This is a genomic window from Staphylococcus sp. GW821-FHT11H10 (assembly GCF_058807855.1).
Genome location: NZ_JBXARC010000003.1, coordinates 115,344 through 173,014 on the forward strand (window position 1 = coordinate 115,344; position 57,671 = coordinate 173,014).

At 33.9% G+C, this 57,671-nt stretch carries 60 protein-coding genes, 1 tRNA gene and 1 pseudogene (2 of these 62 cut by a window edge); 12 read left to right on the forward strand and 50 right to left on the reverse strand.

Going from position 1 to position 57,671, the window contains the following annotated elements; translation table 11 throughout:
* The 10 genes and pseudogenes from AC1RRU_RS03085 to AC1RRU_RS03130 form a co-directional block, all read right to left on the reverse strand.
* Window positions 1-605: the 5' portion of a glucose 1-dehydrogenase gene (locus tag AC1RRU_RS03085; protein ID WP_016930546.1), read on the reverse strand. The gene continues 178 nt to the left of window position 1, outside the view; the window shows 605 of its 783 coding nt (coding positions 1-605); it begins with the start codon at window positions 603-605; its stop codon lies off the left edge, out of view.
* Window positions 606-619: 14 nt separating this feature from the next.
* Window positions 620-1,900 carry an MFS transporter gene (locus tag AC1RRU_RS03090; RefSeq protein WP_011274538.1) on the reverse strand — a complete coding sequence of 427 codons (1,281 nt, stop codon included), beginning with the start codon at window positions 1,898-1,900 and terminating at the stop codon, window positions 620-622.
* 32 nt (window positions 1,901-1,932) lie between these two features.
* Window positions 1,933-3,543 carry a xylulokinase gene (locus tag AC1RRU_RS03095; protein ID WP_493196439.1) on the reverse strand — a complete coding sequence of 537 codons (1,611 nt, stop codon included), beginning with the start codon at window positions 3,541-3,543 and terminating at the stop codon, window positions 1,933-1,935.
* A 179-nt stretch (window positions 3,544-3,722) separates the two neighbouring features.
* A pseudogene (locus AC1RRU_RS03100) lies at window positions 3,723-4,757 on the reverse strand (SDR family NAD(P)-dependent oxidoreductase).
* Window positions 4,758-4,891: 134 nt separating this feature from the next.
* A complete protein-coding gene (locus AC1RRU_RS03105) occupies window positions 4,892-5,419 on the reverse strand; it encodes a YfiT family bacillithiol transferase (RefSeq protein ID WP_016930543.1) in 528 nt (175 codons plus the stop codon).
* Window positions 5,420-5,570: 151 nt separating this feature from the next.
* Window positions 5,571-5,810 carry a hypothetical protein gene (locus tag AC1RRU_RS03110; RefSeq protein ID WP_011274531.1) on the reverse strand — a complete coding sequence of 80 codons (240 nt, stop codon included), beginning with the start codon at window positions 5,808-5,810 and terminating at the stop codon, window positions 5,571-5,573.
* Window positions 5,811-6,108: 298 nt separating this feature from the next.
* Window positions 6,109-7,503, reverse strand: a complete 1,395-nt coding sequence (locus tag AC1RRU_RS03115) for a YfcC family protein (protein WP_016930542.1) — start codon at window positions 7,501-7,503, stop codon at window positions 6,109-6,111.
* A gap of 215 nt (window positions 7,504-7,718) precedes the next feature.
* Window positions 7,719-8,420: an NAD(P)H-dependent oxidoreductase gene (locus tag AC1RRU_RS03120; protein ID WP_493196440.1), complete on the reverse strand. Its 702-nt coding sequence runs from the start codon at window positions 8,418-8,420 to the stop codon at window positions 7,719-7,721.
* Window positions 8,421-8,914: 494 nt separating this feature from the next.
* The gene (gene arsB / locus AC1RRU_RS03125; RefSeq protein WP_029376609.1) at window positions 8,915-10,204 is read right to left on the reverse strand and encodes an arsenite efflux transporter membrane subunit ArsB; all 1,290 of its coding nucleotides are present in this window, start codon (window positions 10,202-10,204) and stop codon (window positions 8,915-8,917) included.
* A 220-nt stretch (window positions 10,205-10,424) separates the two neighbouring features.
* Window positions 10,425-10,829: a YjdF family protein gene (locus AC1RRU_RS03130; protein ID WP_011274527.1), complete on the reverse strand. Its 405-nt coding sequence runs from the start codon at window positions 10,827-10,829 to the stop codon at window positions 10,425-10,427.
* Between the two features lie 296 nt (window positions 10,830-11,125).
* On the opposite strand from AC1RRU_RS03130, the gene AC1RRU_RS03135 reads away from it, so the two are divergent.
* Window positions 11,126-12,733 (forward strand): MutS-related protein, encoded by a 1,608-nt coding sequence (locus AC1RRU_RS03135; protein ID WP_493196441.1) that lies wholly within the window; start codon window positions 11,126-11,128, stop codon window positions 12,731-12,733.
* A 165-nt stretch (window positions 12,734-12,898) separates the two neighbouring features.
* Complete coding sequence (locus AC1RRU_RS03140; protein WP_016930538.1) at window positions 12,899-14,080, forward strand: DUF418 domain-containing protein; 1,182 nt, start codon at window positions 12,899-12,901, stop codon at window positions 14,078-14,080.
* A gap of 89 nt (window positions 14,081-14,169) precedes the next feature.
* Here AC1RRU_RS03140 and AC1RRU_RS03145 read toward each other — a convergent pair whose 3' ends face one another.
* The 9 genes from AC1RRU_RS03145 to AC1RRU_RS03185 all read right to left on the reverse strand — a co-directional run bounded on the left by AC1RRU_RS03145 (window position 14,170) and on the right by AC1RRU_RS03185 (window position 21,087).
* The gene (locus tag AC1RRU_RS03145) at window positions 14,170-14,721 is read right to left on the reverse strand and encodes a DUF805 domain-containing protein (RefSeq protein WP_011274524.1); all 552 of its coding nucleotides are present in this window, start codon (window positions 14,719-14,721) and stop codon (window positions 14,170-14,172) included.
* 136 nt (window positions 14,722-14,857) lie between these two features.
* A complete protein-coding gene (locus AC1RRU_RS03150; protein ID WP_016930537.1) occupies window positions 14,858-15,724 on the reverse strand; it encodes a hypothetical protein in 867 nt (288 codons plus the stop codon).
* 141 nt (window positions 15,725-15,865) lie between these two features.
* On the reverse strand, window positions 15,866-16,870 hold the full coding sequence (locus AC1RRU_RS03155; RefSeq protein ID WP_037537457.1) for an N-acetylglucosamine kinase: 1,005 nt from the start codon (window positions 16,868-16,870) through the stop codon (window positions 15,866-15,868).
* A 13-nt stretch (window positions 16,871-16,883) separates the two neighbouring features.
* Window positions 16,884-17,972, reverse strand: coding sequence for a DUF871 domain-containing protein (locus AC1RRU_RS03160; protein ID WP_053022281.1), 1,089 nt, complete (start codon window positions 17,970-17,972; stop codon window positions 16,884-16,886).
* A complete protein-coding gene (locus tag AC1RRU_RS03165; protein WP_016930534.1) occupies window positions 17,973-18,260 on the reverse strand; it encodes a hypothetical protein in 288 nt (95 codons plus the stop codon).
* A 6-nt stretch (window positions 18,261-18,266) separates the two neighbouring features.
* Window positions 18,267-18,584, reverse strand: coding sequence for a PTS lactose/cellobiose transporter subunit IIA (locus AC1RRU_RS03170; protein ID WP_016930533.1), 318 nt, complete (start codon window positions 18,582-18,584; stop codon window positions 18,267-18,269).
* Window positions 18,585-18,599: 15 nt separating this feature from the next.
* Entirely contained in the window at window positions 18,600-19,895 is a 1,296-nt protein-coding gene (locus AC1RRU_RS03175; RefSeq protein WP_037537454.1) for a PTS sugar transporter subunit IIC, read from the reverse strand.
* A gap of 24 nt (window positions 19,896-19,919) precedes the next feature.
* Window positions 19,920-20,222, reverse strand: coding sequence for a PTS sugar transporter subunit IIB (locus AC1RRU_RS03180; RefSeq protein WP_011274517.1), 303 nt, complete (start codon window positions 20,220-20,222; stop codon window positions 19,920-19,922).
* Between the two features lie 13 nt (window positions 20,223-20,235).
* Window positions 20,236-21,087: a MurR/RpiR family transcriptional regulator gene (locus AC1RRU_RS03185; RefSeq protein ID WP_011274516.1), complete on the reverse strand. Its 852-nt coding sequence runs from the start codon at window positions 21,085-21,087 to the stop codon at window positions 20,236-20,238.
* Between the two features lie 188 nt (window positions 21,088-21,275).
* On the opposite strand from AC1RRU_RS03185, the gene AC1RRU_RS03190 reads away from it, so the two are divergent.
* On the forward strand, window positions 21,276-21,953 hold the full coding sequence (locus AC1RRU_RS03190) for a M15 family metallopeptidase (protein WP_011274515.1): 678 nt from the start codon (window positions 21,276-21,278) through the stop codon (window positions 21,951-21,953).
* A gap of 28 nt (window positions 21,954-21,981) precedes the next feature.
* Here the strand turns inward: AC1RRU_RS03190 and AC1RRU_RS03195 are convergent, their stop codons facing one another.
* The 4 genes from AC1RRU_RS03195 to panB form a co-directional block, all read right to left on the reverse strand.
* Window positions 21,982-22,668 carry a hypothetical protein gene (locus AC1RRU_RS03195; RefSeq protein ID WP_227489843.1) on the reverse strand — a complete coding sequence of 229 codons (687 nt, stop codon included), beginning with the start codon at window positions 22,666-22,668 and terminating at the stop codon, window positions 21,982-21,984.
* A 390-nt stretch (window positions 22,669-23,058) separates the two neighbouring features.
* Entirely contained in the window at window positions 23,059-23,442 is a 384-nt protein-coding gene (panD, locus tag AC1RRU_RS03200; RefSeq protein ID WP_011274512.1) for an aspartate 1-decarboxylase, read from the reverse strand.
* Window positions 23,443-23,448: 6 nt separating this feature from the next.
* Window positions 23,449-24,300, reverse strand: coding sequence for a pantoate--beta-alanine ligase (panC, locus tag AC1RRU_RS03205; protein WP_016930527.1), 852 nt, complete (start codon window positions 24,298-24,300; stop codon window positions 23,449-23,451).
* On the reverse strand, window positions 24,293-25,111 hold the full coding sequence (gene panB, locus AC1RRU_RS03210; RefSeq protein WP_016930526.1) for a 3-methyl-2-oxobutanoate hydroxymethyltransferase: 819 nt from the start codon (window positions 25,109-25,111) through the stop codon (window positions 24,293-24,295). The genes panC and panB overlap by 8 nt, the downstream gene beginning before the upstream one ends.
* Before the next feature lie 270 nt (window positions 25,112-25,381).
* On the opposite strand from panB, the gene AC1RRU_RS03215 reads away from it, so the two are divergent.
* A complete protein-coding gene (locus AC1RRU_RS03215) occupies window positions 25,382-26,230 on the forward strand; it encodes an oxidoreductase (protein WP_033079882.1) in 849 nt (282 codons plus the stop codon).
* 52 nt (window positions 26,231-26,282) lie between these two features.
* Here AC1RRU_RS03215 and AC1RRU_RS03220 read toward each other — a convergent pair whose 3' ends face one another.
* Genes AC1RRU_RS03220 through AC1RRU_RS03245 form a run of 6 tightly spaced genes read right to left on the reverse strand, consistent with a single transcriptional unit; the run spans window position 26,283 to window position 31,879 of the window.
* Window positions 26,283-27,200 carry a D-ribose ABC transporter substrate-binding protein gene (locus AC1RRU_RS03220; protein WP_016930525.1) on the reverse strand — a complete coding sequence of 306 codons (918 nt, stop codon included), beginning with the start codon at window positions 27,198-27,200 and terminating at the stop codon, window positions 26,283-26,285.
* Between the two features lie 19 nt (window positions 27,201-27,219).
* Window positions 27,220-28,158 (reverse strand): ABC transporter permease subunit, encoded by a 939-nt coding sequence (locus AC1RRU_RS03225; protein WP_011274507.1) that lies wholly within the window; start codon window positions 28,156-28,158, stop codon window positions 27,220-27,222.
* A complete protein-coding gene (locus AC1RRU_RS03230) occupies window positions 28,139-29,635 on the reverse strand; it encodes a sugar ABC transporter ATP-binding protein (RefSeq protein ID WP_016930523.1) in 1,497 nt (498 codons plus the stop codon). Before AC1RRU_RS03230 ends, AC1RRU_RS03225 begins: the two co-directional genes overlap by 20 nt.
* 12 nt (window positions 29,636-29,647) lie before the next feature.
* Window positions 29,648-30,037, reverse strand: coding sequence for a D-ribose pyranase (rbsD, locus tag AC1RRU_RS03235; RefSeq protein WP_011274505.1), 390 nt, complete (start codon window positions 30,035-30,037; stop codon window positions 29,648-29,650).
* A complete protein-coding gene (rbsK, locus tag AC1RRU_RS03240) occupies window positions 30,030-30,911 on the reverse strand; it encodes a ribokinase (protein ID WP_011274504.1) in 882 nt (293 codons plus the stop codon). The genes rbsD and rbsK overlap by 8 nt, the downstream gene beginning before the upstream one ends.
* Window positions 30,911-31,879: a LacI family DNA-binding transcriptional regulator gene (locus AC1RRU_RS03245; RefSeq protein ID WP_037558264.1), complete on the reverse strand. Its 969-nt coding sequence runs from the start codon at window positions 31,877-31,879 to the stop codon at window positions 30,911-30,913. The genes rbsK and AC1RRU_RS03245 overlap by 1 nt, the downstream gene beginning before the upstream one ends.
* 241 nt (window positions 31,880-32,120) lie before the next feature.
* Between AC1RRU_RS03245 and AC1RRU_RS03250 the strand changes: the two genes are divergently transcribed.
* Entirely contained in the window at window positions 32,121-32,984 is an 864-nt protein-coding gene (locus AC1RRU_RS03250; protein ID WP_493196442.1) for a hypothetical protein, read from the forward strand.
* A 279-nt stretch (window positions 32,985-33,263) separates the two neighbouring features.
* Here AC1RRU_RS03250 and AC1RRU_RS03255 read toward each other — a convergent pair whose 3' ends face one another.
* Window positions 33,264-34,133, reverse strand: a complete 870-nt coding sequence (locus AC1RRU_RS03255) for a YdeJ family lipoprotein (protein ID WP_493196444.1) — start codon at window positions 34,131-34,133, stop codon at window positions 33,264-33,266.
* Between the two features lie 547 nt (window positions 34,134-34,680).
* Complete coding sequence (locus AC1RRU_RS03260; RefSeq protein WP_048667812.1) at window positions 34,681-35,544, reverse strand: trypsin-like serine peptidase; 864 nt, start codon at window positions 35,542-35,544, stop codon at window positions 34,681-34,683.
* A 225-nt stretch (window positions 35,545-35,769) separates the two neighbouring features.
* Here AC1RRU_RS03260 and AC1RRU_RS03265 point away from each other — a divergent pair.
* Window positions 35,770-35,859: transfer RNA gene (locus tag AC1RRU_RS03265), tRNA-Ile, on the forward strand.
* A gap of 369 nt (window positions 35,860-36,228) precedes the next feature.
* Window positions 36,229-38,475 (forward strand): YSIRK-targeted triacylglycerol lipase, encoded by a 2,247-nt coding sequence (lip, locus tag AC1RRU_RS03270; protein WP_011274497.1) that lies wholly within the window; start codon window positions 36,229-36,231, stop codon window positions 38,473-38,475.
* Between the two features lie 234 nt (window positions 38,476-38,709).
* On the opposite strand, the gene AC1RRU_RS03275 is transcribed toward lip, so the two are convergent.
* The 4 genes from AC1RRU_RS03275 to AC1RRU_RS03290 all read right to left on the reverse strand — a co-directional run bounded on the left by AC1RRU_RS03275 (window position 38,710) and on the right by AC1RRU_RS03290 (window position 41,343).
* Window positions 38,710-38,997, reverse strand: a complete 288-nt coding sequence (locus AC1RRU_RS03275; protein WP_011274496.1) for a hypothetical protein — start codon at window positions 38,995-38,997, stop codon at window positions 38,710-38,712.
* A 250-nt stretch (window positions 38,998-39,247) separates the two neighbouring features.
* Entirely contained in the window at window positions 39,248-39,784 is a 537-nt protein-coding gene (locus AC1RRU_RS03280; protein ID WP_011274495.1) for a VOC family protein, read from the reverse strand.
* A 242-nt stretch (window positions 39,785-40,026) separates the two neighbouring features.
* Complete coding sequence (locus AC1RRU_RS03285; RefSeq protein ID WP_011274494.1) at window positions 40,027-40,386, reverse strand: MBL fold metallo-hydrolase; 360 nt, start codon at window positions 40,384-40,386, stop codon at window positions 40,027-40,029.
* Between the two features lie 333 nt (window positions 40,387-40,719).
* Window positions 40,720-41,343, reverse strand: a complete 624-nt coding sequence (locus AC1RRU_RS03290; RefSeq protein ID WP_011274493.1) for a nitroreductase family protein — start codon at window positions 41,341-41,343, stop codon at window positions 40,720-40,722.
* 366 nt (window positions 41,344-41,709) lie between these two features.
* On the opposite strand from AC1RRU_RS03290, the gene AC1RRU_RS03295 reads away from it, so the two are divergent.
* A complete protein-coding gene (locus AC1RRU_RS03295) occupies window positions 41,710-43,119 on the forward strand; it encodes an amino acid permease (protein WP_048667811.1) in 1,410 nt (469 codons plus the stop codon).
* Between the two features lie 66 nt (window positions 43,120-43,185).
* Here the strand turns inward: AC1RRU_RS03295 and AC1RRU_RS03300 are convergent, their stop codons facing one another.
* Both AC1RRU_RS03300 and AC1RRU_RS03305 read right to left on the reverse strand, forming a co-directional pair.
* Window positions 43,186-43,848 carry an ABC transporter ATP-binding protein gene (locus tag AC1RRU_RS03300; RefSeq protein WP_016930516.1) on the reverse strand — a complete coding sequence of 221 codons (663 nt, stop codon included), beginning with the start codon at window positions 43,846-43,848 and terminating at the stop codon, window positions 43,186-43,188.
* Between the two features lie 12 nt (window positions 43,849-43,860).
* On the reverse strand, window positions 43,861-44,910 hold the full coding sequence (locus AC1RRU_RS03305) for an ABC transporter permease (RefSeq protein ID WP_016930515.1): 1,050 nt from the start codon (window positions 44,908-44,910) through the stop codon (window positions 43,861-43,863).
* Window positions 44,911-45,103: 193 nt separating this feature from the next.
* Between AC1RRU_RS03305 and AC1RRU_RS03310 the strand changes: the two genes are divergently transcribed.
* A complete protein-coding gene (locus AC1RRU_RS03310) occupies window positions 45,104-45,391 on the forward strand; it encodes a LysR family transcriptional regulator (protein WP_016930514.1) in 288 nt (95 codons plus the stop codon).
* A 38-nt stretch (window positions 45,392-45,429) separates the two neighbouring features.
* Window positions 45,430-46,029 carry a LysR family transcriptional regulator substrate-binding protein gene (locus AC1RRU_RS03315; protein ID WP_325123446.1) on the forward strand — a complete coding sequence of 200 codons (600 nt, stop codon included), beginning with the start codon at window positions 45,430-45,432 and terminating at the stop codon, window positions 46,027-46,029.
* Window positions 46,030-46,161: 132 nt separating this feature from the next.
* On the opposite strand, the gene AC1RRU_RS03320 is transcribed toward AC1RRU_RS03315, so the two are convergent.
* The 5 genes from AC1RRU_RS03320 to AC1RRU_RS03340 all read right to left on the reverse strand — a co-directional run bounded on the left by AC1RRU_RS03320 (window position 46,162) and on the right by AC1RRU_RS03340 (window position 49,584).
* A complete protein-coding gene (locus tag AC1RRU_RS03320) occupies window positions 46,162-46,800 on the reverse strand; it encodes an NAD(P)-dependent oxidoreductase (protein ID WP_016930512.1) in 639 nt (212 codons plus the stop codon).
* Between the two features lie 126 nt (window positions 46,801-46,926).
* Entirely contained in the window at window positions 46,927-47,355 is a 429-nt protein-coding gene (locus AC1RRU_RS03325; RefSeq protein WP_016930511.1) for an Rrf2 family transcriptional regulator, read from the reverse strand.
* Window positions 47,356-47,528: 173 nt separating this feature from the next.
* Complete coding sequence (locus AC1RRU_RS03330) at window positions 47,529-48,545, reverse strand: hemolysin family protein (RefSeq protein ID WP_016930510.1); 1,017 nt, start codon at window positions 48,543-48,545, stop codon at window positions 47,529-47,531.
* Between the two features lie 157 nt (window positions 48,546-48,702).
* The gene (locus tag AC1RRU_RS03335; protein ID WP_016930509.1) at window positions 48,703-49,134 is read right to left on the reverse strand and encodes a 6-pyruvoyl trahydropterin synthase family protein; all 432 of its coding nucleotides are present in this window, start codon (window positions 49,132-49,134) and stop codon (window positions 48,703-48,705) included.
* Between the two features lie 18 nt (window positions 49,135-49,152).
* Window positions 49,153-49,584: a MerR family transcriptional regulator gene (locus AC1RRU_RS03340; protein ID WP_011274485.1), complete on the reverse strand. Its 432-nt coding sequence runs from the start codon at window positions 49,582-49,584 to the stop codon at window positions 49,153-49,155.
* Between the two features lie 142 nt (window positions 49,585-49,726).
* Between AC1RRU_RS03340 and AC1RRU_RS03345 the strand changes: the two genes are divergently transcribed.
* Together AC1RRU_RS03345 and AC1RRU_RS03350 are read left to right on the forward strand one after the other, a co-directional pair.
* A complete protein-coding gene (locus AC1RRU_RS03345; RefSeq protein ID WP_016930508.1) occupies window positions 49,727-50,302 on the forward strand; it encodes an MFS transporter in 576 nt (191 codons plus the stop codon).
* 18 nt (window positions 50,303-50,320) lie between these two features.
* A complete protein-coding gene (locus tag AC1RRU_RS03350; RefSeq protein ID WP_256098330.1) occupies window positions 50,321-51,052 on the forward strand; it encodes an MFS transporter in 732 nt (243 codons plus the stop codon).
* Between the two features lie 108 nt (window positions 51,053-51,160).
* Here the strand turns inward: AC1RRU_RS03350 and AC1RRU_RS03355 are convergent, their stop codons facing one another.
* From AC1RRU_RS03355 to AC1RRU_RS03390, 8 genes are all read right to left on the reverse strand, one after another.
* The gene (locus AC1RRU_RS03355; protein WP_016930506.1) at window positions 51,161-52,021 is read right to left on the reverse strand and encodes a patatin-like phospholipase family protein; all 861 of its coding nucleotides are present in this window, start codon (window positions 52,019-52,021) and stop codon (window positions 51,161-51,163) included.
* Between the two features lie 109 nt (window positions 52,022-52,130).
* Window positions 52,131-52,355 carry a hypothetical protein gene (locus tag AC1RRU_RS03360; protein WP_011274482.1) on the reverse strand — a complete coding sequence of 75 codons (225 nt, stop codon included), beginning with the start codon at window positions 52,353-52,355 and terminating at the stop codon, window positions 52,131-52,133.
* A gap of 154 nt (window positions 52,356-52,509) precedes the next feature.
* Window positions 52,510-53,682 (reverse strand): YbfB/YjiJ family MFS transporter, encoded by a 1,173-nt coding sequence (locus AC1RRU_RS03365; RefSeq protein ID WP_016930505.1) that lies wholly within the window; start codon window positions 53,680-53,682, stop codon window positions 52,510-52,512.
* 58 nt (window positions 53,683-53,740) lie between these two features.
* Window positions 53,741-54,376, reverse strand: a complete 636-nt coding sequence (locus AC1RRU_RS03370) for an ABC transporter ATP-binding protein (protein ID WP_016930504.1) — start codon at window positions 54,374-54,376, stop codon at window positions 53,741-53,743.
* Entirely contained in the window at window positions 54,369-55,136 is a 768-nt protein-coding gene (locus AC1RRU_RS03375; protein WP_493196443.1) for an ATP-binding cassette domain-containing protein, read from the reverse strand. Before AC1RRU_RS03375 ends, AC1RRU_RS03370 begins: the two co-directional genes overlap by 8 nt.
* A complete protein-coding gene (locus AC1RRU_RS03380; protein WP_011274478.1) occupies window positions 55,103-55,870 on the reverse strand; it encodes an ABC transporter permease in 768 nt (255 codons plus the stop codon). Before AC1RRU_RS03380 ends, AC1RRU_RS03375 begins: the two co-directional genes overlap by 34 nt.
* A complete protein-coding gene (locus tag AC1RRU_RS03385; RefSeq protein ID WP_016930503.1) occupies window positions 55,870-56,826 on the reverse strand; it encodes an ABC transporter permease in 957 nt (318 codons plus the stop codon). Before AC1RRU_RS03385 ends, AC1RRU_RS03380 begins: the two co-directional genes overlap by 1 nt.
* A gap of 2 nt (window positions 56,827-56,828) precedes the next feature.
* Window positions 56,829-57,671: the 3' portion of an ABC transporter substrate-binding protein gene (locus tag AC1RRU_RS03390; protein WP_016930502.1), read on the reverse strand. Its footprint extends 711 nt past the window's final position; 843 of the gene's 1,554 nt are visible here — the last part of the coding sequence; its start codon lies beyond the right edge, outside the window; its stop codon occupies window positions 56,829-56,831.

Genomic DNA, 57,671 nt, shown 5'->3' on the forward strand with positions numbered 1-57,671 from the left:
GTTAATGCTGTTTTCATGTAGCCTGGTGCAATTGTGTTTACTTTGATGCCATATTTTGACCATTCCATTGCTAAACTTTTCGTTAACATGATAACGCCTGCTTTAGATGCATTGTAAGATGCTTGTTCTTGTGGTTTATTGGCAATTAGTCCTGACATTGATGATGTATTAATGATTGAACCATAACCTTGTTTTATCATTTGACGTCCTACTGCTTGTGCTACTAAGAAGACACCATTTAAGTTTAAGTTAATTACTTTTAACCAGTTTTCGTAAGAGACGTCTTCTGCTTTTTCATTAATTGTCATACCAGCATTATTTACTAAGATATCAACTTTACCGTACTCATTCACGACGTCGTCTACCATTTTGCTAACATCTTCTGGATTTGTAACATCTACTTTTAATGCTGTCGTTTTAACGCCTTCATTATCTGCAATTGCTTTTGCTGTTTCTTGAGCTAAATCTAATTTAATGTCTGCAATAACAATATCTGCACCTGCTTGTGCTAATGCTTCTGCCATAGCTTTACCTAGTCCCATGGCACCGCCTGTTACGATTGCTACTTTACCGTTTACTTTAAATTGTTCAATAATGTTTGTCATTTTTATCATCCTTTTTAATTTGATTGTGTATTAACTGTTGTTTTTACTTGTCTTCCAGGCTGTTGTACTTTCATAAAGAATGTAAGAACAAAGCCTAATACATAAATCACTGCATATGCCCAAATCGTTACTTCAGCTGAGGCGAATATAAGCATGACACTTGCAAGTCCATAACCTAGGAAATTACTTAGACCAGCTGCTAAGTTATGTACGGACACTGCCGCCCCTTTATGTTCAGGTACTAACGTTGGGAAGATGGCTGACATTGGAACGAATGCAGCAACAGCGAAGCCGAACATCAGTGCAATTAAAGTTGTCACGAATATATTAGGTCCACTCCATGCAGGGAAATAATAGAACGCTAACGTAGAAACGGCCATACCAATACAGCCAAACCAGCGTACTTGGCGTACCCAACCAATTTTATCTCCCATAATACCCCAGAATAAATTAGTGAAGATTGTAATAATATACATTAAGCCCCAAACACGTAACCATTCTGACGTAGTGAATCCGAAATCTGCCGTATAAACGTGTGGTAAGAATACAACCAATCCGAATAATGACAGTTGGTTGATGATTCTTACGACAAAGGCAACTGCAACGTTCTTATTCTTAAGAATTGTGATACCTCTGCCAAATTCTCTTAACATTTCTTTCTTAGTCATGCTTTGTGCTTCGACATCTTCGCCTTTTTTATCTTTAACTAAGAACATTGCGATTAATCCACCAATTAAGATGAAGATTAATGATGACCATAAAGTACCCATTTCACCAATGATTGGAATTGAAAAGCTTGGTAAATATGAACCTAGTACTCCAATACCGATTGAATACATTGCCCAGAACCAACCCATTGCTGAAGCTAGTTTATAACTTGGTGAAGAATATGTAATCCATACGACAAAGCTATAAATAAACATTGGATATGCTAAACCACGAATACCATACATAATCATCATCATGGCATAGTTTTGTTGTTCTAGACCAAAGACTAAAAATCCAACATGGAAGATCATCCAAATAATAAACGCGAATGTCATCACACGTCTTGGACTGAAAATCTCAGCCATCACACCTGATAACCATGAAGCGATAGCTACGACTAAACCGTAAACGGTTAAGACATTGCCGGCCTCAGAATTATCAAAGCCAAGACTCATAATATATTTAGATAAAAATGCTTGCTCCATACCGTCTCCGGTCATAAAGATCGCTACGGCAATGTATCCCCATATTAATACCATAGGCAATCCTAGAAATTGACGTTCTCGTTTTTCTATCTCGTTCGCCATTTTAATCCCACTTTCTACCTTTGTTTTATTCATTATTTTTGTTCTGAATTAAATTGTTCATGTGCAAGACGTTCAAGTGGAATGCCTTGTTTAAAACGTTCTGTATATTGCTCAAAGCTTGCAACTTCATCTTTAGTTGGTTCGATTGTCATTGATTCTGTTCCTTTAAACGCAAAGTCATTCAAATATGTTGCTAAATTTGATGTCTTTGTTTCAATCATATATCTCGCCAATACTGCGATACCCCATGCGCCACCTTCACTTGCAGTTTGCATAACACGAACAGGACTGTCTAAAGCAGCTGCTAAGAATGATTGCGCAACTTTTTCAGTTTTAAAGATGCCACCATGACCAAACATTGAATCAATATGAATATTTTCTCTTTCTTTTAATAAATCAATTCCAATCTTCAACGTACTGAAAGCACTGTAAATATGTGTTTTCATTAAGTTAGCTAAGTTAAAGTTACTGTCTACTGATCGTACAAGCATTGGATAACCATGTTGTACATCTGTGATAAATTCACCAGAAATATAACCATATGACAATAACTTACCTAAATCTTCGTCACCTTTTAAGGCACGTTCAAATAATTTGGTGAACAATTCACCTTTATCGTATTTAACTCCCATTGTTTCAAATACTTCTCCAAACAAATCGACCCAAGCGTTTATATCTGATGTACAGTTATTCGCATGAATCATTGCTACTTCATAACCGTCTGGTGTTGTAACAATATCTACCTCTGGATAGACATCTTTGATTGGCTTTTCAAGGACAATCATCGAGAAGATACTTGTACCTGCTGAAATATTACCAGTTCTTGGTGCAACACTATTTGTAGCTACCATACCTGTAGCTGCATCCGCTTCAGGTGCACATAATGGACATCCGGCTTGTAGCTCACCGTTTGGATCAACTAATTTCGCACCCGTTTCAGTAAGACGTCCGGCATACTCCCCTGCTACAACTACTTTAGGTAAGATATCTCTAACATCTTGTGTGTAACCCTTTTCAGAAAACTTCTTATTAAAGCGTTGAATAATATCGTCACGATAGTCCTGTGTTTCACTATCAATTGGGAACATACCTGACGCATCTCCGATACCTAATACTTTCTCATCAGTTAGATACCAATGTATGTATCCGGCAAGTGTCGTCATATAACGTACTTTCTCAACATGTGCTTCTTGATCCAATGCAGATTGATAAAGTTGTGCGATACTCCAACGTTCAGGAATATTTACTTGGAAATCTTCTCTTAAGATTTCAGCTGCTTTATTAGCATTGTTATTACGCCACGTTCTAAATGGAATGAGTAAATCGTCATTGTCATCAAACGGTAAATAGCCATGCATCATACCACTAATACCTAAAGAAGCAAGTTGTTTCACGGTTGCATCGTATTTATCTTTTAACTCTTGAGTCATTGCGCCATATGCTTTTTGAATGCCTACCCATGCATCGTTCATCGAATACGTCCAATAACCATTACGGTAACTGTTCTCCCATTCGAATGAACCTGTTGCGAGGGTTTGACATTGGTCATCAATCGCAATTGCTTTAATACGCGTTGAACCGAACTCAATACCCACTGTTAAATGACCATCTTCAATAAATTGTTTGATTTGTGTATTATCCATCGTTTCACCTTACTTTTTATTATGAAAACGTTATCATAGACTAATCCTAGCATATGTATTTTTCATGAAACAAGAAAAAAGAAAGCGTTTTCTAAATTTGTAAGTAAAAAGACACCTTTACCTTCTATTTACAACAATGAAGATAAAGGTGTTTGCTTAAATGTATTATTCAATTATGTTTATTTTAAAATGTGATAGTCTCTCATACAGTCAACAGATGCTAGAATGGCTTCTTCTTGAGTGTAACTTGGCGTCCAACCTAAAACATTTCGTGCTTGCTGATTACTAACATTTCTATTCATTTCAAGTAATAACTTACCTTCTTGTGCTTCACTATTAAATCTAGCACCTAGCTTAATTGCGAAATCTGGAATGGTCTTAGTTGAAACTTTACTTGCTAATTCAGGGCGTTCTTTTTTAATTAATTGTGTGATTTCAGGCATAGAGATTTGTCCATCTGCAGTGGCGATATAACGTTTACCATTTGCTTCTGGCGTCTTCATTGCCAAAACATGTAATTGTGCAACGTCTCTGACATCTATGATATTCATTGGAATATTAGGGATACGTTTCATTTTGCCACTAGCAATATTTTCTACAAATTGAAAACTTAATGACATATGTTGATTTAATGATGGTCCAAGTATAGCAACAGGGTTGATTGTCGCAAACTCAATGTGATTTTCAGTAGCATTCACAAAGTCCCACGCTGCTCGTTCAGCAATTAATTTAGACTTCTCATAAACAGAAAATCCTTTTTCATTTGGATTAGTCCAATGTTCTTCTGTTGTCACACTAGATTTATCTTTATTACTAAATCCTACTGCGCCAAAGTTTGCAGTCATTATTACACGTTTCACATTCGTTTTCTCGGCAGCTCTCAAGATACGCTGAATACCTTCAACGGCTTGTTTATTAATCGATTGTTCATCAGTTACGCTAACACTACCCATCACTACAGACGATGCTACACTCATCACATAGGTGCAATCTTTCATAGCATCTTCCCAGTTATCATCTTTAGATAAATCCGCTTCAACAAATGCTAAATTTTACGTATCAATATTTTGTGCCTTTAATGTTTCTAAAATAGTATCTTTCTTAGATAACGAACGAATTGTTGCACGTACACTATAATCTTGCTTTAATAATTCCGCGACAATACGTAAACCTAAAAAACCTGTCCCTCCAGTTACTAAAACTTGTTCCTTCATGAAACTTCCTCCCCTATCTTTCTCTTGGTAGGTACAGATTATAGCAGTTTTATCATATTAGTTTGATGAATTACACTTGCTTTCGACAAAGTTCATTCTTAAGTTGTAGACGCTCAACTTTATAACTGTATTTACTACTCTTTTGATACGCCTTGGTCGGATAATGCAATCTTAATGTGCTCTAAATGATGACGCTCATGCCATGATAATTTCGCAAGTAATTCTGAAACCGGTACATTGCTACCATCTGATAGCTTGATAGAACGATTTAATTCACCTTCAGTAACATGATTTCCCATCTCTACAACGCGTTGGTTGAGTCCCTCTAAAATAGTAATTGAAACTTGCATAGGTAATTTAGAGTCTGGCAACTCTGCCCAACGTTCTTGATTAAACATGAACGCCGTTACGTCATCTTCAGTCAGTGCCATTTTCAATCTTTCATACAAATTAATCTGAGAATCTGCAATATGATGTACTAATTGTCTAACCGTCCAACTTCCTTCTCGATAACAACGTTCTAACTGCTCATCACTCAATTGATGAACCGTTTCCTTCAACTGATCACTATATGCTTCAATTTCACTCATCCATTGTTTCACATCAATTAATGTTGAATTTGTTGGCGCTTCAAATTCTCCTATTGGAAATCTTACATCCATTATAAATCCCCCTTAGCTATCTTTATCTATACCTTCTATATACCCTTATTAAGGATAAATAAAAAAGAAGCGAGTACAGAAATTAATCATTACATTAATTTCTATCCCACTTCCTCTGGAAATTTAAGATATCTATAATTTTCTCAAAATATTAAGCTAATAATAAAGGGCTTGAGAAAATAACTAAAAATACAATATTTAAAATTAACATTGTAATATTTATGGCTTTATTGCCTTTCAAGATGCCTAAGACATTTGCAATAATAGCTAATAACATCACAAACAATCCTGGAAGAAACCAGAACATGCTCGTAAACATGATAGAAACTACTAATAAAAATGATAATAAGCATAAAATACCTGAAACTAAATTAATACTATTTAAGTTCATAAGTTGCTCCTTTCAATTGGTGTTACACAGTATTATATACTAAAACTATTTTGAATTGAGCAAAATCTTTATAACAAAATCGACACATCTTTGTTATGTGTTGTTTTATAGATTTTTATAATCTTTTAAATAATTGATAAATTCAAGCATTTAAAGGGCTGGTTCCTATTTATTTAGAAACCCGCCTTTACATTGTTATGACAGCGTTTGTTAGACGTACTTCCTACTAACTTCAGACAAGCGTCAGTCTTACCTGTCAAGCCTTTAAACAAATTTCCAAGTGCTTCTTGAGAAATTTTTAATAACCAATTATAAGCGCAATCGACATCGCCACAGCACAAATAATTACCCATAATAGTATCAACTTCCACACAAATTTAATCCATTGAGTATAAGTAATTCGTCCAACAGCTAATGCTCCCATTAAGATTGCTGAAGTTGGGAATAAAATGTTACTGATTGAATCACCATATTGGAAAGCGAGTACCGTTAACTGACGATTAATATGCAGTAAATCTGATATTGGTACCATTAATGGCATTGTTGTTAATGCTTGACCCGATCCAGATGGTATAAAGAAATTAAGTAAGAACTGTAATATAAACATAGCAATAATAACAAATGAAGCTGGTATATCTGATAGCAATGTTGTCATGCCATGAACAATCGTATCGATGATTTTACCATTTTCCAAAATAACAACGATTCCTTTAGCGAATCCAACAATCATTGCGCCAAATAAAATGTTCTGCATTCCTTCAATTAATGCGTCAAATGTACCATTTAATCCAAGTCCGCTTACTAAACCTGCAACAATACCAGCAAGTAAGAAATTGGCGCTCATCTCATTAAACGTCCAATCGAATACAAATATGCCAAATACGTTAAATAGAATTGTAGCAACTATAATAAGTAAGCTAGCTGCTTGTCTCTTACTAAAGTGTTGATAAGTGATTTCTTGAATAATATGACCTTCTTCTTTTTCTAGCTCATACACAATACTTTTTGACTTATCTTTCTTCACTTTACGTGCATATAACATAACTGTAGAAATGGCTGCAGTTAAGATAAATAAATAGATAATTGTACGTAAACCCCAGCCTGAGAACATTGGTAGTTCAGCAACGGTTTGTGCCACACCAACTGTAAAGGGATTTAACATACCTCCACTGAAACCACTGGCAGCACCTAAAATAACCATTGCAGCACCTGTTAAGGCGTCGTAACCTAATGTTCGAGCGATTATAATGCCAATTGGAACAAAGATAATTGTTTCTTCTGCTAATCCAATTGTAAATCCTAATATAGAGAATATCGTCATCGTCAATGGAATCATTAGGAAATTGGCCTTCCCTAACATTCTCATTGCTTTGTTTACACCATTTTCGAAAGCACCCGTCTTATGAATAATGCCAAAGGCACCACCTACTAGGAATATATAGAATACGATTTCTCCGCCACTGATTAGTCCTTCAGGAATTGACCTGAATATTTCGAGGAAATTGACATTTGCCGATTCCACAGTATGGTATGTTCCTGAAACGACAAGTGTTTGATCACCTTTCTTTTCACGCGCATATTCACCAGCTGGAATAATGTAAGTTAATAACCAAGCTAGAAAAATAACAAACATTAATAAAGCATATGTATGAGGCGTCTTAAACTTAAATTTCTTATGCTTCTTTTCTTCCATAACTCATCAACACCTTAAATAAAATAGAATGTATATCATCAGATGATTATATACATCATACCCTATTTATCAGCTGATATACGATTACAATTTAAATTACATTTATTATTTTCGTCATTTCAGCGCTGGTTAGACCTATAAATACTTACAATTAAAAAAGCATCACCAAAATGAATAAATGATTCATTTTGATGATGCTTGTATTTCAAAAACGTCTATTTTAATTGTCCGTTATCATCGAAATCTTCTAATTTATGATATTGAATTCTAGGAATGTCATCGATATGTTTTAATTTCTCAGCTAATTGTTCAAGATAGTCACGTCTTACCTCTTCGCTATGGCTAACTTGATAAGCAATAAATGGTTCTAATGGTGTCATACCAGAGAAATAAATCATACCATGGTTAATATGGAATAATACTTGCTCATAAATATCTCCTGAAAAACCATTTGCAGCATAGCTTCCTTCGGGTGAGCCAGTCGTAGTTGAGATCATGGCTATTTTATCTGTTAATCGGGCTTTGTCATAACGGTCGTATTCTCCGCCATAAATGCCACCAAACATAAAGATTTTATCAAACCAACCTTTAAGTATGGCTGGAACACTAAACCACCATAGTGGAAATTGGAAAATAACTAAGTCTGCCCATAACAGTTTTTCAAATTCTTCCTTAATCACTGATGTTAATTCATCGTTATCATATGCATTTTTTTGTTCGACTGCGTATTTGAAGAATTCAGGATCTGTTAAGTTTTTGAAATCTTCTTTTCTAGCAACTGGATCAAAATCCATTGCGTATAAACCCGAAACTTTAACTTCATAACCTTGTGCTTCTAATGTTTCTACAGCTTTATCTTTTAATGCACCATTGAATGACTTTGGTTCAGGATGGGCATATACAATTAATGATTTCACATTCTCACCTCAATAGAATTGGAATACTTATACGTTCAAGATACTATGAATTTCTTTTATCACAAACATATATGCTCGTTTAAATGTAATTAGCATGTTGTCCTTACAAATCCACTCTAAAACGTAAAAAAGTGAGATAGACGAATCATAGACGAAATATCCGTTACCTCACTTAAGTTATTCTCGCTAAACTAATCAATTATCTTTAAAGAGTATACTTCCAATTAATAGTGGCGAAATATGTATATTCAACTATGTATATATCTAAGCCTTATATTACAATGAGGTTAGACTGCACGGTGTATAAAAGTTAGCAATTAACTGTTTGAATGGTCGATTTATACATTAACATTTTGGGATGGTGAGCAATCTAACTTCTCTTGAATATACTTTAAAATAGTATCAAAAAATTTAAACCCTATGTTTGTCTATTCTCAAAAGATACGTATGAATGCCTAACTGTTATTCCCATTGCGAATTATGATTTTCTCCTTTTAAAAAATGAGTAATGTAAGAAATAGTCCTAGCAACGTGAAAAAGAGTACTGGAATCGTAATGACTATTCCTGTTTTAAAGTAAACGCCCCATGATATTTTGACATCTTTTTGAGCTAAAACGTGAAGCCATAATAAAGTGGCTAATGAACCTATAGGTGTAATCTTCGGACCTAAGTCAGACCCTATTACATTCGCATAAATCATACCTTCTCTAAGGATACCTGTCACTTGTGACTGATGTATTGCTATCGCATCAATTAAAACGGTCGGTAAGTTATTCATGATAGATGATAAAATTGCAGAAATAAAACCTACACCCATAATACTCGTAAACAAGCCATGCGCAGATATAGATGCAAATATATGACCTAAGACAGTTGTTATGCCAACATTTTTAAGTCCAAATACGACTAAATACATACCTAATGAAAAAATCACGATATTCCATGGTGCACCTTTGATTACTTGTCCAGTAGAAACAACATCTGATTGGCGTGCCAAGAGTAGGAAGATAATAGCGACAATTCCAGCAATCAGAGACACTGGTACGTGTATAAACTCACTGACAAGATAACCTATTAATAGTATTGCTAAAACAAGCCAAGATATGCGAAATAGTTTCTGATCTTTAATCGCGGCACCAGGACTTTGAACTTTTCGAATATCAATGGTCTTTGGAATCGTTGTTCGAAAATAAATCCATAATACAATGATACTTGCTAGAAGTGAGAATATATTTGGTATTAGCATATGACTCAAATATTCTACAAATCCAATGTTGAAGTAATCCGCAGAAACAATATTTACTAAGTTACTCACCGTAAAAGGTAACGACGTTGCATCAGCGATAAAGCCACTTGCGATAATGAAAGGAAAGATCACTTTCTTACTAAATCCAAGATGACGTACCATCGCTAAAACGATTGGCGTTAAGATAAGTGCAGCACCATCATTCGCAAAAAATGCTGCCACTATCGCACCGAGGAGCATAATATAAACAAACATTCTGAAACCGTCCCCTTTAGATGCTCGAACCATATGTAATGCAGCCCATTCAAAGAAACCAATTTCATCCAGAATAAGTGAAATCAAGATGACAGCGACAAATGTTAAAGTTGCGTTCCAAACAATATCTGTTACTTCCACGATGTCAGACCAACCAACAACTCCAGTAATAAGCGCTAAAACTGCGCCTACAACAGCAGTAATTCCTATATCTAGTCCTTTAGGTTGCCAAATAACAAAAATCAAAGTAATAACAAAAATGAGAATGGCTAAAAAAGTCATCATAAACGTTCACCTACAAAGTGTCGTTGATGACGATGTGAAAAATGAGTTATAGATGATATATATTTGTCTTTCATATCAGTCAATTCCTCCTATGTCATCAATAAGCATATCATGAGCTATGATGTGAAATCTATGTAGCAAAGTTATGAGGCGAATTATTAAATAAAAAATAGAACCTCATACATATAAAATGTTTGAGATCCTATTTTCGCGAGATTCAATGTCCCTTTTTCTTTTGCTTATTTTTTTGAACTTTAAGCTGTCGTTTGCGTGCTTTCGCCTGTTCTTTCTTTAATTTCTTACTCTTTTTACCCTGTACTTTTTTCATTTCTTGCTCTTTTTTGATTGCTTTTTGAGCATAAGTTGAAGTTTTAGGTTGTTTCTGTTCTTTAGCAACTTGCCTTTGTAAACGTTTAGGATTTACTTTTTTTGGTTTCTTTTTTTCAATGGAAACTTTCGTTTGATTTATCAATTCATCTAAATGACCATAAATAAAATTAAAAATTTCAGCACTATTTGGCTCAGTTCCAAAGGTAAATTTCACCAACTTAACCCTATCTTCTTCCCTATATTCAACCAATCCTATGAAAAACTGACCATCATGAAATATTGATAATTCCAATGATTGTCCCTCCTCTATATATAACTTGAAATGAGGGACGACCTGAGGAGGAAGGTTACTGACAAATGATTACATTTGCATTGGGACTACCAACCCAATTGTGTTTTTACATTTCTCTATAAGCATAACTGATATACACTAAGAAACCAATATGAATCAATTAAAAATTTAATCATTTAATATGTACAAATATCTTATGTATGAAGTGAAATTTTTTTATATTATCTACTTTTGTTAATTGCATAAAATTATGAAATAATTGTGTAGATGATTTAATTTTTATAAGGAGTTTAGTTATGAATATTTATCAGACTTATGCATTATTGGTAATCGGTATTATCATATTAGGCTTGATTGTAAATGTTGTTGTGACAATAGTAGACAGGAGGAAATTGATCAACCACATACATACACTTTGGCGTAATAAGAAGCCTATTGAGAACTTCATACGTCCAAATTCCCGCTTCGATTATCAATTCAAACTCAAACGTGACCAACATAATAACCTCATCGATGATAAAACATGGTCAGATTTAAATATGGAAGAAATCTTCCATCGTAGCAATTTTAACTTCACGGCTATTGGAGAGATGCGTTGGTTTGCCACATTACGCAATATGTTTAAGGTCAATAACAAACAACTATTAGACCAATTTAATAATGATGAAACATTAAGGGTCAATGTATCTTATCATCTCGCTTCTATTGGCAAAGTGGTGTACCCTATCTTCCCTGATCAACTCAAAGCAATAAAGCGAAATAATTTATTTATGATTTGTCCATTTATACCATTTATTGGACTCATTATTTGTTTCATTTCTCCATCAACTGGAGTACTTATAACCCTATTTTCGATTCTATTAAATATTGTATTATCCGGTACACTGAAACGTACTTATGATCAAGATTTAAAGTCATTATTCTATACCGCGAAAGTCCTTAAGGAAGGTTATCATCTCGACCAAATTAAAGGCACACCAGAAGTTAATACGAACTTTAGTCACTTTAAAGGGGCACGTTTATTTAGTGGTCTACTAGGCAAAGTGGGAGATCAAGATATTGGTGGCGCATTTATTATGCTACTCAAGATGGCGTTCATGGTAGATTATTTCCTCTTCCATATCATCCAGTATACGTATTATCGATATCAAGACGAGGTGATGGCCTGCTATGACTATGTCAGCACCTTAGACAATCACTATTCATTAGCCATGTATCGACGCATATTAGACACTTATTGTGAGCCGACTGCCTTTTCAAATGAGCAAACATTAACATTCACTAATTTGATTCATCCTTTACTGGAAAATGCAGTCCCAAACGACCTCGACATTAACCACAATATTCTACTAACGGGGTCGAATGCATCAGGAAAATCAACATTTATGAAAGCTTTAGCAATTAACCTTATTCTTGCACAAACGATAGAAACTGCGACGGCGGATGCGTTTAGCTATCGTCCCGGCTTAGTTTATACGTCAATGGCCAATGCCGATGATGTTCTGTCAGGCGATAGTTACTTCATGGCTGAGTTGAAATCTATTCGTCGTCTATTCGATATAGAGACGCATATGCCAGTATACTGCTTCATCGATGAAATCTTTAAAGGTACGAATACAACTGAACGTATTGCAGCATCAGAATCTGTATTATCATATTTGAATCATCAACCAGAGTACAGAATTGTAGCAGCGACACATGATATCGAACTTTCAGAATTATTAAAGGACAATTATCAAAACTTTCACTTTAATGAAACGATTGAAAACGATGAAATCCACTTTGATTACAAGATTAAAAAAGGTAAAGCGAATACGAGAAATGCAATTGAATTGTTGCGAATTACTAACTTCCCTAACAAAATCTACAAACGAGCCAAGGATCAGGTTAAAGATTTGAATTAACATTGTTTCATGTAAAACATTATCAATATAAGTAGGGTGATGAGATTAAATTATAATTTTGTCGACCCACTTCTTTATGGTTGAGTTGATGATTTAAGATAGATTTAAGACAAAATTATGATAGATTTTATCATTATTGTTTACTGTGAGTATTGAGGTGACATTATGAAACGAATTACAATTGCTGATAGTTTAAGAGGGTTCAGCTTATTAGGTATATTTCTTGCCAATCTACTTATATTTCAATTTAGTTTATCTGGTAAAGACTACATCGAACATTTCCATTTAAGTCCTGTAAACCAAGGAATATTCAACCTTATCATCATACTTGTTGAAGAAAGTTTTTTACCTATTTTTGCAATACTCTTCGGCTTTTCAATGGATAAACTGTATCAGTCTATGAAATTGAAAGGATTGCCACGGCCTAGATTAAAGTTATTACGTCGTGCCATTTTCTTACTTATCTTAGGCTTTATCCATGCAAGTTACATATGGGAAGGCGATATATTATTGGCTTATAGTTTAGCTATGTTATGTGTAATACCTTTTATTTCACTAAGTACCAAAGCTTTCAAATGGTTTAATATTGTAATTATTTCTTTCATGCTCGTCATGGGTATTTGGTCTATGTTTGATGATTCACAAACGTCTACATCATCTGACAAATATGATTCCGCTTCGTATATTCATAAAGTGCAAAAGATTTATACAGAAGGTAGCTATAATGATATTCATCACGTAGATGATATAGCGACATCTCCAAAATTTGCAAAATTAGAAGATCAATTAGGCGATAATAAAGGTGCTATCTTCTTGATAGCTATACTTTTTGAAGTACCATTATTCACTTTAGGTATCTTCCTTTCTAGATGTGGATGGTTCGAGAAAGATGCGAAACACTTTTGGACGTCGAAACTCTTTATATACCTTATTCCAGTATCTATTTTTGCCAAATCAACCATACTCTGGTTGGATAACGAGGCTATTTCAGGTACGCTTGTAGCTATATTTGGACCGATTTTATCCTTAGGTTACATGAGTTTATTTAAATATTTATACCAACGTTATGAGACGCATCCAATTTTTAAAGGTTTGGAAAATGCCGGCAAAATATCTCTTACCATTTACATTAGTCAAAGTATCATTGGTACACTCATCTTCTATAGTTACGGTCTAGGATTATTTGGCAAAGATATACTCATTTACACAAGCATTTTATTCGTAATTATCTATATAGTTTTAGTACTATTAGCAACATTGCATCAAAGATACTTCCGATACGGTCCATTAGAATATCTCCTGCGCATGTTCACATATTGGAAATGGCATGTAGGTAAACGTAAATAGACATAATAAAAAGGTTCAATGTGGTTAATCATTAACTGCACGTTGAACCTTAATTTATGTTGCTAAGCATATTGAATTAGAACATTGGGTTATTCATAATGTCCTTTGAATTTAGGGCTTTCTCCATATTTATTTTTATTAAATTTACTATTTAAGCATGTGATTACTATTTGGTAGATTGAAACAGCAAATTGTACTAGGGAAAATAGGAGAATAAATAACAGTGCCCAACCATTTTCACCATTGGGGTCATTAATATTCCAAATCAATTGCACAATAAAAGATATCACACCTAATACAACTGATAAGATAGGAATAAACATCGTACGATCAGTGTCATGGAATCGTCTGACTGTCATCGCTAAATTAGGAATGAATGTAATAATTGCGTATAAAATCATATAAATGATTGTGATAACTAACATAACTACGCTTAAAATTGATAAGCCTTCAGATTGAAACCCTGCTGCGAACATAATCATGATTAATGCCATAATATAAAGAATCAGAGCGGGTCCATAAAAGATTAAATGCCATAATTGCATAAACCAAAATTCACTTCGTCTTGAACGACCTTTGAAATTAAAATAATTTTTCCAAAACAACTTAAATGCTTCGCCAAAACCTACTTTTGGATTCATAAGCATAAACTCCTTTGCGTAATTTTAATTGCCGTCTTTCCCTTACCTTTATCGTATCATACTGGCATAATTATAGAACCCTATAAAAAAGTTCTCAGTCTAATTTAATTAACCTGAGAACTTGGGTTTGAACTTATTAATTTTCTTGCTTAATGACTTTACCGTTAGCATCTAACTTAATAAATTTATTATTTTTAGTTTTATATGTACCTAAAATTTCGCCATCTTTATTTCGATAATTCACAATCCAATCGCCACTATGACCGACCATTTTAACATCGTCCCATAAATAGTTGGTCTTACCTACCGCAATACCTTCAAAATCCGAAATCATTTGATACACTTGGTTACGGAAATGTGTATTTACTGTTCCTGACTTCTCTAAGTATTCAGCAGATAATGGATTATTATTTTCCTTATCTTTTTTAGATAAACTATCTACAATATTTATCTTATCCGTTAATTCTGGTAAAGCTTTGTTGTCTTTATTCGCTTTATAGACATCAATTAGTTTTACTTCTTTACCTTTTCCTAATAAATCTTTGTAATCTAATGAACCAGATTGCATGCGTCCGATAAAGATTTTATCGTTACTAACTCCGATTAATGCTTCAAAGTTCCCTTTATTAGGTGATACATTATAGAAATTCATACCTTTTGGAGCATTTTTGATACTATCATCGTACTTCACAAGTTTGAAATCAACTAGTTTAAAGTTTTTATTTCCAGTCGCAAGTTTGTATTCATAAATTCCAGTTAGAATTTCATTCTTAGTCAATGTATATCGGTCAACATCCTCCACACAGAAGGCAAGTGCTAATTTTTGTTTTTCAGATAGCTTTGCTACTTCCTTTTCCAGCTTTTGTTCTTTTTTAGACTTCTTAGATTTTGTTTGTTCCGCGTTAGATTTCGTTTTAGCGCTATCTTCTTTAGAACCATCATTAGAACCACAAGCTGCAAGTAAAAGTAAAAACACCCCACACATAAATAATAGTTTCTTCATCTATGTCTCCTCATATAATTTGCATTTTTAAAATCAATTAATTATACTATATTTTATTTATAAAAGTGTACTTTGTAAATACTTATTTGAAAGTATTTCTTGCAAAAAAAGTGCTCCATTATAATTTTTGGAGCACTCTTTTTAATATAATTTATTAATGTCGTTCCAACTATTTTCAACAGCTTGTTGAATCGTTCGAGTAAATTTATTCTGATTATTTTCTATTAAAGACAATACATAAGCTCCAATTACGGGTGGGAATTTAGGTATTATAATTTCATTACTTGGATATGTCTTCTTCAACTTAATAATAACATTATCTTTAAACTCAAGATTAGAGAATAGACCTCCACATAATACGATAGGTGGTTTATATTGTTTTTTATCAATTAAAAGAAACGCACCCTTAACTAACTCAATCAATGAATCTATACTGTTATTAATAATTTCTATAGCAACATCATCACCACTTCGAGCAACTTCAAAAACTACTTTTGCTAATGAAGCGATATTTGATCGCATCTCTAAATTTTGATACACGTATGGAATTATATCTGTTTCATGTCTTAGACTTAAATGTTTTTTAAGTGCTTCAGTTAATTGAGTAGACTTACCTCTTCCATCATAACTTTTCATTATTGCAACAAGTGCTTGCCTACCTATATCATATCCACTACCTTCATCACCTAGTACATATCCCCATCCACCAACTCTATTTAATTCATTTGTTTTCTTATTATAGCAATATGATATAGATCCAGTACCAGCTATAAGTACAATACCGGACTCTCCATATGTACCCGATGCCAAAGCACATATGGCGTCATTTTCAACAATAACTTTTATCCTATGCAATTTGTACCCTTCCAATGACTTTTTGATTAAGTTTTTTTCTAAATCTCTCCCAGCACCACTTAAAGATAAATATATAGTGTTTATATCATTTAACTCTATCTTAGCTTGTTTTCTTAATATCGATATCATATTCATTAATGTCGTTTTAACAGAATCTAACCCTTTAACCTGTATATTTGTAGATTCAGCCATAGTATACCCGACGATTTCTCCATAGTTGTTACCAATCACACCTGCCGTTTTTGTTCCTCCGCCATCAATACCAATATAATATTTCTTATTAATATTCATTGTTAAATCAATCCTATTCTTTCACATTCAACACGAAAGATTGCCAAGGTTCTATTAAATCTAATAAAAAATGTTCATCCTCATTAATTTTACCAATAACATTTTTCACACCACTATTTTCCATATTTTGAAGTGCTATCTGCATTTCTCCCTTATAATGACCATAAGTTTCATTACAAATTAAAATATCTCCCTTTTCAATTTTAGAAGTATTATGTGGTGGAAATTCTCTATCTTTAAAATGTACTCTACTCATTGTTGAGCGAATAACATAGTCTGAGACATCGCCACGATTAAAGTGCTCTTCTTCCAAAACAATCTTTTTTTCTAAATTTGAAATATCAGGATTTAACTCTATATTGAGTGTAGGCATTGAAAAATTAATCTTGGATAATGCATATAACTCTTCATCGGTAGCATAAGCGTTACTTATAATAATATCATCAATTAGCCCAGTCATTAATAAGTGCTTCGCTTGAACTTCAATCGGCAAATCTCTATGGTCTTCTAATGTAGGTAAACCTTCCATTACCTTCCATGGTCCTATATTGCCATGTTGAGATGTCACGAATGCTGCAGTCGTCAATTGATGTTGTTTATATGATTCTGATGTTTTTTGAAAATGATTAAATGATAAACCTGTATATTGCTGTGGATAAAAGTTGTGACATCCTATCAAATTGTCTTTATTAGGCTTATAATTTGAAACATCATTAATAAAGGTTGCACTCGTACTTATATTTAATTCAATAAACATATTTTGCTTATTATGAGTCATTTTTGCTACTTCTTGTGCTGAAAAACCTGAATCAATTCGAATTCCAGAAACTCCCAATTGATCGAAAAATGCTAAATCTAAATTATCTATTTGAAGGTCTTTAAACACTTCCCGATTAATATCAGCTATGACCTCCATATCGTTCTTATTGGCATATTTAACAATTTCCTTAAACTTTTCAAAAATTTCACGTTCTTCTTGTTTCACTGATAGCAAATTAGTAAATATTCGTTTAAAACCATATCTCACACTATTATCAATGTAATCTTTCATCATCTCTAAGTCAGATTGTGTAGGATAAATTGAGATACCTAATCGATGCATTTATTTGCCCTCCTCAGATTTGTAGATAACACCTTTAATTTTTTTATTTTCAAGTAATTGTCTTGATTTTTCAAAAAATAAAATACTATTGAATATAATCAAAAAATATATAATTGTCCATCCGAGTGTATTAATTTCATCGAAAATCATAATTGGAATACCAATGATAAATGGCATAATTACTAAAAGTAACCATCTGTTAATCGCTACTTTCCTAATAATCAATTGTGATAGCTTACGGCAAAAAACTAATAAAATTAATAAACCTAATATATACAAAAGTCTCATAGAATATCACTTCTCTTCTAACTTTTTATATAGTTCAATCATCTTCTCAATTAAACTTTTTTCACTCAATGCTGTCATAAGATGATCTTGTGCATGAATCATTAATAGCGAAGTATCAACTTTTTCACCATTAATTTCATCTTGAATTAAACGTGTTTGTGTTTTATGAGCTTCCGCCATTTCATGCTCTGATTCATCTAAAAGTTTTTTTGCTTCTTCAAAGTTTCCTTCAGCAGCACTATTTAATGCTTCATAAGCTAAACTTTTCGCATTTCCTCCATGTGCAATAATTTCAAATATCTCTGCTTCATTTTTATTTTCCATAACAAGTCACCCATCCTATTCTTTTTCTGCAGAATCTTCATTAAGACTTTGTTCTTGAGCTAACATTTCACGCTCATATTTTTTAAAGAAAGGATAATAAAGCACAATTGCAATAAGTAAATTAATTAATACTAATATCAGTGCTTTCCAATCTCCGCTAGTAGCAAACAATGCACCGATAGGTCCCGGTAATGTCCATGGTGCTAAAATTGTGATTTTTGCAATTAATCCTAATTTAAAAACAAAATACGTGATCGTCGTTAAAACCAAAGGAATAAATATGAATGGTAAAGCTAGAATAGGATTCATTACTAATGGAGTCCCAAAAATTAGAGGTTCATTTATATTAAATATACTAGGAATAATTGAGAATCTCCCTACTTTTTTAAGATACTCTGATTTAGAGAAAACCATTAATATACATAGACTTAACGTTGCACCTGCTCCTCCAATCCAAACAAACCATTGGAAAAACGGTTCTACAACTATATTAGGAAGTTGCTCTCCAGCTGCCTTAGCATCTATGTTTTGATCTAAAAGCGAGAACCAAATCGGTTGGAAAACAGCACCCATAACAGCAACACCATGTATACCTGCAGCCCATAAAAGAACAATAAAGAATACTGGTATTAAAGCACCTAATAATGAATCGCCTGCAAATTTGCCAAGCGGTTCAAATAGCATGTTAACAATCTTATTTAAATCTATATTTAAAATCACACGAACGAACCATGAAATGATAATAACTAAAGTTGCTGGAATTAAAGATTCAAAAGATCTGGCAACTGAACTAGGAACTTGTTCCGGCATTTTAATAGTAAAACCTGATTTAATAACTAATCGACTTATTTCTACTGCAAATATCATAGAAATGATAGCTACAAATAAACCAGAACCTCCTAAATCTGCCATAGGCAACACATATCCAACAGCATCTTTTTTAGCTAATTTATCATCTAAATTTAATGGAATATTCATCATTAGAAAGGTTGCTAATGAAAGTAAACCACCTGAAAGACCATCCATTTTGTATGATTTTGATAAATTATACCCCATACAAAACGCTGCATATAAAGCCATTAAACCTAATGTCATTCTATTTGCGATCATTATCTTCTCAGCATGTGGTTGTACTAAATCTGCAAAATAGGGTATTGGTGGTGACGCAAATAAAGTGAAGAATGATCCGACAATAATCAATGGTAACGTTGCAATAATACCATCACGAATGGCAACTAAATGTCTTTGCTCAGATGCTTTTGCCATTGGTGTCATTAATACTTTTTCAAGCCATTGTAATAACTTTTGCATAAAACCATCTCCCAAACATTTATACTATTTATCGTATCCTTTAATTTGTTTTAAAATTTTAGGCGCACCTATTGGTGTATAACCCATTGGATCAACTACATCAACTGGTTTCCCAACTTCATCTCCCATCTTTTTAAACTTATCTAAACGATGCTTAACTTGTGGAGCAACTAGCCCTAAATCGTAATTTTCAATTTGATTCTCAAATTCCTCTGATCCGACCGCTTTAATTTCAAGATCATAATTTTCCTTATCTGCTTGTTTCTTTATTGAGTCAACAACCATTGCGCTTGACATTCCACCTGAACAAACCATAATTACTTTCATTTAAAACACTCCTCTATTTGAATTTATTATTTTTTATAGCTTTTCTTGTATTTTCTAGTTTCTGACGGTTGCTTAAATAATCATTACTAGCAATGCAAATATACAAAATATCAATGATACTTAACATTGCAATTCTTGAGCTCATCGCTCCGCTTCTTTTTGCTTTTTCGGAAGAACTAACAAACAGCTGTACGTCTGATAAATTAGATATAGGATTATCACCATATTTCGTTATAGAAATTACTTTTGCACCTTTCTCTTTAGCTAACTGAGTAGAATTAACTATATCTTTAGTTTGACCTGAACTTGATATAGCAATTACTACATCTTCTGAAGAAAGATTAGCACTTAAAGTAACTTGTTCATCAAAACTACTTCCGACATCACACCAATAATCGATACGTGTTAGTTTTTGCTTAAAATCTTGTGCAATAAGTGCTGAAGCCCCAATACCATAGATACATGTTTTTCTCGAATTAACAATTAATTCAAAAGCATGTTTAATATTTTCTGTTGATAAAATTCTTTCTGTATCTCTTAAAGTCTTAGTATTGTTATGAAATACAGTTTGCGTAACTTCTTCAATTGAATAATCTTTATCTATTTCTGCATAACCACGTTGAATATTCCCCGGTTCGTTTAAGTCATAAGCGATTTTTAGCTTTAAGTCTTGAAAGCCCTTACATTTCAATTTTTTAGATAACCTAACAACCGTTGCCACACTGACGTTTGTTAGGTCTGCTAGTTTTTGTACAGAATAATTAATAATTTCATCTGGATGCTCAAGAATATACTCTGCAACTCTACGTTCCGAGGGATTTAAATCGCTTAAAGATGATTCAATAATAATCAAACTACCATGCAATAAACATCACCTCTAAAAAGAATAATATTTCACTTCAAATACAATTTACAAAATATTATTACATTTGTCAAAATCTAATTTATATGTAATATTGTTATATCTCGTCTTAATACATTTGTATTTTTATGCTAATGTTACATTGTGATGAATAATATGATATTAAAATATTTTTGAAAAGGAATTATATTGTGAAGAAGTTTCTTACAATTTTAATTTTGAGCACCTTAATTTTATGTGCTTGTAACTTTGAACAAGACGTAGAAAATAAGCATGATCGTAATGCATCGACTAAAACTACTGGCAATGAACAAAAGAAAAAGGAAGTCATAAACGGTAGAACATACTATGACGGCATTTTAATCGTTAATAAAACAACTAAACTACCATCTGATTACAATCCTGGTGAGAAACCTAAAGCACAACGTGCATTACAACGAATGTTTACTGATGCAGAAAAAGATGGTGTGAGTCTTTATAAGATTAGTGGATTTAGAAGTTATGAAACACAAGTGAATCTATACAATCAATATGTTGCGCGTGATGGCGAGCAAGCCGCTGATCGTTATAGTGCACGTCCTGGCACTTCCGAGCACCAAAGTGGGTTAAGTTATGATGTGGGTGCTATTGGATCAGCTTGCAATTTACGTGAACAGTTTGGAGAAACAAAGGAAGGACAATGGATTGCGCGAAATGCCCATCGTTATGGTTTTATCATCCGTTATCCAAAAGGTAAAGAACAGATCACAGGCTACCAATATGAACCGTGGCATTTGCGTTACCTAGGAAAAAACAATGCGGCTAAAGTACAACACTCTGGCCAAGCCTTAGAGGAATATGTTAGATATAAAGATCGCTCAGAAAGCTAATTTATTGCATTCTGAGCGTTTTTATATACTATTTAACCTTTTTTTCTTTAACTACATTTCCATTAGCATCAAGCTTTTGAATTTTGTCATTCATATTTCTATAAGAACCAACGATTTCTCCATCTTGATTGCGATATTGTACCGACCAATCTCCATTTGAATTAAGTAACTTCACATCTTCCCACAAATAACCTGAATCTGTTAAACTAACACCTTCAAAATCTGCAATAATTTGATAGATTTGATTTCTAAGATGTAATCCTACGCCACCCAATCTCTCCAACTGTTTATAAGAGATTCCATTCTCATCATAACTAATGTCAGAATACTTATTATCAATATGCATTTTACTTACTAATTCTGGCAATGCTTTATTATTTTTATTTTTTAAATAGACATCTTTTAAATTTACTTCTCTTCCATGTTGCATTAATTCATTATAATCAATGATTGCAGCTTGCGTTCCTCCTAAGAATATCTTCTCATTATTCACACCGATGATTGCAACAAAATTTCGCTTATCAGGATATACAGTATAAAAATGCATATCTTTTGGCGCGTTTGCAACAGGTTTATCATGCTTAACTAACGTGAAATCGACTAATTTATAATGATACTCCCCAGCTGGTGCTATAGCTAAATAAAATCCAGTTAAAATTTCATTTTTAGTTAATGTATATTGGTCAACATGGTCGACGCAAAAAGCTAAAGCCAATTTTTTCCTTTTCAGAAAAGTTAGGTATAATATCTTTGTTTTTTTCTTCATCTTTCTTTTTATTGTCAACCTTGTCTTGTTTTTTATTGTCTTTTGTTGTCTTAGTATCCGTTAGTTTCGTATGAAATTCCGTTTTATTTTCTTTAGATGGTTCATGTGTACTGCAGGCTGTTAACACTCACATAAACGTGGTGCTAAGTAATAGAAATTTTTTCATTAAAGATCCCTCTAATCTTATAACACTTTTATATAATATTATTATACTATACAAATGTTATAAATTTAGGTAATGTTTATAACACTCTGATACATAGCCCACACAAAAATCCGATAGCTTTTAAGCTACCGGATCCAATCAATTTTACTATTTTAGACTGCCGTCACACTTATTTATTTGATTATTGTTCCTTCTTTTTCATGAATCATTTGAATAATTTCATTCTTTTCATTCATAACAGCCACTTTAGGCGCATGGTCAACTAATTCACGTTCATCTAATTGTACATAGGTCATAATAATCACCACATCGTCAACTTCAACTAATCGAGATGCTGCACCATTAAGACAAATCTTGCCACTACCTCGTTCACCAGCAATAACATATGTTTCAAAGCGAGCACCATTATTGTTATTTACAATGGCTACCTTTTCATTAGGTAAAATATCGACTGCGTCTAAGATATCGGCATCAATCGTAATACTTCCAACATAATTTAAATTTGATTCAGTCACACGTGCTCTATGGATCTTACCGTTCATCATCGTTCTAATCATAACTTACTATTCACTTCCTAAAATTATATTATCTATCAATCGTGCTTTCGAGAATTTAACAGCTAAAGATATAAAAATTTGTCCTTGTATTTCTGTCGCAACTTCTAAATCAGGGTAACTATAAATTGCAACTTCATCAATATGACCACTTGTATGTTCCGATAAATATGTCTTAATCTCACCAACAATAATATGGCTACGTCGTTCTCCTTGTTTATACAATGTTTGAGCTATTTCCAAACTTTTACTCAAGTGAACAGCTTCTTGTCTCTCGTCGTCAGTTAAATATACATTTCGCGAACTACGTGCAAGTCCATCCTCTTCACGTACAATATCAATACCTACAATTTGAATTGGATGATTAAAATCTTCTACCATTTTTTCAACAATTGCGAGCTGTTGTGCATCTTTCTTACCAAAGTATGCTTTATTAGGACTCACAATATTAAATAACTTGTTTACGACCGTAACTACACCATCGAAATGACCTGGACGTTGTGCACCTTCTAAGACTTCCGCTAGACGTCCTACCTTTAATGTGACACTTAGCTCGTTTGGGTACATTTCTTCTACTGCTGGATGGAATACATAATCAACATTAATTGCTTCAACTAAGGCTACATCTTGATCAATTTGACGTGGATAGGCATCGAAATCTTCGTTTGGACCAAATTGTAGAGGGTTTACAAATACACTAATCACAGTAATATCATTCTCTTCAACTGAGCGACGCATCATACTCAAATGACCTTCATGTAAGGCTCCCATCGTTGGAACGAAGCCAATCGTTTTACCTGTACGCTTCAATTCCTGTGTAATTTGTTGCATCTCAGATACGGTTTGAATCACTTTAGTCATTGCTGTTTACCTCATTCAATATCTTTTTCTTATATGTGTGGGCTTCAGCTGGAAAAGTCCCTGCCTTAACTTCTTCGTCATAATGTTTGATGGCATCAATTCCTACTGAAAAATCGCCAAATTGTTTTACAAATTTAGCATAGCGATCAACGCCATAATTTAACATATCGTGATAAACCAATACTTGACCATCTGTGTCTTTTCCTGCTCCAATACCAATAACGGGTATATCTAATTGCTCACTAATTAAACCAGCTAAGTCACTTGGAATCGCTTCTAATACTAAAGCCACTGCGCCTGCTTCTTGAACTGCATGTGCCTCTTGAATTAACTGTTCAGCCGCATCTTTCGTGCTACCTTGTAATCGATATCCCATAACACCAACGCTTTGTGGCATTAATCCTAGATGCGCTACGATTGGTATTCCAATTTGTGTTGATTTCTTAATGAAATTAACTAAATGTGCACCTTCTGCTTTTAACGCATTGGCATTTGTTTCCTGATAAAGTGTTATCGCATTTTTCAAATCATGTTCATCACTTACACCAACTGCGCCAATTGGTAAGTCCACTACTACAAAAGTATCATCAGCACCTCTACGTACCGCTTTGCCGTGATGAATCATGTCTTCTAATGTCACTTGTGTTGTCGTTTCATAACCTAGTACCGTCATTCCAAGTGAATCACCAACTAAAATCATATCTATATTTGCATCCTGTGCTTGTTTGGCACTTGGAAAGTCATATGCTGTAATCATCGAAATTTTCGTTTTGTCTTGTTTCATTTCAACTAATTTTGCTAAATTTTTCATTTTAAATTAACTCCTATTATTTATGTCCACATTTTTAAACAAAACTTTATAAATTGCTAGTCCATTATTTCAACTCAATATTATATATCAACTTCCATATAAAATCATATCATTTTCTGTTCTAAGATTTATCTTTGTTTATCCATCTTTTTTAGTTTAAACAATAATTTACATAGAAAAGTAAAATGATTATACTATATGATTATATTTAAAGTGCGCACATGCTCCTGTACATATTTGTGTGGACCTAACCAGAAAGGAAAGTTTAAAATGAAAATTGCTGTTATTGGACCAGGTGCGGTTGGTACGACGATTGCTTATGAACTGCAACAATCACTGCCAAACGTTACATTAATCGGTCGTTCTAATAAGATAATGACCCTCCAACCTGCAAATGAAACTATTAAAGTCCAAAGTATTGATGACATAAATACGCAATTTGATGTTATTATCATTGCGGTTAAAACGCACCAACTTAATCCACTAATTCCAAAATTACATCACTTCGCACATAATGAAACATGCTTTATTTTAGCTCAAAATGGTTATGGCTTATTGCCGCAACTTCCTTTCAATCGCAAATATCAGGCAGTCGTATACATAAGTGGTCAAAAGTCTGGAAACGAAGTGGTACATTTCCGAGACTACCGTTTACATTTGCAAAAAGATACTACCACAACACATCTAAAAGCATTATTCGATACAACCAAAATTGAAATTGTTTTAGAAGACAATATTGAAGAAAAAATTTGGTATAAATTATTAGTGAATTTAGGTATTAATTCTATAACTGCACTTGGTCACAATACTGCTCAAATCTTAAAAATTAACGAAGTCAAACATCTATGTCGTCAATTATTAAAAGAAGGTCATCAAGTAGCCGAAGCATCAGGTATACAGTTCCCACATACAATCGTCGATGACATTATGCAAATCTATGCCGGCTATCCTGATTATATGGGGACAAGTATGTATTACGATATAATCAATCATCAGCCATTAGAAATCGAAGCAATACAAGGATTTATCTTTAGACAGGCAAAATCTCATAACGTGAACACACCACATTTAGATACAATTTATGCATTGTTACGTTCTCATCAATCACTTATTAATTAAAAAAGATTCTGAGATGATTTACAGTCTCAGAATCTTTTTATTTCAAACATATTTAGTTCTTACTTTGTTTTAATTTTAAAGGCACTTTAATTTGTTTATTTACAGAATCGCCTTTCATTAGGCCATTAACCACTTTAATTGCTTCTTTACCCATAAGTTCAGGTTGTTGAGCTATTGTCGCATCTAGTTTGCCATTTTTTATTGATTTCATTGCATCCTCGTTGCCATCAAATCCAATGACTTGAATATCCTTGTCCCCAATAGCTTCAATGGCACCAAGTGCCATTTCATCATTTTGAGCAAAGATTGCTTTGATATTTGGATGCGCTTCTAGCATATTTTGCGTTACGTTTAATCCTTCTGCTCTATCAAACTTCGCACTTTGTTTGGCAATTACTTTTAACTGTTTATCAGCAATCTCATGGAAGCCTTTTCCTCTTTCTCTCGTCGCACTTGCGCCTGGAACTCCTTCAAGTTCTCCTACTTTTGCATTTTTACCTACTTTATCAACTAAATACTTACCAGCCATTTTACCGCCTTCAACGTTATCGGATGCGATAAATGACGCAACGTCTCCTTTATCCACTGATCTATCTAATGTGATTACAGGAATACCCTCATTGTTCGCTGACTCCACAGCACTTGAAATCGCACTTGAATCTGTTGGATTAACAATTAAGTAATCAACTTGTTGTTGAATTAAATCTTCAATGTCATTCGTTTGCTTAGCTGAATCGTCTCGAGCATCTACAACTTTAACTTTCATTCCTTGAGCTTTAGCATCTTTTTCAATTCCATTTTTAATTTTAACGAAGAATGGATTATTTAAAGTTGAAATACTTACGCCTATTGTAATTTCTGATTTTTTCTTATTGGTTTTGCCATTTTTATCATTTTTCAATGGTGATTCTAAGGAACACGCTGCTAAAAATAGGACGAGTGCTAATGTAATGGCTAATAATTTTTTCATATTGTTATCCTGCTTTCTCTTATTTTTTACGATCAATTAATACCGCAATTAAAATAACTACACCTTTAACGACTTGTTGGTAGAATGAAGAAACACCAAGTAAATTTAATCCATTATTTAAAACACCTATAATAAGTACACCTATTAATGTTCCAACAATTCGTCCTTTACCACCTGTTAATGACGTACCACCAAGTACTACGGCAGCAATAGCGTCTAACTCATAAGAAGTACCCGCTGTTGGTTGTGCAGAATTTAAACGTGATGTTAATATGCCTCCTGCTAACGCTGACATTAGCCCTGAAATTCCATAAATTAAAATTTTAATTTTATTAACTTTAATACCTGAAATTTTAGCAGCTACTTCATTCCCACCAATTGCATATGTATGACGTCCAAACGTTGTTTTTTGAAGAATAATAAGCAAAATCACAAACACGATAATCATTGTTACTGCTGGTACTGGAATACCGATAAAGTAGCCCTTACCAAATAATTGGAATAAATAACTATCCCCTAAATTTGTTATTGGATTTCCGTCAGTAATAACTAATGTTAATCCACGGAAAATCGTCATCGTCGCAAGTGTTGCAATAAATGGCGCCATATTTCCTTTAGTAACTAATAAACCGTTCACTGCACCTAAAACAAAACCAATCAGTACGCCAATAATTAATGCAATTATTGGGTCAACACCACTCGTAATCATTAATGCAATAAACGCCGATGATAATGCAAGAATTGAACCAACTGATAAGTCTATACCACCAGTTAAGATAATGAATGTCATACCAAAGGCAATCAGACCATTGATAGAAATTTGTCTTAATAAATTGAGTAAATTAGATAAATCTAAAAATGATGGGTTTAAAATACTCACTACAATAATTAGTAAAATCAGACCAATAAATGGAATAATCTTTTCCATGAACGATGTTTTAGCTGTTAACTGTTTCATTTAAAGTTCCCCCTGTAGCTAAAGTCATAATATTTTCTTCTGTAATTTCATTTCCTGTTAGATCCCCTTTGATATTACCTTCGTGAACGACCATCACTCTATCGCTCATACCAATGACTTCAGGCAATTCAGATGAGACCATAATAATAGACACACCACGATCCGTAAGTTCATTCATAAGTTGATAAATCTCTCTTTTTGCTCCGACATCAATACCTCGTGTAGGCTCATCTAAAATAATGATTTGCGCACCGGTACCAATCCACTTTGCTAATACGACCTTTTGTTGATTACCACCTGATAATGAGCCAGCCGGCAGTCTACCTGGAGATTTAATATTAAGTCTTTTACGCATCGTATCAACAAATTGCTCAGAACTTTTATCGTCTACGATGCCATGTTTTGAAAAACTAAATAACGAAGGTAACACCATATTGTCTTGAATGGAGAAGTCTAAGATTAACCCTTCTTCTTTACGATTCTCAGTTATAAAAGCAAGTCCATGTTTCATCGCTTCGATTGGAGACGTTATAGATACTGTTTGTCCTTTAATTTCAATTTCATTATCTGCTTTATCGACACCGAACAAACTTCTCATCATTTCTGTACGACCTGCCCCCATTAGACCACTCACGCCCAATATTTCACCTTTTTTAAGATAAAATGATTGATTCTCAATATGATGTAGCGGATTATTAAGTCGCTTTACATTTAAAACAATATCTTGTGGTTCATACGTTCTATCTGGAAACTGTTCATCTAATTCACGTCCAACCATTGCTTTAACAATTTGGTTGTATGTTAGATTTGTCGTTTCATCATACATAACAGAAACGCCATCACGCATCACTGTTATTTCATCCGAAATCTCAAAAATTTCAGCCATTCTATGTGAAATGTATACAAAGGACACACCTTTAGCTTTTAAATTATGAATCATGTCGAACAAACGTCGTATTTCTTTATCTGTTAATGTTGCTGTTGGTTCATCCATAATAATGATTTGTGCTTTTGTCATCATCGCTTTAGCTATTTCTATCATTTGTTGCTCACCAATTGAGCAATCTTTGACCACTTTGTTTAATGGAATATAGAAATCTAATTCTTTAAACACTTGCTCAGCTTGTTGCTTCATTTCTTTTTTATTTAGTATTCCTATTTTGTTTCTGATTTCTTTTCCAACGAACAAGTTATCAAGCACTGTTAATTCTGGATATAAATTCAGTTCTTGGTGAATAAATGTTAATCCTTTTTCTTCCGCTTCTTTAGGATTGTTATAGTCGATCTCAATATCAGAATTAGTGATAACACCTTGGTCTTTTTTATGAATCCCAACTAAAATTTTCATGAGTGTTGATTTACCAGCCCCATTTTCTCCCATTAGTGCATGCACTGTACCTGGCTTTAGAGTAAAATCAACTCCCTTTAGAACCTCGTTGTCCCCGAAGTCTTTATGGATATTAGTCATTTGAATCATTAATTTCACCCCTTAAAATATGACACCACTTTGAAGTATGATGTTTGCATATGGCGTTGCTTCCCCTGTTCGAATAATTGCTTTAGCGTTTTTAGTTAATGCTTTAAATGTTTCATGATTAACTTGTTCTATTTCTGAAAAGTCCTTTGTCACTTGTTCAAAGATAGGTGCATTGTCTACTTCCATTTCTTCAGCTATCGTTACGTGTTCAATTTCCATGTGTTGCTTAAGTACTTCATAAACTTCTAGAAAACTTGGCTGTCCTAATGTTAAAGCAAGGTCAATCTTCTTAACGTCTTTAGGAACGGGTAACCCACAATCAGCTATTACAATTTGATCTGTATGTCCTAAATCACTGAGCACTTTTGAAATGTCGCTATTTAATATGCCTGTTTTATACATCTAATTCACCTGCAATTTCTGAAAAGGTTGGCATGCCACCTTGAGCGCCCATACCTGTTACTGAATGACTTGCTGCTAAGTTCGCAAGTTTAAGTGCTTGTGCAATTGAATATCCTTTTTGTAATCCTACTGCGAAAGCACCATTGAATGTATCTCCAGCACCTGTTGTATCTTTAACTTCTCGCTTAAATCCATCAATTTGAACCTTTTCAGTGCCGTTATGATACATAGCACCTTTATCTCCTAATGTAATTATTAACTTGTTAGGGTAACGCTCTAATGCTTTATCAATGTCAGTTTGGAACATTGCATTGCTCTCTGTTTCATTAGGTGTAATGTACGTTGCTTTATCAATAACATCTGCCTCTACTTCTCGGAATGGCGCTGGGTTAAGAATTGATATCATATCGTGTTCATCGCAATATAAAACGACATCTCTTACTGTTTCAGCGGGAATTTCTTGTTGAATTAAAACAATGTCACCTGCTTGAGCTTGACTTAAAGCTTCCAACGCGTAATCTGACGTAACATAGTTATTAGCTGAAGGTACAACGATGATGCTATTATCATTGTCAGATAAAGTGATATGTGCCGTACCAGATGCAGATTGTGTAACGGGTTTCAGAAATGTCGTTAAAACATGATTGTCTTCTAAGTTTGTAAAAATTTGATTCCCGAAGTCATCATCACCGATGCGTCCTACCATATAAACATCATCACCGAGTCTTGCAGCCGCTACTGCTTGGTTTGCCCCTTTTCCACCAGGTGTTGTAAAAAATGACTCACCTAAAACGGTTTCACCTTTACTTGGTACTTTATTTGTAGAAACTACTAAATCAATGGATAAGCTTCCAACTACATATATACTTGTCATTATTTCTTCCTCCTTGTAGATTCTCTGTGAATAACATCAACATCCAATACGACTTTCGTCGTTACGTCATTATGTTCTAATTGATTAATCAAACCTAATGCTGCTTGTTTCCCAATTTCATACGCAGGTTGTTCTATCGTTGTCAGACTTGGATAAAATAACTTGGCTAATGGAATATCATCATATCCAATGACTTGTACATCATATGGAATATGGAAGTGTAAATCATGTAACCATTTCATGATTTTAAGCGCAGATACGTCGTTACTACATATCACACTATCGATATGGTTATGGTTAACATATGCTTTCAGTTTATCAATTGTGATGTCATGCTCATCCTCAATCCACAATTGAATGTCATGGTTCTTTAGAGTAGTCCTTGCACCATTAAATCGTTCTTCAAAAGAGCGATAATTCAAATCTTGATGTAACAATAGTACACGCTGTGCATTTCCTTTAATAATTGTCTCAGCTTGTAGTTTCCCACCTTTATAATGGTCCGCTTCTATACATTGCTGATTATCTGTTACACGGTCAATAAGTACATAGGGTAATTGATATGAATTAAACTGATCAAAGGCAAATTGAGTTGATAACTGTGAAGCAATAACGCCACTACAATTATTCACTTTAAAAGTGGTTAGATAGTTTAGTTCTTTATGCTCTTGCATTTCACCATTGCCAATCATGACGTGGTACCCTTTTTGAATTGCTGTGTCCTCTACACCTTTAGCAACAATCGTAAAGAACGGGTTACTCATATCTGGTAACAACAATCCAATTGTTTTTGATTTTTTCGTAAATAAAGTTCTTGCAGTCTCATTTGGATAATAATCTAATTCTTTGATGACTTGTTCAATTCGTTTACGTGTAGCCTCTTTCACATAACCACTTTTATTAATTACTCTTGAGACTGTGGCTACTGACACATTTGCTTGTTGAGCCACTTCTTTAATCGTTCTCACTTTGCCACTCCTTTTATGTAATCGCTTACATGAAAATTTATCACTTTTTTCTTTTAAATGCAATATTAAATAAAACATTTATAAATTAACTCTTTTGTGAATGGCCGTCGTCTTAATATTTATGTTTATTGATATATCGCGACTTTTTAATTTTGGAATTATACACATCGTAAAAAGAATATGATACTATATAATTAATTTTCAAAGTAAATATAGAATTGATGCAAAGGGGACCCAATTCTTGGATAAATCAACTCGTATACTAAATATTTTAACTTTGCTTCTTAAAGGTCACGTTGTTACGCAACACGACTTAAATCAATTTACTGATGTGAGTAAGAAATCGATTCAGCGTGATATTAATACCATTAACACGTTCTTTTATGAAAATGAGTTTTGGAGTCATAGTAATACTAGAGTCGTTTATAATCATCAATTGGCAGGATATGAACTTAAGCAAAAAACACAAAGTAAACATAGTTTAGGCATCCTTAGTTTACTCATTAAACTTCAAAGTTTAACACCCATATTGCATCACGATATTCACAAATTTTTACTTAGCTCAATCAGTTCAATGAAGGTTTCAGATAAACACGTTTTAATGAGTACGTTAAATCAATTTAAAATTAGACAGGAATTATTGCCCGGGAAAAATCTTATGATTTTACAAAAAGCGATTGTGAATAAAGATATTGTTCGCATTGAGCTTGAAGACAAAAAGATAGTCATTAAACCATTATCTATTTTGTATATGCATTATGATTATTGGTTTACGTATGAAGAGGATTATGAAATTGAGACGATTCTACTTCGTGATATCTTGTCTGTGAAAGTTTTAAATTTGAAATTCAAGAAGGATGGCACTTGTAATCCTGTTTTATTCCAAATACACACACACTTTTGGAACCAATTCCAACAGCAATTTTCTATTAAGGAAGTTGTTGAACGAAGTGAGGATTATATCGCAGTATGGGTGAATTGTACGCGTTTCGATGCGTACTATATCGCTTATCAATTAGCGCCACATGCTAAAATTCTAAAACCACAATCATATATTGATAGTTTTATAGAAAGATTAGATGAAATCAAAGATATTTATAAATAATGAAAGTGTTCGTAAAGTAGTTCATAGATAGATTTCGCTTGCTTAAGTTATTTCGCTTTCCTGTGGGAAAGGCTCTAAAGCAGTTCTTTGATTTTAATCATTAGAACTACTTACTTAAGTGTATAAACACTTAAGTTCCTTTCCCCAGCAAAGAGATTTTCGTAATTCATCTATGTATCTCCAAAATACAATAAAATTAGGCACCTCGTTAATTTATTGAACATCACTAAGCTAAATTAACGAGGTGCCTTATACATTGTTATCGTTTATTTTAAAGGTTTATTCTTCTTCGCAGTTTTCATCATATTTCGTAACGCTACCGTCTGAGGTTACAATATATGATCCAGCTAATTCACCATCTTTATCAGTAAATGAGAAACCCCAATCTCCGTCAGAATTTTTTTCTGGTTCTTTATATGTGTATGTGTCGGTATCTAAGGTATGACCTTCATATTCTTCGACTTTATCAATGACATTATCACGTGTCACCGTTTCGTCACTTGAACTACTATCAGAGTCTTCTGAGCTACTGTCATCTGAATTTGAACTATCATAATGTTCAGGTTGTCTAGGCGCATCAGATGTAATGTAACTTGCTACTTTTTCAATATCTGAATCTAAAGCATTCTTAATCTTCTTCGTTTGACCATTTTTCAAAATTCGAGCTGTTTCTTGTTTAGAGTAGCCATCTTCGGTCCAACGATGGTCTTGGAAATGACTTGGTACATCGTAAAATGTGACTGTCCCATCATTATTATCTTTAAAAGTAATGTGACCTAGAGCTGTAACGGATGGACTTAATACAACGGTTCCTTCAGGATATACTTCTGAAGCATCTTCATTATATGGATTAATCGGTTCACCGGACATATCTACAGGTTCATACGTATGGTCCTCTTCGTAAAATATGTCATCTGCGTCATTTCGTGCCGTCAGCCATATTTTAGCAAAGTATTCTTTCGTATTTTTATCATTACTATTAGCAGAATGTGCACTATTAGAACCACCACTAATAGAAATTTGTTTTGCGACTTTTTTATAATCTGAATCTTTGCCATATTTATGATATAAATCTTTAACATCAAGTTCATGTCCTAAGTCAGATTGAATAAATTGTCGGTATTTCCCTGGACTTTGCGTACCTATCACTGCTACTTTATCATCACTAACACCAATTAAAGTCGCGAATGGCCCTCTAGCAGGTGAAGCACTATAAAATGTCATCCCTTCTGGTGCGTCTTCAACTGCTTCTCCAGTTGCTTGTAATTCGTATTTATCTATACTTTTTTGAGTTTTCCCACCATTACCATTTTCACTATATGAATGACGTTTTAAATCATTTGCAGTTATGGCTACATTAGATACACTGTCATCACTTAATGCTAGTGCGACTTTCTCAGCTTGATTTAAGTCTTTAACACTGTTTTCTGAATTCGCATCATTATTTTTCTTATTATTAGTACTATTATCAGATTTCGAATTACTATCTTTATTCGATTTATCCGTTTGTGATGATTTGTTTTTATCGTCAGAAGCTCCATTTCCAAGTCCAAAGTCACTTAAACTACAACCAGCTAATAACATTGTTCCAGTCAGCGCACCAATCATTAAATAATTTCTCTTCATTTCTCTCCACCCTTTATTCCCTTTTTAAAATAAATTGCGAAACGCTTGTAATTCAATTTATTCAATCAGATTACTTAATATGTTGACGAACAAATTTGCCAACATATCCTTTGAAAGACTCTCCTCCAGAAGCTTCTTGCTTAGCATACATATCAGTCGCAGTACCACCTAAATTGTGTCCATACGTTCTCATACCGTACATTGTAGTATATTTGCTATTTAACATAGGCGAGCCTGACGCACCTGATCTAAAAATGTCTTTCGTTTGAATTTCTGAACCATTAGGAGAAAATTGTGTTACACGAAATTTACTAAGGTATGGTTTCGTATTGTCACCATTAATTTTTGAGTAACCTAATGAATATAGAGGTGTATTAAATTTCAATTTCTTAATTTCAGAATCTGTCGCAATACGCATTGGTTTAGCATACTTCGACATATTTTCTTTAGTGTGGACTATCGCAATATCATATTGCGGTACCTTAATGACTTCATTTGCATGAAAAGTATAAGGTATTGATTTACCATTACGATTCAATTGAAATTTAATATATTTTGGTGCTGCAGCTTTACCATATTTATCATCAATAACATGTCCATTTGTGACAAAGGTATGCGCACCAATTACCGTACCAGTACCCATTGAGTCTTGTCCTTTATATTCTGGAATCCCCACTTTCCAACCATTTAAATTCGAAACACGACCAATAGATTTCAAATTACTTTGGGATGCATTTGGATAATATTTGTTTGAAATTGAACTGTTACTGATCTTTTTAGCTTTTAAATATCCTGAGTACTCACCTGCATGCAAGCCATCATAGTAATAGTTACCAACAGCTTGCGCTTCATCACGATGACCAGCATACCCAAATATCGTTGTTCCAATTACTATACTTGCAATAAACGTTTTACCAAATTTTGATTTCCACATACTTTTCTCCTCAATACCTTTCTTTTATGTAATAACTATTTCACGACATACATCGCTCAATATAATAATTTATCAATATTATTATATGATATTAGACGGACAATATACGTCTTTAGAAGTATTAATTAATAAAACTTTAGACTTATTTTTTAATTTAATAACAAAAACAAAGTATTTTTTGTTTACAAAATAAATTGATAGATGTAAACTGTAAAATATATTAATGGAGGGGTACTCAAGCCTGGCTAAAGAGGCCAATCATTTATGATTGGTAGGAGCTTTTTGCTCGCGTTGGTTCAAATCCTTCCCTCTCCGCTATTTTACGACTGGAACGATTATCGTTTCAGTCTTTTTTTTGATTTAAAGATCGTTCCAACTCGTTGCCACATAGAATGATTCCTACTAAGTCATTGACAATTGTCAGTGAGTAAGGTTACTATTTGTTTAAATTACTTTGAAAGAGATACGTTATTTTCACTTAAGGTATCCTTGCAATACATATTTTTTACCTCATTATGTAAACGCTTTCTCTTTTGAAATGAAAGGGAGGTCATTATGGAAGCTGTTAAAGCAATCTTTAGCAAATTGTTTGAATTCTTGCCACGAGCAATCATTAATTTATTTATCTAATATGGATTCATAGATTTACATTTTCAAAAATTAAATAAAATAGAGGTGCTGTTTATGAAAACAAGAGAGAACAGATTTAGTATTCGTAAATTGAGCGTAGGCGCGTCATCAGTTGTAGTAGCAACGTTGCTATTCATGGGAGGTAGCTCAGCACAGGCAGCCGAGAAACAACAGGAAGTGGGAACTCCTGAAACGGCGTCAGCACAATCTATTGGGGATAAAGACACACACGCGACTCAAAAGGGACAAGTTCAATCAACTGAACAAGATAAGTCGCAAGCGTCTCAAACTGAAAATAATACAAATAATTCACAAACTAGCTTACATAATGAACATAATCAAACAGACGATGCATCTACAACGAATGAAACTACTTCAACTTCAGATGAGACGCATCAAAGTACCACTGTAAAATCTGAGAAGCCAACTTCAAATAGCGATAACCAACAAAATGAAGCTAAACAAACTTCTCAACAATCACTTTCAACTGATACACAAACTTCTAAACCAACTACTAACGACGGCATAACAACGCAACAATCTGAATCATCTAAACAGGAAAAACCGTCAACACAATCAACTGATACAGCTTCTAAAGAAGACGACACAACTAAGAAAACAACTGCACATACGCAATCACAAACTGATGAAACGTCTGATAATAAAAAAGAAGCATTAAATCAACCACATTCAAATGTTGTTAAATCTGAAGATGCAAATACTTCTTCAAATGAAATTAATCCAAACACAATTAAATCAACTGAACAACAACAGTCAACAGAATCAAATACGTCAGATAAACCAAAAGTCGACAATCAACAAGCACAATCACAACCAAAGGATAATGACGACAATCAAGGTGACGCACTTAAAACCGCAACACAAGCTCAGCAACAAACGTTAACTAAGAAGGAAGCGACAACTTCTGAAGTAACGAATCGTCTTAATACACAAAATAGCGATAATAATATTTCAATTGATGGGCAAACTAACCCTACTTTAGATAGTGATAAGTCTTCTAAACAAAATAAAGATGCACAATCTGGGTTAAATACACTTAAAAATAACGCAGTCGCAACGACAAACACTCAATCTAAATCACAAGCTGCAACTGGAACGAAAGATCAAACCAATAAAGTTGCGAAACAAGCTCAGTATAAAAATCAAGACCCTATTATTTTAGTTCACGGATTTAATGGCTTTACTGATGACATAAACCCATCCGTACTAGCGCACTATTGGGGTGGCGATAAATTAAACATACGCCAGGATTTAGAAGAGAACGGCTATGAATCTTATGAAGCGAGCATTAGTGCGTTTGGTAGTAACTACGATCGTGCTGTCGAACTTTATTACTATATTAAAGGTGGAACTGTGGATTATGGTGCTGCACACGCTGCCAAATATGGTCATGAACGTTACGGTAAAACATATGAAGGCGTATATAAAGATTGGCAACCAGGCCAAAAAGTACATCTTGTCGGACATAGTATGGGCGGTCAAACGATTCGTCAATTAGAAGCATTATTAAGAAATGGTAATCCAGAAGAACAAGAATATCAACATGTACATGGAGGCGATATTTCACCTTTATATCAAGGTCAAAACGATAATATGATTTCATCAATTACGACACTTGGAACGCCACATAACGGCACACATGCATCAGATTTATTAGGTAACGAAGCGCTTATTCGTCAAGTTGTCTTTGACGCAGGAAAAGTACTTGGCAATAAAGATTCACGTGTAGACTTCGGTCTGTCTCAATGGGGTCTAAAACAACAGCCTAACGAGTCTTACGTTGACTATGTCAAACGTGTTAAAGATTCAAAATTATGGCAAACCAAAGACAATGGCTTTTATGATTTAACACGTGAAGGCGCGACAAACCTTAACCGTCAAACATCATTAAACCCTAATATTGTGTATAAAACTTACACAGGAGAATCAACACACGCATCATTATTTGGACGTCAAAAATCAGATTTAATTTTATTCTTCCCATTCACCCTAACTGCTAATGTAATTGGTAAAGCAGCTGAAAAAGAATGGCGAGAGAATGATGGCTTAGTGTCTGTTATTTCATCACAACATCCATTTAATCAAGCGTATACACAAGCAACGGATACAAATCAAAAAGGGATTTGGCAAGTTACACCAACGAAACATGATTGGGATCATGTCGATTTTGTTGGTCAAGACAGTTCTGACACAAAACGCACTAGAGCTGAATTACAACAATTTTGGCATGACTTAGCAGACGATTTAGTTCAAAGTGAGAATTTAACACGCAACGCTTAATACATCTCAACTCTTACCAAAAGGAGGTCAAGTTATGTCTGGTACTTTTCTTCAATTAATAGGTTCTTTATTTAACATCCTAAAAGTATTATTCTCGTAAATGCGTCATAAACATGATAAGCACCACCTATTAAAAAGCATTCGCTTTTCATAATAGGTGGTGCTTATTTTCATTCGTATATTGCTGTTGAAATCAAAAGTTCTTACGCTAACATTTTTAATAATCACTAACGATTATTCCGCGCCTTTATTAACAAATTGCGAGCTACTGGAGGCACTGCCTGCAGCAGATAAGGTCACTTTAATTGCGTCATTTGATTCATCGACTTCGTGCTGCAACTCACTATTGAGTCCTAACAAGTTATTCGCTTGTGTTTCATCACTATTAAGCTCTTCCAAACCATTTACAATCTCAGTCGCTAAAAATTCACATGCATCGTCACTTTCTACATACACGTTTTCTTTTACAATATTTTCAATTACATCGATTAATTCTGATTTTTGAATTTGAATATCAATCATGAAAATTACTCCCTTAAATTGTTGTTGACATAAACAAAATTTTATGTCTTTAATTTTATACCCTTTTTAAGCATAGATATTTAAAATTGCATACATCTAATAACCCTAAACCCCTTATAATATCTAGCTTAACAAGCTACTTGGAAGGCTTGTTAAAGGCATTATACATTAATTTAAAAGGAGAAAATACTTAATTTTTTTAATATGACAAATGTGTCATATTAATGAATAATGATATGTTTAAATTACTTTAATTGTCGACCTTTTTCGGCACAAAAACTTCTGCCTCACTATCATATGGATAGTAAAATCCATTAGGTACCGTTTGTAATTCAATTAAGCTTCCCCACGGACTTTTTACATAAACAGTTTGATTACCTTCAGTGTCTTCATATTTCGTATTCACATGTGGCTCTGAAATAGGTTGACCTCCAGCTTGCGTCAACTGTTTAACTGCCTCATCAAAGTGTTCTGCCTCGATATAAAAAGAGATATGCGTATAACCAATGTCTTGTAACGTTTGCGCTTGACCTTGATGTGCATCTTTAAATTCAAACATTTCAATATTCGGTCCATTACCAAAGACCATCATACGTTTATGAATAATGGATGCCCCTTCTTCTAAACCAAGAATGTGTTCAACTATTTCCCCACCACGAGGTTCATCCGTCTTTCGTTGACTATCATAAGCAATCTTTCCGTTGAGCCCTTCTTTGAAAAAGGCTGTCGCCGCTTCAATATCGGGTACTGTGAGTCCGATATGATTGATTCCTCGATTTATATTCATACACCATCACCTCTAATAACAATGTTTTAATATGCGAGTTACGTATTTTCACCACGACGGACGCAATCAATAATTTTTGTAGTCTCTTACGTTTATCTTCCTCATTTTCAACAAAAAAGACAGCACCTTCTCCTTCAATCGCAACCCAAGGTACAATAAATAGCATTGAAATCTAGGTCTTGAATCAATTCCAGGCTTTTAATGGATGTTTGTCGGTCACTTGAATTGAGAATAACAGTACGCTATTCCCCATCATCTACACACAAAAAGGCCTCTGTAAAAAGGAAACGATGTTCGTCATTATCCCACAGAAACATCGTCGTACCTGACGTATGTCCTGGAGTAGGAATGACTTCTAAATCATCTGCAATCGTCTCACGTTGTTCAAACTGTCCATCAATCGGTACCGTTCGATTGATTGCTGCTACATCATCACGATGAATCCAAAATGGTATATCTATACTAGGTGTTCCGCCTACGGATTCATGCTCATGATTCATTAAAACGCATGAAGCACCGCCTAATAATTGGATATCTGTCACTACTTCATTTAAACCTGATGAATGATAAATGACTATATTGCCTTCTGATCGTTCTAGCACAAATGACTTAATACGGTAGCGTTTATCAAATGGAAAGACTGCCTTTGTTGTTTCATATAATCCTTTCTGAATACGTGTTAATGTCTCTAATTATTTATTATCCATAAATGAATCACCCTTTTCGCAATTTGATGTCTTAAGCTATACCCTTTTTCTTCATCATAAATATGATTAGCACTGACTCTATACATCTCTTTATTAAAAAAGCGGAACAGTATTCATAATGAACACACTGTTCCGCCCCACCGCATGAGTGACTTTAACTAAAAAACTTGATATAAGCGTCTTATCTTTTCAGTCAGTTACGCGTTTTTTCATTATTAAATTGAAGTATTATTTATAATCGATTACACGATCAACTGGCATTCTAAATGATGTGTGTGCCTCTTTAGCTTTCTTGCCTATTGCGACAATCATCACTGGAACATAACGTTCTAAATCATAGCCAAACGCTTTACCGATTTCTTCATGTTCAAAGCCACCAATTGGATTTGTATCATAACCGTGTTGTTTAGCAACTAACATCAATTGCATAGCAGCTAAACTACTGTCTACTTTAACAATGTCATTCATTGATTGGCGTGTGCGATTTTTATAATTTTCTAAAACAATCGGTAACATTTGTTCTTTAACTTCTTGTGGCATGTGACCATTGACAACCGCTTGTTCATAAATATATTCGCCTTCTTCATAGCATTGTAAATCCCCAAAAATGACAATCATTGCTGATGATGTATCATTTTGGTTTGTATTAAATTGAATTAATGGACGCAATTTAGCTTTCGCTTCATCACTTTCAACCACAACAAAACGCCAAGGTTGCATATTCACTGATGAAGGTGCTTTCGTTGCTTTTGCAATCATTTCATTCATTTCTTCATGAGAAATTTTATAATCTGGGTCGAAACCTTTAACCGACTTACGACCTTCTAATATTTCATTAAAATCATTAAGCATGATTTAGCCTACTTTCTATCTTTATTCTATAGTTATAATTTAAATGCAATTGACAACTATGCACAATTATATGTTTTTAAAGACTTTATATTTTAGACAGTAGGCAGTCTTAATTATAGTGATTATAGCCAAAGAAACGCCTATTTCACGCATGATTATGACATCATACACCTCTCTTATTTCCACTTACTCCTAATATGAAAATTTGTATAATTCATTGATTAAAAATTAATAAATAGGGTATTATTAATTTTAACAAAAAAATTAATTACATAATTTAACACAATTAATTAACTAATTATAAAGAGTATTCGTAGTCAGTCATAATTTTAAGTCACATATATACTCATGAAGGGGACGAACATTATGGCAGATAAACTGCAAAGGGAATTAAGCAATAGGCATATACAACTTATTGCAATTGGTGGTGCGATTGGTACCGGATTATTCCTAGGTGCAGGTGAATCCATTCACTTAGCAGGTCCATCGATTTTACTTACATATATTATCGTTGGTTTCGTATTATTTATGTTTATGCGAGCAATGGGAGAAATCTTATTGTCTAATCTAGGATTTAAATCATTTGGTGATATTGCCCATCATCATATTGGTCCAATGGCAGGCTTTATGGTAGGTTGGACATACTGGCTAACTTGGATTATTTCAGGTATGGCTGAAGTAACAGCCGTTGCTAAATACGTTGAATTTTGGTATCCAGCAATACCTAACTGGTTAACAGTTGCATTTACGATTCTCGTACTTGTAGGTATGAACTTATTTAGCGCCAAATTATTTGGTGAACTTGAATTCTGGTTATCACTAATTAAAGTTATTACGATTATCGCATTAATTGTTGTAGGTATTGTTATGGTCATCTTCGCAATGAAAACCGATTATGGTACAGCAAGTGTAGCGAATATTTGGAGTCATGGTGGATTCTTCCCTAATGGCATATCTGGATTCTTAATGGCATTCCAAATGGCAATCTTCTCATTTATTGGTATTGAGTTAATCGGTATCACTGCAGGGGAAACTAAAAATCCATATAAAACGATTCCTCAAGCAATTAACAATGTACCTTTCCGTATATTAATATTCTACATTGGTTCATTAGCTGTTATTATGTCAGTTGTACCTTGGAATCAATTAGATCCTGCGGAAAGTCCATATGTAAAACTGTTTGGTTTAGTTGGTATTCCATTCGCAGCGGGAATCATTAACTTTGTAGTTTTAACAGCAGCTGCATCTTCATGTAATAGTGGTATCTTCGCTAACAGTCGTACATTATTCGGTTTAGCTGGAAGAAAACAAGGTCCACCATTCTTACATAAGACGAATAAACATGGTGTTCCATATTACGCTATCTTATTAACTTGTGGTTTATTAAGTATTGCGATTATTTTAAACGCAGTATTTAAAGATGCTACGAAGGTATTCGTTCAAATCACAACGTTCTCAACAGTGCTCAATATTATGATTTGGACATGTATTATGATTGCGTATCTAGGTTTCGTGAAGGGAAACCCTGAATTACACAACGATAGTAAATTTAAAATGCCTGGTGGCAAATACATGGCATATGCCATTCTTGTCTTCTTTGCATTTATCTTTATCGTTTTACTTATTAATAGTACGACACGTTTTGCTGTACTATTCGCGCCTGTTTGGGCCATCGTACTTGTCATCATGTATCAAAAGTATCGAAAAGAATCTGAAAAAGCGACAATCGCTATGGAAGATGAAAAAGATTTAGAAAGAGAATTAGAAGATAAATAGATAATAATTAACTCCCTCTAAGTAGCCATGATTTTCAAAGCTTACTTGGAGGGAGTTTTAATTTGTTTATTTTTCTTTTAAACGTCCGTCTTCCATATGAAAGACTTTATCACAGAACTTGGTTAAACGTTCATCATGCGTAACGATAATACATGTTTTATGACGTTGTTTAGACTGTTCTTTTAGTATTTCCATAACTGCCATCGCATTTTCAGTATCGAGCGATGCAGTTGGCTCATCAGCTAAAATAATAGAAGGCTGTGTATAAATTGCCTTAGCAATCGCGACGCGTTGCTTTTGACCTCCTGACACTTCAGAAGGTAATTTGTTCTCTATCTCTTTTAAGCCTAAATCACTCAACAATTTATCATATTCTTCAGTACTTAACACATCTTTTTTATAACTCTTCAATAAGTGAAATTGTTGTTTGATTGTTAAGAAGGGAACTAAGTTCGTCGCCTGCAATATAAAGCCAATCTCTTTCATTCTCATTTTAGCTAATTGTTTCTGACTCATTTTTGAGATTTTCTCATCATTAATATATATTTCACCAGATGTTGGTGTTTGTAACGCACCAGCCATTGTTAAGAACGTACTCTTACCGGAACCGGAAGGGCCAACAATAGCTATGAGTTCACCTTTTTCAAAAGATAAAGATGTCGGTTTTACTGCTTCAATTGTATGATTACCATCTTCGAATTCTTTAGTCACTTCATCAAATTTTAACATGGTGGCACCTCCTTACCCAATCGCCTTGAGTGGGTCTATTTTTCTAATGGATAATACTGAGAATAAGCTACCAACAAGAGATGTTAGTATTAAAACGATACCAAAGATAATGAGTGTACCGATATTAAATTGGACAGGTACCGCTTCAGGTAAGACTAAACTTGTCAGTAATGTCAATATTAAGCCAATCAAAGTACCGATTAAGGCTAATATAAAGGTTTGTGCTAACACCATCTTCATTAAGAATCCATTCGTAAATCCTTGAGCTTTTAGTACTCCGAATAAATTCTTTTTCTGCAGCGTGATGACATATAAGAATACGCCAATGACTGTAGCAGAGATAACAAATAAGAATGTAATCATGAAGTTCATTGTTAAGTTTTGTGGTTTGTAGCCTGGTAGGTTCTCTACAAAGTCATCTATTCCTATAACTTCTAGATCTTTATCAACATTTTTATCTTTCCAATTACTGTCTTTTACAACTACTGCATTGGTTTTATCTGATGACAGTGCTGGATTAATTTTTTCAATGGTTTTGTCATTTGCGAAAATAACGGGAGAAGCATTATATTTAGCACTTTCTGAAACGCCAACGATATGTAGTTTCTCATCAGATTGAGATAACGTGATGGTGTCACCAACCTTGAACCCTTTATCTTTCAATGATTGATCGATCACGACATCATTATCTTTATTAAATTTTTTGCCTTCCTCAATCTTTGGAATCAAGAATGAGTTTGATGTTACGCCAAAGAGTAATGCATTCTCTTCACTCTCTCCATTCGATGCAATAACGCCAATTTGTTTTAACGGTGCCTCTTCTTTAAATTTGCCTTCAACGTCAGACGATTTAAAGACAGATTGTTGAACCGTTTGGTTGGCATCTTTATTTAAAACAATTGCATCTGCTTTCCATTTCTTGATGCCTTCAGTGTTCATATTAATTAAACCACTTGCTAAACCGGATAGTAAAAAGAGTAAGTAACTAATTAATACTAGAATGCCTATAATTAATCCGAATTTAAGCTTGTTGCGTTTAATTTCGTTCCATGCAAGAAACATTTAATTCCCTCCTTTATGTGTATTATTAACAAGTATAGCAATACTTATATTAAAAATTACAATGAATTAAACTATTTAAATATTATTCATATTGAACATCATAAGAAAGTTCTACAAATTGGTTATATTGTGTCACGGCTGTTAAATTCAATTGAACTTGGTCAGCAATATCATAAAAAAGGAGGACATCGATATGACCTATAAAAATAAAATTCAATATTTAGAAGCCATTCAACGTTACGGCAGTATTTCACATGCAGCCAAACACCTTTATATTTCTCAACCCTATTTAAGCCGTTATATTCAAGACGTTGAGAATAACTTAGGTGTGACATTAATTAACCGGGACAGCAACCCGCTAGAACTTACGTATTCAGCTGAGCGATTTCTAGATTATTTACATGAAATTGAGGATATTGATACTCGAATGCGTGATGAATTGCAGACAATTTCTAATTTGAAAAAGGGCGTATCCGTATAGGTGTTAACCCTATTTTAGCTACACATACGCTTTATAGTATCTTGCCAAAGTTTATAGAACATTACCCGGGCGTGGAGATTGAATTAGTAGAAGAAGTAGCACATCGAATTGAACAAATTGTTTCCGATCAAAAAGTGGATATAGGTGTGACGATATTACCGTTATATACCGAAGATTTATCTTATGATATTTTATACACAGAAAATGTATATTTAGCGTTACCTCCAGGACATCAGCTTATCGAACAAGCTAAAGCACACGCTGACGATGGTGAATTTCCATTTCATTTGTTAGATAATGAGAAATTTATCTTGCTCAAGCCTGAAATGACATTACGCCAATTATCTAATCAAATCTTAAATGATTATAATGTTGTACCTGAAGTGATGATGGAAACGGTTAGTGTCGAGAATGCGCTTCGTCTCGTCAATGAAGGTATCGCAATCACATTTGTCCCTAAGAGTGTTAAAGATATGACGTCTCATCGTTTTAATGGCACGTTTGTCCAATTGAACCCACACCACTATTACAATCGAGTCGTATTAGCATACAAAGAAAATGATAAAAAACCACTATCTAGAGCAGCTAAGACATTTATCCAAATGGCGAAATCCGGAATGAAACAAGATATGAATTAACAACTACTTTATTAGACATAGAAAAGACAAAAGACGTGGGACAATGAATTCATAAAGAATTCTGTTCCACGTCCTTCGTTTGCTTATTCTCAGACAATAATCATTTAGCTTTAAAATTAATCGTTCAATATATTATACTTGTTCGCCAACGACTGTGAATCGCTCGTTAATGTGAGCTACATTTTCAGCTTCGTCTACAATTGCAATAGCGTAATCCGCATAGCTAATGTAGCTATTACCTTGACTATTTACAAGCAATTCATCTTTACCTAATGTATAAGAACCTGTACGTTTACCTTCTGCATCGAACTCTGCTGATGGACTAACAAATGTCCAAGTAATGCCCTCGCTATCTTGAAGATCTTGGAGATTACGTCCTTGACCTTTAGCAGTTGGTTTAAACATATCTGGGAAATCTGGTGTTTCAAGTACACGTGTTGTATGTGCCTCATCTACGAATAAGCTACCTGCACCACCTACTACAATCACTCTTGTATCTACTTCTTTAAGCAATTTAATTAAAGCGCGTCCCGCTTCTACATGGGCTTCTTCCTCACCTAATGGCGCACCAAATGCATTTACAACAACATCAAGATCTTCGATGTCATCTACTGTTAAACTGAAAATATCTTTTTCAATCACTTTCACATCTTGATCATTTAGTTTGCTCGCATTTCTAACAATTGCAGTGACTTCATGACCACGTGCTTGTGCTTCTGTTAATACTTTATTTCCAACTTTACCTGTTGCTCCGATAATACCAATTTTCATGATTTATTCCTCCACATTTTTATATTTATGGTGATGTCAGTCAATTAGGTCGTTGTGAGGCAGCTTCATTATCGCACTTGCACTTGTAACCATAATAGTTACATGTAAGATATAACGGACGACGACTTATCCGTTTCGTTGCAAGATGTCTGTAACAATATCATCCATTGTGACATTAGCCAAGACACCTTCCATCGCATCTTGTGCACGTAAGAGAATGATTTCAAGCACACTCTGGATATTGGCACCTACAACACAATTTACATTCGTGTCTTCATGCATTTGGAATAATTCGCCTTCGTCAACGACTTCCACCGCTTGATACACATCAAGTAATGTAATGTCTGTTAAAGGCTTTCTTAGTTGAATGCCACCACTCCCTTGCTGTGTTTCGATTAAATTCGCTTGCTTTAATTTACCTACTAATCTTCTAATTACTACAGCATTAGTGTTCACACTACTAGCAATCCAAGAGGATGTTAATGGTTGCGACTGTTCAACTTTGACTAATGCTAGAATATGCACAGCCACAGTGAAACGACTACTAATTTTCAATCTTCTCACCTCATGTAACCATTATAGTTACAAGTTAATTTATAAGTCACTGTTTTTGAATTTAATTAATTTTGGTTTTAAAAAAGACCCAATCATCAAGATTTTCAAAATCTCAATAATAGGGTCATAATAAGACATAATAATAATATTAATTATATAAGACTAAATTCACATTAATTATATTCATCTTCGATATCGCCAACGATTTCTTCAAGAATATTTTCTAAAGTAATGATTCCCTTGAAATCAGCGTCATTATAAACTGCTGCGATATGCACTTTTCTCTTTTTCATCATTTCTAATATGTGTTTCAATGGTGTATTCATTTTAACGTTAATAATTGGATTAACGAACGTCTCTAGTTTAGATGGTTGTTCCACGTTGAACAATGATTTGGAATGTATGAAACCAACAATTTGATCATCTTTAACAGCTGGATATCTTGTAAACGCATCTATTTTAATTTGCTGTATAGCATCATCAAAACGTGTATTTAAATTTAACGTTTTAACATGTTCTTCATCAATCATAATATCTTTTGCGACTAAATTATCAAATTTAAATGCTTGGTTAATATGGTGTAATTCACTGTCATTAATTTCGCCACCTTCATGGCTATCGTGAATTAATTGTTTCAACTCTTCCTCAGAATGGAATACTTCACTCTCTTTGGCTGGTTTCATATTGAACATTTTCAATATCAATCGTGCTGCACCATTTAATAACCAAATAAACGGATACATTAATTTATAGAAAAAGATAATCGGTTTCGCAAATAACAACGTAATATATTCTGCCTTTTGGATAGCAATCGTCTTAGGTGCCATCTCACCTACAACAACGTGTAAAAATGTCGCGATAACAAATGCGCCACCAATTGTAAATGGATGTATCCAAGCTTCAGGAATACCAATACTGCTGAATAAAGGATGTAATATAAATTCAAATGTAGATTCTCCTACCATACCGATACCTAGTGCGGTAATGGTAATACCTAATTGGCAGGCAGCTAAGTATTCATCAAGATGATCGACAACCTTCTTAGCGGCTATCGCTTTCTTCTCACCTGCATTAGACAATTGTGCAATTCTTGTTTCTCTGACTTTAACAATAGCGAACTCTGTCGCCACGAAAAAAGCCGTTAGGACTAATAATAATATAAAAGTAATAAGACTAAGTGTGGTCCCCAAATATGTTCCTCCAAAATAAAAAATTGTAGACTTGCTACTATACTAATTATATCAATAATATATATATAATCAAAATATTTAAATTTTAATTACTTATATAAATAGTACTTAATTCAAAAGGTAAAATTGAGAACCTTTCTTTTTTATCAGTAGTGATTTAAAGCTTCATAATGGAACGATTTAGACTTACCCCATGGCGGTCGGTCTCAAATAGCTGTAACGCATACATACAATGTTCACCCGGAAGATGTTGTTCAAATTCGTCCCAAATCCACATTGCAATATTTTCAGCAGTCGTATTCATATCAGGCAACGTTTCATTAATGAGTTGATGATTTAATTTAGGTTCAATCACTTTATTATAAATCGCATCTACTTCATTAAAATCTAATCCAAGACCATAATCACCAATTGGTGAAAGTACGTCTACATACAAGCGATATGAATGATTATGCAAATCTCGAAATATATCTTCACTAAAATAAATTCGATTATCACACTTGAAATCATATTGTTGTTTTAATACAGTTCGGCCCTCTCTATATTTAAATTGATTGGGTGGTTGGATATAATTAAAGCGATTAGACATGATTTCTTCCTCCTTAAATTATCTATTCACTATTTCAGGTTTTTCCCACAGTTTATCCACATTATCCTTTGATAGTTCACCTGCATTAAATTGAGCTAAATGACTATCATAGGTATCTATCTTATATTTCAATAAATTTCTAGCTTTGTGCATTACTTCTAATTTAGCATCTAGTTCACTTAATTGTTCATTAAGTATCTCTTTTTGACGTTGCTGCGTGTCTTCATTTGAAGGTAATTGCCCTAGTTTACAAAACTCTATAAGTAATTCAATTTTCACACCAGCAAGACGTAAGTTTTTTACTAAATATATCCAGTTCAAGTCGTTTGTTCTATAATCACGATAGCCATTTTGATTTCGTTCAACTGGTGGTATAGCGCCTACTTTCTCATAATATCTCAATGTATCTTGAGATAATCCCATAAATTCTACAACTTCTTTCGTATTCATAGCACATTCACTCCTTATCGTTCCCTATGTTATACCATAATTTAAAAATTTTAGTCATTTGAAATTTTTAAAAATTAGTACTTGCTATGGAGTTCACTCCATAGTTTAGACTATTACTATTCTTCTAAAGGGACGTGTCAATATGTTTAAAAAGAAAAATCAAATTATACTCTTCATCATTTTATTTAGTTATTTTTTAATATTAATGGATAACTCAATCATATTTACAAGTACTGTCAAGATCGCTCAAAGCCTACACATGGATAAAGCGTCCTTATCTTGGGTATCAAATGCTTATACAATTACATTCGGTGGTTTCTTATTGTTAGCGGGTAGACTAGGTGATTTATTAGGGCGCAAACGTATATTTTTAAGTGGTTTAGTGTTATTTGGGATATCAAGTTTATGTATCGGGCTTGCACAAAATAGTATACAAATTATTACTTTTAGAGCAATACAAGGTATTGGTTCGGCGATTATTGCACCTACAACACTCGCTTTACTTATGGGCCATTTCGAAGGTAAGGAAAGAAGTAAAGCCATTAGTTACTACGGCGCCACTCCTGGTATTGGTTCAATCATTGGTTTACTCCTCGGTGGTTGGTTAACAAGTACAATCAGTTGGCGATCTGGCTTCCTGATTAATGTCCCTTTCACTATTATTTTAATTATCTTGACGTTGCTTTTTGTAAAATCTACAACGGTTCATCGTGTATGAATTGACTTTATTGGTGCAATACTTTCAGTTATTGCGATAATGACACTCGTATATGGCATGACAAATGAATCTATCATTGCAGTCATTATTGGGTTCATTTTATTAATTATATTCGTAATATTTGAACGCAAATTACCATTTGCATTAATGCCAATGTCATTATTTAAGAATAAGGTGCGCACAGGCGCTTATGTCGGTCGTTTTATATTTATGATGGCAATGTTATCTTATTGGTTTATCTTGCCACAAATGATGCAACATTTATATCATTACACACCGTTACAAGCTGGTATAGCTTTCTTACCTTTAACCATTATTAATTTTATTGCGGCATTGTATCTTCCTTACTTTACTGAAAAATTAGGCAATACGAACGTGTTATTACTCGGCCAAATTATACTGACTTTAGGACTAATTGTTACAGCTAGTTTGAATCCGTTACATGGATATTGGCTAGCGATAGGTATCCCCATGTTACTCGTAGGTCTAGGTCAAGGTTGGCTACTGGCTCCTATTACAAGTGCCGGCATTCACGAAGTAGATGCTAGTTTATCAGGTGCCGCAAGCGGAATGACTAATACCATGCACCAATTAGGTGGTCCAATCGGCTTATCAATTATCGTCTTTTTCACATCAAATATAACACATATTATTCATTATTATCACGTTGTGATGTGGTTAATTGTTATTTATATGATTATCGGCTTCATTGTGTTATGGATGACTCAACGCCAAACTAAATCAATTTAAATGAAAAAAGGAGAAGGATAGATATTTATTAAATTCATAGTCCAATGCTCCTTTTTATAGTCGTTATTAAATAACAATCTCACTTTGACCTAAACTTAAAACTCACTTTCACTCATTCCAAAAGCTTCTAATTTTCTCTACATCTTCAAGTGCTTGAGCTTCTCCAGCTTTGAAAATGTCAGGTCGAATTGATGGATCTACTGTATTACCGCCTAGTTCATTTAATTTATCAAATACTGCTTTACTAGGTGTAATTAATTTGACTTTAGCGCCACTTTCTTCAAGTTCTTTAATGGCATCTTCTAATTTATATGGTGTTGAAATAGGAAGATTCGTTGCAAGAATAAGTACTTTCTTAGCACCTTTAGCTAAATCTGCATTCTCCATGGAATGACATCCACCATCAAAATGTTTGTCACCCTCAATCGTCGTAGCCGGCCAAACACCTGGTAACGAACCACTTGAAGCCATAGCTCTATGCAAGTTCACTTGACTATCAGACGTTAGTGCGACACGCTCTGCCTTACGCGCATTAATAGCAGTAATCATCAAATTAGATGGCCATTCAATGCCTTTAATTCTATGTTCTAAGCGAGTGATATGCACGCTCTCATTAAATTTATGATCTTCTAGTGCATAGACACTATAATTCTCAATCCATTCTTTAGGTGACTTCGAATGCTCTTGTATTTGAGCATATCTTTCAAAGATACCTGACATGTCTTTAACTGGCGGCGTTTCATTTGATTTAGGTGCAATTTGCTCATCATAAATGACATCAAAACTCTTGTCAGATGTTAAACCTGTAGCAGCTTGTGCGCCACCTGATGTACCTATCATTAAATCTGCATGACGAACATCTATACCTTGATTAGATAATGTTAACAGATAGCCTAACTCCCAACCTATGGCTAGCGAACCACCACCGCCAAGTACAATTGCATGTTCTAAACTGTCTTTTTTATTCATATTACATATCTCCTTTAGTCAATTACATTGAATATAATCTCTTTTTATTCATATTACAAAAAAGAAGTCTAAGACAACCATTATAGTTGTCCTAGACCGATAATTCATATTAATCTAAATAATTTTCAGCATGCTCAAGACCGAAATGTTCATCTTTAGCTTTTTCTTTTTCGTATTCTTCTTGAGAGATTTGTGTAATACTCTCAACTGCATAACTTACTTTTTTCGCGAATTGTTCAACTTCTTCTTCATTTTTAGCCAATACAAATACTGTTAAGATATTATCATCAACAATATCTTTATAATGTTGATAACGTAATTTATAAATATTCATGTGACAATCCCCCTATAAATTAAAAACCTCATGCCGTTTCATTTTTCATGAAAGGTTTAATTAGTAAAATATGCCCTATTTTTATTACTTCCAAACTTCTATATTGCTTACGATTTAAAAAATTCTTAATCAAACCAAGTATTTCAACATGTTCTTATTTATATGCATTAAATCTATAGCTTATTACACTAAATATGAAACCTAGTATAAGTAATATCATTGCGAAGGTTAACGCCAACTGATAATTATTTGAGTCTCCGATGAGTACTCCGGCAATCATTGGCGCTATCATTTGTCCGACACTATAAATGACTGTTAATAACGATACAAGATTTAACTTTTGATTTGTATGATACATAAGTTCTTGGCTTTTCGACATAAATAACGTTGTTAAACCTAAGAAGGTTGCACCAAATAGCATCGAAGCAACGATTAATCCTAGCATATGATGTGAAAAGATAGGCAAGCCTACACTAATAATTTGTAATATTAATGCACTATATATCGCCTTTTTGTACCCAAACTTTTCAGCAAATAATGACCAAATTAACGTGGCCGGCATAGCGCCTAGTCCTACAAACATCCAACTTAATGCAGCGTAATCTGCGTATGCAGGTATAGTCTTAATAAGTGCGACTAAAAATGTTCCTGTAACAATATAGCCTGCTCCCTCAAAAAAATAGGCAATCGAGAATGGAATAATAAATGCGCGATTTAATGCCTTTCCTTGATTCTGATTTGATGACGCTGAATGTTTAGAAATTGAAGGGTTGTCCTTCATGCTAGTTAATATAATGATACCTGCCATTAAAGCCACAACACCTAATATAATCCATGTTGCTTTCCAAGTCTGAGCTTGTGTATAAAGAAATATAAAAATACTACTAGAAAATATTCCTATTCCTACTGCACTATATAAAATTCCCGAAATACTCTGTTTATTAGCCATTCTTAATGCTTCTAACGCCACATTTGATGCTACAACAAAGATCGTACCACTCGTTATGCCGGCAATTATTCGCAGAACTGACCAGATAAGAAAATGCTCTGAAAATCCCATTAAAATAACAGAAATCACATTAATCATGACATACAACTTTAAATCAAAGACTTTAGATTTTATCGTAATAAACATAGGTATGATAGCACCCATTAGATAACCTAAATAATTGAATGTCGCTAACAGACCTGCATTTTGGTTATTCATCGAGGTATCTTGTTGCATAAATGGCAAAATTGGCGTATATGCAAAGCGGCTAATTGACATTGCAATCATTAATGCCAGCATGCTTAATACCAATTGTTTATAAGCTTGTTTAGGTATCATAAAAAACCTCCCGTCCAGTATGTACCATTAAGTATATACCTTATCAGGAGGTTTGACTCTAATTATTCAATTGTTCGAGTTGTAACTGAACGCCTTTAAAGCGACTCAAGACGTACGCATCATGTGAAATAATGATTAATTGCGTTTGCTTTAATGCGATTAACATTTGAAGTATTTCTTCCTCGTTAATCACATCTAAGTTTGTCGTTGCTTCATCTAATATCAATATCTCTGGTTCTAGAATAAGTGCCTTCGCTATCCAGACACGTTGAAATTGCCCACCACTTAGCGTTGAAATGCTTTGATTGAGTATGCTTTGTGGTAACTTGCATTGTCTAAGCACCGCTTCTATTCTTGATGTGTAACTCTGCTTATCAAATTTGTAATTCTTAAGTGGTTCTAATAACGTAGATAATACGGTTTTACGCTGATTTAATGTGTCACGTTGATACTGAGGCACATATTGAATGTGTTTCATCCATTCTTTTGCCGTATATGACTTACGTAATTGGCCATTAAAGTATAAGTCACCTTGATAATTCATATCTAATCCGGCGATAATCTTGGTTAACGTAGACTTACCGCAGCCACTTTCACCACTTATAAGTAAATGTTGGTCATTAATTGCACATGATATATCTTTGAAGATAAGTTTCCCATCAATGTATTTAGTTAATCTTTCAATTTTAAGCATAGGCCTGTCTCCGATGTGCGATAGCAATTAAATTTTTCGTATAGCTATGTGTGGGGTTAGCTAAAATAGATGATGCTTCACCACTTTCAATCAATTGACCTTGCTGCATAATACTAATATGAGTGGCATAATCCTTAACTAAGTTAATATCATGTGTAATAAAGACAATTGTCATTTGATAATGTTCCTGTGCCTTAATCAAATAGTGCATAAACTTTTTAACATTCTCTTGATCTAGCGCACTCGTCGGTTCATCTAAAAATAAGTAGTCCGGACGTCTAATTAATGACATTATAAAGGCTACACGTTGTGCCATACCCCCACTAAGTTCAAAGGGATATCGTTTAAGTAATTGTTCACCTTGATTTAAACCGAGTAATTGCACTTTATCTAAGACGTCTTCCTTGATATCTTGTTTAGATAGTTGTGAATGGTTAGCTTCATAAATATATTGGAAATGTTTAGCCAAGGTCACGTTTTGAAACATATTACTTTGAACATCTTGAAAAACGGCATCCGTCTTATTTAAATCAATCTTGATATCTCCTTGATAGCTTAGTTGTGATGGCTTCATTCCAAGAATAGTTCTCGTCAATAATGACTTCCCACTACCACTCTCACCTATAATGCAATGAATTGCCCCTTTAGTTATTGTCAAATTAACATCGTTTAACAATGACCGATTATGATCTAAGATGGATAATTGATTGACTTTAACTACAGTATTCATTGCGTTATTTTTTTGTTGATCATTTGACATAATAAGGCGAAACCTCCTAACAGTACACCAGGGAAGAAGAAGAGCCAAGGTGCACCATTGAAATAACTTTTCCCGTCAAAGAGAATGGTTCCTAACTCAGGCGTCGGTGGTTTAATACCCAGGCCTAAAAAGGCAAGTCCAGATATACTTAGCATCATTTTGCCAAAGTCAGCCGTGACCAAAGCAAATATATTACTTAGTAAATGCGGAATCACGTGCGTCACTGTCGTTTTAAACGTTGAGTTACCACTTAGTCTTGCATAACTGACAAAGGGACGCTTTTGAATATCTCGTGTTAAATTTCTGAAATAACGTAAATAACGGCCTATCCATCCAATTGTTAAAGCAAGTATCAAACCTAGCATTGAATTACTTACTAAGCTTAAGATGACTAATGCAATAATAAATGAAGGAATTGCCAATAGCATATCGGCAATAAACATGATGATTTGGTCTAACCATTTTCTTTCTATACCTGCAATTAACCCAAAGACCAGTCCAATACAAACACTTAATAGAATTACCACGCTAGTTAAGCTTAATGTGACTAGACTACCTACAATCAGTCTGACTAAGAAATCTCTGCCTAGTTGATCCGTGCCTAACCAATGTTGGCTATTAGGTGATTGGAGTGGATCCAAGTTTTGTGTGTCTTGCATAAAGCAATATACAATTAGCACAAACATCACACTTAATATTGCACTTATGGCGATGTAAGTTTGATATTTTTTCATCACGACACACCTCTTTTCTCATGGGCTTGGCGTTTGGTATGTCGTCGTCGAAGTCTAGGTTCATTGTTTAAAATGATAATGTCGCCTAAATAATTAATGAACATAATTAAGACGATGATAAAGACCACAATGCCTTGAATAAGTGGATAATCTCGTTGATTGATAGCATTAATTAATAATTTCCCTATACCAGACATGCTGAAGATTACTTCAAGTATGACTACTTTTCCTATTAAATGAATCACACTGTTAATTGAAATGGTCATGAGTGGTGCAAATATCTCTTTAATCTGGACAATGATACGCGCCTTTAATGAGTAATGTCTTAACTGAGCAAGTTGATACGCATCGTTATCTAATGTTTGCGCAATAAGGTGCGATGTCATCAATAAGATATGACATCCTTCTATAACAACAATGGTGAAGATGGGTAGCACGAAATGTTGCCAGGAATCGCTACCTACAAAAGGTAGCAACTGCCAACGTACTCCTAAATAATATATAAACAAAATGGCTAACCAATATTCCGGCATAGAAGTCATCACTTGAGCGAATCCACGAATACCATTCGCGTATCGAGTATGTGGGCGCGTCCCAATAAAATAACCAACCATATAACCAAATGGCAACATGATACAACTTGAAACAACGATTAATATTAATGTTGGAATGACGGCCTCCATAATCATAGTTGTTACTGGCTCATTTGTACTAAAACTGTATCCCAAGTTACCAGTAAGTGCATGTCCAACCCAATCGATATATCTTAATAGAAAATGTTGGCCCAAACCAAGTTTATGTTGTGCTGCTTCAATATTTTCCTGGGTAATCGACGTATAACCATGACGTTGTAAGTATAGTATCGCTGGATTACCTGATGTCTTCTCGACTAAAACGAATATAATAAACGAACTCACGATTAAGTAAAGTATTAATTTTATTGTTCGTTTAAGCATTGTTACTCATTAACTTTCAACGCTTTATAATCAATAGGAGCATCAGTAAGTCCAGAGAATTTGAATTGCTTCACTTTATCACTAACGACAAAGGTTTCATTTGGATAAGCAATAGGCACACTATAATATTGTTGATTAAAGTGTTTAAATATTTCATCAAATGAACGCTGTTGTTCTTTTTTAGATACAGTTGTTGGGAAATCATCTAGCTGCTGAGTCAATGTTTTATCATTAGCTAATACACCTGACTTACCATCATTATTTTTAAATACTGAACTCATGAAATTATAAGGCATTAAGGCATCTGAATACGTTCTATAGAAGATGAGGTCATAATCTTTTTTCGTCCATAACGTATCATAGTATGATTGTGAATCTAACGTTTTCACATTTAACTTAATGCCAGCTTTTTTAAGTTGACGTTGAACTTTTTCCGCTTTATCTTTCCAACTTGGGAATTCTGCAGTTTGAATAACCAAATTAAACGTTAATGGTTTACCGGTTTTTTCAAAAATACCGTCACTGTTCTTGTGATAACCTGCTTCTTTAAGTAACTTCTCAGCCTCTTTTACATCATAGTCGTGTGCCTGTTGATTATCTTTGTTTACAAATTGCACGTTCTTCTGGAATAAACCATTTACAGATTTACCCGCAATATCTTTTGTATCGATGCTCTTACTAATGGCTTCACGGATTGTACGTTGTTTTAATACATCATTATCCGGATTAAATGCCATGAAATGACTTACTGTACTTGGCTTATCTTCAACAGTTAAGTTTTTATTTTTCTTGTCTTGCTTAATTTGCTGATCTGACAGCATTCCTAAAGCACCACCAGAAATATC

Coding starts and splice junctions, on each gene's coding strand:
- AC1RRU_RS03275 (WP_011274496.1), bottom strand. CDS start 38,997: ATGATTGATATTCAAATTCAAAAATCAGAATTAATCGATGTAATTGAA.
- AC1RRU_RS03175 (WP_037537454.1), bottom strand. CDS start 19,895: ATGCAAAAGTTATTACAATGGCTTGAAAAAGTATTAATGACACCAATG.
- AC1RRU_RS03320 (WP_016930512.1), bottom strand. CDS start 46,800: ATGAAAATTGGTATTATCGGAGCAACAGGTAAAGTTGGAAATAAAGTA.
- AC1RRU_RS03165 (WP_016930534.1), bottom strand. CDS start 18,260: ATGAGACTTTTGTATATATTAGGTTTATTAATTTTATTAGTTTTTTGC.
- AC1RRU_RS03380 (WP_011274478.1), bottom strand. CDS start 55,870: ATGAAAAAATATCAAACTTACATCGCCATAAGTGCAATATTAAGTGTG.
- AC1RRU_RS03355 (WP_016930506.1), bottom strand. CDS start 52,021: ATGAATAAAAAAGACAGTTTAGAACATGCAATTGTACTTGGCGGTGGT.
- AC1RRU_RS03095 (WP_493196439.1), bottom strand. CDS start 3,543: ATGGATAATACACAAATCAAACAATTTATTGAAGATGGTCATTTAACA.
- panD (WP_011274512.1), bottom strand. CDS start 23,442: ATGATTAGAACGATGATGAACGGTAAGATCCATAGAGCACGTGTGACT.
- AC1RRU_RS03215 (WP_033079882.1), top strand. CDS start 25,382: ATGAAAATTGCTGTTATTGGACCAGGTGCGGTTGGTACGACGATTGCT.
- AC1RRU_RS03335 (WP_016930509.1), bottom strand. CDS start 49,134: ATGTCTAATCGCTTTAATTATATCCAACCACCCAATCAATTTAAATAT.
- AC1RRU_RS03365 (WP_016930505.1), bottom strand. CDS start 53,682: ATGATACCTAAACAAGCTTATAAACAATTGGTATTAAGCATGCTGGCA.
- AC1RRU_RS03375 (WP_493196443.1), bottom strand. CDS start 55,136: ATGTCAAATGATCAACAAAAAAATAACGCAATGAATACTGTAGTTAAA.
- AC1RRU_RS03300 (WP_016930516.1), bottom strand. CDS start 43,848: ATGTTAAAATTTGATGAAGTGACTAAAGAATTCGAAGATGGTAATCAT.
- AC1RRU_RS03180 (WP_011274517.1), bottom strand. CDS start 20,222: ATGAAAGTAATTATGGTTTGTTCAGGTGGAATGTCAAGCGCAATGGTT.
- AC1RRU_RS03155 (WP_037537457.1), bottom strand. CDS start 16,870: ATGAATATTAATAAGAAATATTATATTGGTATTGATGGCGGAGGAACA.
- AC1RRU_RS03150 (WP_016930537.1), bottom strand. CDS start 15,724: ATGAAGAAACTATTATTTATGTGTGGGGTGTTTTTACTTTTACTTGCA.
- AC1RRU_RS03385 (WP_016930503.1), bottom strand. CDS start 56,826: ATGCTTAAACGAACAATAAAATTAATACTTTACTTAATCGTGAGTTCG.
- AC1RRU_RS03220 (WP_016930525.1), bottom strand. CDS start 27,200: ATGAAAAAATTATTAGCCATTACATTAGCACTCGTCCTATTTTTAGCA.
- AC1RRU_RS03360 (WP_011274482.1), bottom strand. CDS start 52,355: ATGAATATTTATAAATTACGTTATCAACATTATAAAGATATTGTTGAT.
- AC1RRU_RS03135 (WP_493196441.1), top strand. CDS start 11,126: ATGAATATTTATCAGACTTATGCATTATTGGTAATCGGTATTATCATA.
- panC (WP_016930527.1), bottom strand. CDS start 24,300: ATGACTAAAGTGATTCAAACCGTATCTGAGATGCAACAAATTACACAG.
- AC1RRU_RS03225 (WP_011274507.1), bottom strand. CDS start 28,158: ATGAAACAGTTAACAGCTAAAACATCGTTCATGGAAAAGATTATTCCA.
- AC1RRU_RS03115 (WP_016930542.1), bottom strand. CDS start 7,503: ATGGAAGAAAAGAAGCATAAGAAATTTAAGTTTAAGACGCCTCATACA.
- rbsD (WP_011274505.1), bottom strand. CDS start 30,037: ATGTATAAAACAGGCATATTAAATAGCGACATTTCAAAAGTGCTCAGT.
- AC1RRU_RS03090 (WP_011274538.1), bottom strand. CDS start 1,900: ATGGCGAACGAGATAGAAAAACGAGAACGTCAATTTCTAGGATTGCCT.
- arsB (WP_029376609.1), bottom strand. CDS start 10,204: ATGACTTTTTTAGCCATTCTCATTTTTGTTATTACTTTGATTTTTGTT.
- AC1RRU_RS03170 (WP_016930533.1), bottom strand. CDS start 18,584: ATGGAAAATAAAAATGAAGCAGAGATATTTGAAATTATTGCACATGGA.
- AC1RRU_RS03160 (WP_053022281.1), bottom strand. CDS start 17,972: ATGCATCGATTAGGTATCTCAATTTATCCTACACAATCTGACTTAGAG.
- AC1RRU_RS03345 (WP_016930508.1), top strand. CDS start 49,727: ATGTTTAAAAAGAAAAATCAAATTATACTCTTCATCATTTTATTTAGT.
- AC1RRU_RS03280 (WP_011274495.1), bottom strand. CDS start 39,784: ATGAATATAAATCGAGGAATCAATCATATCGGACTCACAGTACCCGAT.
- AC1RRU_RS03110 (WP_011274531.1), bottom strand. CDS start 5,810: ATGAACTTAAATAGTATTAATTTAGTTTCAGGTATTTTATGCTTATTA.
- AC1RRU_RS03310 (WP_016930514.1), top strand. CDS start 45,104: ATGACCTATAAAAATAAAATTCAATATTTAGAAGCCATTCAACGTTAC.
- AC1RRU_RS03140 (WP_016930538.1), top strand. CDS start 12,899: ATGAAACGAATTACAATTGCTGATAGTTTAAGAGGGTTCAGCTTATTA.
- rbsK (WP_011274504.1), bottom strand. CDS start 30,911: ATGACAAGTATATATGTAGTTGGAAGCTTATCCATTGATTTAGTAGTT.
- AC1RRU_RS03105 (WP_016930543.1), bottom strand. CDS start 5,419: ATGGATGTAAGATTTCCAATAGGAGAATTTGAAGCGCCAACAAATTCA.
- AC1RRU_RS03340 (WP_011274485.1), bottom strand. CDS start 49,584: ATGAATACGAAAGAAGTTGTAGAATTTATGGGATTATCTCAAGATACA.
- AC1RRU_RS03370 (WP_016930504.1), bottom strand. CDS start 54,376: ATGCTTAAAATTGAAAGATTAACTAAATACATTGATGGGAAACTTATC.
- AC1RRU_RS03305 (WP_016930515.1), bottom strand. CDS start 44,910: ATGTTTCTTGCATGGAACGAAATTAAACGCAACAAGCTTAAATTCGGA.
- panB (WP_016930526.1), bottom strand. CDS start 25,111: ATGAAAAATTTAGCAAAATTAGTTGAAATGAAACAAGACAAAACGAAA.
- AC1RRU_RS03295 (WP_048667811.1), top strand. CDS start 41,710: ATGGCAGATAAACTGCAAAGGGAATTAAGCAATAGGCATATACAACTT.
- AC1RRU_RS03260 (WP_048667812.1), bottom strand. CDS start 35,544: ATGTGGAAATCAAAATTTGGTAAAACGTTTATTGCAAGTATAGTAATT.
- lip (WP_011274497.1), top strand. CDS start 36,229: ATGAAAACAAGAGAGAACAGATTTAGTATTCGTAAATTGAGCGTAGGC.
- AC1RRU_RS03290 (WP_011274493.1), bottom strand. CDS start 41,343: ATGCTTAATGATTTTAATGAAATATTAGAAGGTCGTAAGTCGGTTAAA.
- AC1RRU_RS03230 (WP_016930523.1), bottom strand. CDS start 29,635: ATGATTCAAATGACTAATATCCATAAAGACTTCGGGGACAACGAGGTT.
- AC1RRU_RS03145 (WP_011274524.1), bottom strand. CDS start 14,721: ATGAATCCAAAAGTAGGTTTTGGCGAAGCATTTAAGTTGTTTTGGAAA.